Origin of the sequence: Nocardia bovistercoris, from assembly GCF_015674855.1 — a bacterium.
Lineage (GTDB): Bacteria > Actinomycetota > Actinomycetes > Mycobacteriales > Mycobacteriaceae > Nocardia > Nocardia bovistercoris.
In genome coordinates this window covers 57,672-106,044 of record NZ_JADMLG010000022.1, presented here as the reverse complement: position 1 = coordinate 106,044, position 48,373 = coordinate 57,672, and the positions used below count along the sequence as shown (strand labels likewise).

At 66.2% G+C, this 48,373-nt stretch carries 35 protein-coding genes, 2 tRNA genes and 1 pseudogene (1 of these 38 running past the window's edge); 21 read left to right on the top strand and 17 right to left on the bottom strand.

The features are described from left to right. Window positions 1-214 precede the first annotated feature (214 nt). The 4 genes from IT779_RS33865 to IT779_RS33850 all read left to right on the top strand — a co-directional run bounded on the left by IT779_RS33865 (window position 215) and on the right by IT779_RS33850 (window position 3,737). Window positions 215-421: a hypothetical protein gene (locus tag IT779_RS33865; RefSeq protein WP_232542355.1), complete on the top strand. Its 207-nt coding sequence runs from the start codon at window positions 215-217 to the stop codon at window positions 419-421. A 303-nt stretch (window positions 422-724) separates the two neighbouring features. Beyond that, a complete protein-coding gene (locus IT779_RS38975; RefSeq protein WP_332839081.1) occupies window positions 725-997 on the top strand; it encodes a helix-turn-helix transcriptional regulator in 273 nt (90 codons plus the stop codon). Window positions 998-1,099: 102 nt separating this feature from the next. After that, complete coding sequence (locus tag IT779_RS33855) at window positions 1,100-2,398, top strand: AAA family ATPase (RefSeq protein WP_408637818.1); 1,299 nt, start codon at window positions 1,100-1,102, stop codon at window positions 2,396-2,398. A gap of 229 nt (window positions 2,399-2,627) precedes the next feature. Beyond that, entirely contained in the window at window positions 2,628-3,737 is a 1,110-nt protein-coding gene (locus IT779_RS33850; protein ID WP_196153550.1) for a tyrosine-type recombinase/integrase, read from the top strand. Between the two features lie 69 nt (window positions 3,738-3,806). On the opposite strand, the gene IT779_RS33845 is transcribed toward IT779_RS33850, so the two are convergent. Then, window positions 3,807-3,879: transfer RNA gene (locus tag IT779_RS33845), tRNA-Ala, on the bottom strand. Between the two features lie 420 nt (window positions 3,880-4,299). On the opposite strand from IT779_RS33845, the gene IT779_RS33840 reads away from it, so the two are divergent. Together IT779_RS33840 and IT779_RS33835 are read left to right on the top strand one after the other, a co-directional pair. Next, window positions 4,300-5,523 carry an oxygenase MpaB family protein gene (locus tag IT779_RS33840; protein ID WP_196153549.1) on the top strand — a complete coding sequence of 408 codons (1,224 nt, stop codon included), beginning with the start codon at window positions 4,300-4,302 and terminating at the stop codon, window positions 5,521-5,523. Window positions 5,524-5,982: 459 nt separating this feature from the next. Next, on the top strand, window positions 5,983-6,846 hold the full coding sequence (locus IT779_RS33835) for a helix-turn-helix domain-containing protein (protein WP_196153548.1): 864 nt from the start codon (window positions 5,983-5,985) through the stop codon (window positions 6,844-6,846). 94 nt (window positions 6,847-6,940) lie between these two features. Here IT779_RS33835 and IT779_RS38970 read toward each other — a convergent pair whose 3' ends face one another. Continuing rightward, window positions 6,941-7,207: a DUF397 domain-containing protein gene (locus IT779_RS38970; RefSeq protein ID WP_332839080.1), complete on the bottom strand. Its 267-nt coding sequence runs from the start codon at window positions 7,205-7,207 to the stop codon at window positions 6,941-6,943. A gap of 362 nt (window positions 7,208-7,569) precedes the next feature. Between IT779_RS38970 and IT779_RS33825 the strand changes: the two genes are divergently transcribed. From IT779_RS33825 to IT779_RS33810, 4 genes are read left to right on the top strand one after another with little or no spacing between them, the layout of a single operon-like run. Further along, a complete protein-coding gene (locus IT779_RS33825; RefSeq protein ID WP_196153547.1) occupies window positions 7,570-8,361 on the top strand; it encodes an AfsR/SARP family transcriptional regulator in 792 nt (263 codons plus the stop codon). Beyond that, entirely contained in the window at window positions 8,361-10,430 is a 2,070-nt protein-coding gene (locus tag IT779_RS33820; protein ID WP_196153546.1) for a hypothetical protein, read from the top strand. Before IT779_RS33825 ends, IT779_RS33820 begins: the two co-directional genes overlap by 1 nt. Beyond that, window positions 10,430-12,106 carry a hypothetical protein gene (locus tag IT779_RS33815; RefSeq protein WP_196153545.1) on the top strand — a complete coding sequence of 559 codons (1,677 nt, stop codon included), beginning with the start codon at window positions 10,430-10,432 and terminating at the stop codon, window positions 12,104-12,106. The genes IT779_RS33820 and IT779_RS33815 overlap by 1 nt, the downstream gene beginning before the upstream one ends. Next, window positions 12,096-13,472, top strand: coding sequence for a DUF4407 domain-containing protein (locus IT779_RS33810; RefSeq protein ID WP_196153544.1), 1,377 nt, complete (start codon window positions 12,096-12,098; stop codon window positions 13,470-13,472). Before IT779_RS33815 ends, IT779_RS33810 begins: the two co-directional genes overlap by 11 nt. 209 nt (window positions 13,473-13,681) lie before the next feature. On the opposite strand, the gene IT779_RS33805 is transcribed toward IT779_RS33810, so the two are convergent. The 8 genes from IT779_RS33805 to dnaA form a co-directional block, all read right to left on the bottom strand. After that, a tRNA-Ile gene (locus IT779_RS33805) sits at window positions 13,682-13,755 on the bottom strand. 177 nt (window positions 13,756-13,932) lie between these two features. Beyond that, on the bottom strand, window positions 13,933-14,994 hold the full coding sequence (locus IT779_RS33800; protein ID WP_196153543.1) for a DUF3566 domain-containing protein: 1,062 nt from the start codon (window positions 14,992-14,994) through the stop codon (window positions 13,933-13,935). Window positions 14,995-15,033: 39 nt separating this feature from the next. After that, window positions 15,034-17,544, bottom strand: a complete 2,511-nt coding sequence (gene gyrA, locus IT779_RS33795; RefSeq protein WP_196153542.1) for a DNA gyrase subunit A — start codon at window positions 17,542-17,544, stop codon at window positions 15,034-15,036. A gap of 51 nt (window positions 17,545-17,595) precedes the next feature. Further along, window positions 17,596-19,644 carry a DNA topoisomerase (ATP-hydrolyzing) subunit B gene (gene gyrB / locus IT779_RS33790; protein WP_196153541.1) on the bottom strand — a complete coding sequence of 683 codons (2,049 nt, stop codon included), beginning with the start codon at window positions 19,642-19,644 and terminating at the stop codon, window positions 17,596-17,598. 362 nt (window positions 19,645-20,006) lie between these two features. Then, on the bottom strand, window positions 20,007-20,582 hold the full coding sequence (locus IT779_RS33785; RefSeq protein ID WP_196153540.1) for a DUF721 family protein: 576 nt from the start codon (window positions 20,580-20,582) through the stop codon (window positions 20,007-20,009). A gap of 448 nt (window positions 20,583-21,030) precedes the next feature. Then, entirely contained in the window at window positions 21,031-22,218 is a 1,188-nt protein-coding gene (gene recF, locus IT779_RS33780) for a DNA replication/repair protein RecF (protein ID WP_196153539.1), read from the bottom strand. A gap of 56 nt (window positions 22,219-22,274) precedes the next feature. Continuing rightward, a complete protein-coding gene (gene dnaN, locus IT779_RS33775; protein ID WP_196153538.1) occupies window positions 22,275-23,450 on the bottom strand; it encodes a DNA polymerase III subunit beta in 1,176 nt (391 codons plus the stop codon). 788 nt (window positions 23,451-24,238) lie between these two features. Then, the gene (dnaA, locus tag IT779_RS33770; protein ID WP_196153537.1) at window positions 24,239-26,140 is read right to left on the bottom strand and encodes a chromosomal replication initiator protein DnaA; all 1,902 of its coding nucleotides are present in this window, start codon (window positions 26,138-26,140) and stop codon (window positions 24,239-24,241) included. A 563-nt stretch (window positions 26,141-26,703) separates the two neighbouring features. Between dnaA and rpmH the strand changes: the two genes are divergently transcribed. The 11 genes and pseudogenes from rpmH (at window position 26,704) to IT779_RS33715 (ending at window position 36,785) form a co-directional block, all read left to right on the top strand. Further along, window positions 26,704-26,847 carry a 50S ribosomal protein L34 gene (rpmH, locus tag IT779_RS33765; RefSeq protein ID WP_005516618.1) on the top strand — a complete coding sequence of 48 codons (144 nt, stop codon included), beginning with the start codon at window positions 26,704-26,706 and terminating at the stop codon, window positions 26,845-26,847. Between the two features lie 21 nt (window positions 26,848-26,868). Beyond that, window positions 26,869-27,285: a ribonuclease P protein component gene (gene rnpA / locus IT779_RS33760; protein WP_196153536.1), complete on the top strand. Its 417-nt coding sequence runs from the start codon at window positions 26,869-26,871 to the stop codon at window positions 27,283-27,285. Beyond that, the gene (yidD, locus tag IT779_RS33755) at window positions 27,282-27,644 is read left to right on the top strand and encodes a membrane protein insertion efficiency factor YidD (protein WP_196153535.1); all 363 of its coding nucleotides are present in this window, start codon (window positions 27,282-27,284) and stop codon (window positions 27,642-27,644) included. The genes rnpA and yidD overlap by 4 nt, the downstream gene beginning before the upstream one ends. A 4-nt stretch (window positions 27,645-27,648) precedes the next feature. Next, window positions 27,649-28,746, top strand: a complete 1,098-nt coding sequence (yidC, locus tag IT779_RS33750; RefSeq protein ID WP_196153534.1) for a membrane protein insertase YidC — start codon at window positions 27,649-27,651, stop codon at window positions 28,744-28,746. Window positions 28,747-28,856: 110 nt separating this feature from the next. Then, window positions 28,857-29,408, top strand: coding sequence for a Jag family protein (locus IT779_RS33745; protein ID WP_198429231.1), 552 nt, complete (start codon window positions 28,857-28,859; stop codon window positions 29,406-29,408). 166 nt (window positions 29,409-29,574) lie between these two features. Next, complete coding sequence (gene rsmG, locus IT779_RS33740) at window positions 29,575-30,348, top strand: 16S rRNA (guanine(527)-N(7))-methyltransferase RsmG (RefSeq protein WP_196153533.1); 774 nt, start codon at window positions 29,575-29,577, stop codon at window positions 30,346-30,348. A 714-nt stretch (window positions 30,349-31,062) separates the two neighbouring features. Next, a pseudogene (locus IT779_RS33735) lies at window positions 31,063-31,553 on the top strand (IS110 family transposase); the annotation flags it as partial. A gap of 174 nt (window positions 31,554-31,727) precedes the next feature. Beyond that, window positions 31,728-32,210 carry a P-loop NTPase family protein gene (locus tag IT779_RS33730; protein WP_196153532.1) on the top strand — a complete coding sequence of 161 codons (483 nt, stop codon included), beginning with the start codon at window positions 31,728-31,730 and terminating at the stop codon, window positions 32,208-32,210. A gap of 1,606 nt (window positions 32,211-33,816) precedes the next feature. Then, on the top strand, window positions 33,817-34,779 hold the full coding sequence (locus tag IT779_RS33725) for a ParA family protein (protein WP_408637820.1): 963 nt from the start codon (window positions 33,817-33,819) through the stop codon (window positions 34,777-34,779). A gap of 54 nt (window positions 34,780-34,833) precedes the next feature. Continuing rightward, window positions 34,834-35,850: a ParB/RepB/Spo0J family partition protein gene (locus tag IT779_RS33720; protein ID WP_196153531.1), complete on the top strand. Its 1,017-nt coding sequence runs from the start codon at window positions 34,834-34,836 to the stop codon at window positions 35,848-35,850. 218 nt (window positions 35,851-36,068) lie between these two features. Next, window positions 36,069-36,785, top strand: coding sequence for a GNAT family N-acetyltransferase (locus IT779_RS33715; protein WP_196153561.1), 717 nt, complete (start codon window positions 36,069-36,071; stop codon window positions 36,783-36,785). A gap of 87 nt (window positions 36,786-36,872) precedes the next feature. Here the strand turns inward: IT779_RS33715 and IT779_RS33710 are convergent, their stop codons facing one another. The 7 genes from IT779_RS33710 to IT779_RS33680 form a co-directional block, all read right to left on the bottom strand. Further along, entirely contained in the window at window positions 36,873-38,069 is a 1,197-nt protein-coding gene (locus IT779_RS33710) for an N-acetylmuramoyl-L-alanine amidase (RefSeq protein WP_196153530.1), read from the bottom strand. A 274-nt stretch (window positions 38,070-38,343) separates the two neighbouring features. Continuing rightward, a complete protein-coding gene (gene trxA, locus IT779_RS33705; RefSeq protein WP_196153529.1) occupies window positions 38,344-38,676 on the bottom strand; it encodes a thioredoxin in 333 nt (110 codons plus the stop codon). 47 nt (window positions 38,677-38,723) lie between these two features. After that, window positions 38,724-39,704 carry a thioredoxin-disulfide reductase gene (gene trxB / locus IT779_RS33700; protein ID WP_196153528.1) on the bottom strand — a complete coding sequence of 327 codons (981 nt, stop codon included), beginning with the start codon at window positions 39,702-39,704 and terminating at the stop codon, window positions 38,724-38,726. Between the two features lie 140 nt (window positions 39,705-39,844). Then, on the bottom strand, window positions 39,845-40,624 hold the full coding sequence (locus tag IT779_RS33695) for a hypothetical protein (RefSeq protein WP_196153527.1): 780 nt from the start codon (window positions 40,622-40,624) through the stop codon (window positions 39,845-39,847). A 133-nt stretch (window positions 40,625-40,757) separates the two neighbouring features. After that, a complete protein-coding gene (sigM, locus tag IT779_RS33690; protein WP_332839083.1) occupies window positions 40,758-41,318 on the bottom strand; it encodes an RNA polymerase sigma factor SigM in 561 nt (186 codons plus the stop codon). 305 nt (window positions 41,319-41,623) lie between these two features. Continuing rightward, window positions 41,624-45,421 carry a murein biosynthesis integral membrane protein MurJ gene (locus tag IT779_RS33685; protein ID WP_196153559.1) on the bottom strand — a complete coding sequence of 1,266 codons (3,798 nt, stop codon included), beginning with the start codon at window positions 45,419-45,421 and terminating at the stop codon, window positions 41,624-41,626. 1,119 nt (window positions 45,422-46,540) lie between these two features. After that, window positions 46,541-48,373: the 3' portion of a DUF6049 family protein gene (locus tag IT779_RS33680; protein ID WP_196153526.1), read on the bottom strand. 705 nt of this gene lie beyond the right edge of the window; the window shows 1,833 of its 2,538 coding nt (coding positions 706-2,538); its start codon lies off the right edge, out of view — the gene reads right to left on this strand; it ends in the stop codon at window positions 46,541-46,543.

Below are 48,373 nucleotides of genomic sequence, written 5' to 3'. Positions count from 1 at the left end.
CGTCCTGACCCGCTCACGCGCCGCCCTCGACCCCACCGAACAGGAGGACACCACCCCAGCACTGACCGCCTGACCGAACAGGGTCACGCGGCGATCACCCCGCTACACCACACATTTGGACTTGACCCTGGTTCGGCGGGGCGTGCCGTTGCGCAGAACCGACCTCCGAGCACTAGCCAACCGGCACGGGTACCGGCTTGTATCCACCGTGACCATGAGTGCTCGGCCGCTTGTGGCGTCGATGGTGATCGCGCAGCACCTCGCCGAATACGGCGCGACCGCGGTCGTGGTACCCGCCTACGAGCACGCCGAGCCTTGGCGCGTGTTCATCACAGACGCCTGCTCGCTGATAACACCCGTGCACCGCTACCCGCGCGGCCACAGATGGCCGGTGGCCGATCTCGACGTCGGACGCTTGTAAGAATGGCCGAAATCGTGCTTGTCGTTCTGGTTCTGACCCTTCTCGGGCTCACTGTGGCACTTTTTCGAGAATGATGACGAAGTACACGTTTACGTAGTCCAAGAACGCCAATTGAGGGCGACCCGCGCGGCGACCCGGTGACAAAGTACCTGGTCAGGGCCATCGCGCCAACCGCCGTTACCACACACCACCGACATATGAGCCTCCGAACGACACCGAAGCAGTGTTAAATAGGTCACACTTTTTCTAGTTGACGCTTCACCCCCGGCTGACCTGGGGTTTTGCAGATTGACATTTTGCGCCATGTGTCATGATTGCCCTACTCAGCGCAAAAGCGTTCAAAACGAACGCGATGGGAGACACAAAGACGTGGAAGCGCAACCACACACCGATACCTGGCTGACTCGAAACGAACTCGCCGAGCGCCTCAAATTGCCGCCCCGCACTCTTGCCGCGTGGGCGACGCGCGGAAAAGGTCCGCGCGGTGTCCAGATAGGACGCCACACGCGCTACTGGCTCCCGGACGTTATCGAGTGGGAGAACGCACAGCGCCAGAACAGCCGACACGCAGCCTGACATCAAATTTTCCGGCGAGCGCTCGACCTGCCCACCGGACAATCCTGAATTATTCACGTATCGCAACCGAAGAGGTTGCAGGGGTGAAAGATCATCACCACAGTGGGCGAGTCCGAACAAATTCCAGTCATCAATTGCGACCGTCACCGGTCCCACCTTCCCAGTTGCGCGAATTGTCGTGCACAGCTTGAGAGGCAAGCCGCGTTTGAGCGACAGCACGGGAGCGGGGCATATTCCGCCCTGCTGACGGCGCAGTCCATCAGCAGGGCAGAGCACGCGAACACAGGCGAGTTGCAACCGTTCCCTATAGACGGGTTGCAACCCGCTGAGGAAATCCGCAGCTCAGCAATCATTTCCGAACCGCGCACGACTGACACGCAACCGTCCGATGCGGTCCACGAAAGTCCGATCCCTGACGAGTCGATGAAGCCCCTGTATGTCGACATGGCCGCAGTGCTGAGCGGCGAAGTTCCGGCATTGATACTGCCGGAGGTATGTCGGCGCGGCGATGGAATCGGATTGTTCTACCGGGGGCAGTACAACGTCGTGTTCGGTGACCCGGAAACCGGCAAGACGCTGCTCACCGACTACGCGACGGTTCAGAAACTCGCAGCCGGGGGGCGTGTGCTGCGTCTCGACCTCGACCACAATGGGCCGCTACCGGCGGGAAGTCGGTTGATCACGATGGGAGCCCCGCGCGAGGTGGTCACTGATCAGAACCGCCTCCGATACGTCGAGCCGGAGGACGTCGCAAACCTGCTCGCGATCATCGCTGACGTAGCGGACTGGCGACCTACCCTGGTCATCATCGACAGCGTGGGCGAATTGGTTCCGATGTTCGGCGGCAACAGTAACTCCGCAGACGAGTTCACGAACTGCCATCGACGGGTAATCAAGCCGTTGGTCAGGACAGGCGCATGTGTCGTCGCGATCGACCATCTCGCCAAGGGCGAAGCATCACGTTCGTACGGTGCGGGCGGCACTATCGCCAAGAAACGAGCTGTCGGCGGTGTCGCACTTCGTGTCACAATCGACGCCGCTTTCACACCCGGCAAAGGTGGTAGCGCCCGTCTGACGATAAACAAGGACCGTCACGGGGGACTCCGAGCGAACTGTTCGGTTGGTAATCGCGAGCCCTACGCGGGAAAGTTCATCCTGTCCCCGGACGGGGATTCGCTCCGGGGAGAGATTCGCGCGCCAGATCCCTCCGTGCGCATTGAACAGGAAAATTCTGCCTCCGCAGCGGACATAGCCGCAATGGACGCGCTAAATCCCCCGCCGACTTCCGCACGAGACGCACGACCTCGCCTCGGGTGGAATGACAAGCGCACACGGACCGTATTCAAGGTGTGGGTGCGACAGAAAAACGAAAAGCGCTGGCCCACGGAATCCGCGGCCTAATAGAAGACGGTCGATAGTCACTGCGTCTTACCGTTCGACCGGCATTTGTCGGACATGTAAGGGAACCTATGTAGCGGGTTCATATCCGAATCCATCACGCACACAGGAGAACAGAGAACAGCACATGGCAAGACAGCCGCTCGCGCTCGGCACCTACGGCAGGATCAGCGCCAAGCAGCAGGCGAACGGGTCGTGGCGAGCCGCAACCCGCTTCCGCGACGACGACGGCGTGACGCGCCCCGTCCAGGCATTCGGACCGACCAGGGCACGCGCCGAGTCGCACCTGAAAGACAAGCTCGCCAACCGAAGCCACTACCGGGACAACGCGATCACCAGAGACACCACGTTGGCCGAGTTGGCGGACCTGTGGCTTGCCGAACTCGGATTCGAGGATGGAGTGTCTCAACAGACCATCGACCTGTACCGCGACGAGATCGACGTGTCCACGGACAGGCGAGCACGCAAAGGCACGATCAAAATCAAGTCCGCGATCGGCGGCGTCCGCGTGCAGGAAGCCACGACTTCACGGTTGGACCAGCACATCAAGGCCGTTGCGCTGGTCGGCAAGGAGAAGGCGAGCCGTCACCGGGTGATTCTGTCCGGGATGATGGGGCTTGCCGTCCGGCATGACGCGCTCGACCAGAACCCCGTCCGTGATGTCGCGAAGATTCGCAAGCGGCGGGACAAGCCACGCGCAGCGAACCTCGAAACCTTGAACGCGCTTCGTGCGCAACTGGAGACGTGGTTGTCCGGCAAGGCGATAGACGGCACACCCGCCTACACAAGCGGCCCCAGGCGCAGCCGAGCGATTCTCGATATCGCCGATGTGGCTCTTGCCACGGGTGCACGTCCCGGCGAAGTGCTCGCGATTCGGTGGCGCGACATCAACCTTGCCGCCACGGTTCCCGAACTCACCATCAGCGGCACGATCGTTCGTAACAGCGCGAAGGGACTGCATCGGCAGGAATGGACGAAGACCGACGCCGGGTATCGAACGGTGCGGCTCCCCCGCTTTGTGGTCGATACCCTGCTACGGCTGCAAGTCGACGCCACAGCGAACGAACTCGATCTGGTGTTCCCCGACCGCAAGGGCGGCGTCCGTGACCCGCACAACTTCCGGCGCACCTGGCGGCAAGCCCGCGGAACCGAGTTCACTTGGATCACCGGCAAGACCTTCCGCAAGACCGTCGCAACGCTGCTGTCGGACGAGTACGGCGACCAACAAGCAGCGCGCCAACTCGGCCACTCTGACGGCGGGGAGATCGTGCGCAAGCACTACGCGGACAAGCCGACCGAAGTGGCGGATTTCACGCGCGCCTTGGACCGGTTCGCGAGCTGAATCCGTGTCATTTCCGTGTCACCGGACCGAAGTCCGGCGACCGAAGACCAGCGTTCCGCTGGTCACAAGTGGAGCCTAGGGGAATCGAACCCCTAACCCCTGCCTTGCAAAGGCAGTGCTCTGCCAATTGAGCTAAGGCCCCGTGTCGCGAGAGTCAGCGGGTGGTTACCTCGTGCCAGAGGTCCGCGTCTTCACGCTTGCGCAGCTTGGTGATTCCGATGAGGACCAGGACTGCGACTCCGACCGTGAGAAGAATCTTCATACGTCCCACCCTACTGGGATCTTCGGGTGTCGAGGCGCGAGGCCCGCGTGGCCGTGTTCATCCCATTCGTCGACTTTTGTTGCCGACATAAAGTAGCCGTTCGTCTGCGACATCGTCAACACCGCTGGTCAGCGCCATTTTCAGGAGGACCCGAAAGTCTGGCAAGAAGTATTGCCAAAGATATTGACTGGATGAGACACCGATTACATACTTGTTGCACAGATGCGGCCAGGAGCCGCGTCACGGTCCGCATCGTCGTGCCGCCGCCCCAGCGCACGACCGCCTTCGACGAGGAACCCGATGACCACGTCAGCGACAATCCCGAGCCGCCACCCCGACCGCCCGCGCAAAGCTCCAGGACTCGGCCCCTTCGCGATGCTCCTCGGGATCGGGAAACCGTCCCGCGAACGCTGGGACCTGCTCGGCACCTCGCTGCTGGTCGGCGACGAACCGATGGACACCCTGGTCGAATGGATGTACGCCGAGGGCATGGCCACCACCCGCCCGCTGTTCGAGCGGGCGCTCGGCTCAGGAATCGACAGCATCCCGGACGCGCCGCGACCTCTGCGCGAGTTCTTCACCATGGTCGAGAACACCCCCGCGTGGGTGGATCAGGACCTACTTCGACACGGCGAGCGTCTGTTCCGGTCCGGCGGTTCCGACGGCCTGTATTTCGCTCGCGACGTGTCCTTCCTCGGCGGCTACCTCGCGTCCGGCTTCAACAAGACCCTGATCCGCACCGGCGCGCTGGAGAAGGGACCGGCCCGGCGCTTCGCGGAAACCTTGCAGTGGGCGATGGACGTGTCCTCCGAGAACGGCATGCGACGTTTCGGCCTCGGCTACCGCTCCACTCTGCACGTGCGACTCATCCATTCCCTGGTTCGCCGCCACGTCGCGAACATGCCGGATTGGCGCACCGACGAATGGGGTCTACCGATCAACCAAACCGATATGGCCGCAACACTTGTCGGCGCCCTGCTGGCACCCCTCGTAGGCGGCCTCGCACTCGGCATCGTCCCCTCCCGCGCCGACACCGTCGCCGCCGCCCACCTCACCCGCTACGTCGGCTGGCTGATCGGCGTCGAAGACCAGTGGCTGCCGACGAGTTTCCGCGACGGCGTCGCCATCCTGCACCACTGCCTCACCGCGATCACCAACCCCGACGACACCAGCCGCCAACTCGCCCTCCCCATGGCCGACGACCCCCTCACCTGGTCGTACCCGAATTTCCCCGCCTTCCGCGGCCGAATCGCCCGCTCCCAGCATCTCTCGGTGACCAGCGCCTTCCTCGGCCCCAAAGCCATGCGGACCCTCGGCCTGCCCGCCTACGTCCCGCCGTGGTACCCCGCCTTGCGTATCCCCCTCAACCTCACCCGCAGCGCGTACCTCCACCTCGCCCCCGGCGGCCGCGACCGCGCCGAAATCCAGGGCCGCCGCGAACAGGAAGCATTCCTGCACCGCCTCATCGGCGAAACGAGCGCCACCATCGGAGCGTCCGCCCCGAAACTCGACCGGACGAGCTGAAATTCGGCCGGATGGCGGGCGCCTCCCTCCCCTCTGTCAGGACCCATCAGGTTTCCAGCAGTTAGCCATCGTGCCGGCCCCTGGTGTGCCGTCGACAGCGAAACCCGCTGGCGCTCAAATCGATCGATGAGTGGGTACTCGTGATTCGCGACCGCATCACCTCATCCACACACGTGTAGCCGGCCAATGATCCGAATAGCCCACACCGCGACGATTTCGTGGTCCCGGCCCCGGACACACGGCGTTCCGGCCCCCGCCTTCCACCGGTGTGCCATGATTCCCGTTGCAGCACAACAAATTTACCTGCCTTCGGCCGCTCGCATCCGATCGCTTCGGCGTGGCCCGCGCGCATCGGTGTCATTCGTTCGATCGACTACCGAAGCCGAACGAGCCGATGTATGTTGAATCAAAACGAATCAAAGCGGTAGACTTCGAATCACAGACGCGAAGGAGCCCGCGATGAAACCGGTTGACCCTACCGTGGCGTATCCGCGTCGCTGTGAGCTAGCCGCGGAGTTGCGCGGGTTACGCGATCTCGCCGGCGTATCGGGACGTGTTCTCGCGCAGCGGATCGGCGTCAGCCAGTCGAAGGTTTCGCGTATCGAGAACGGAAGCACAGTGCCGTCTTTGCCGGAGGTGGAGGCCTGGAGTCGTGAACTGGGGCTACCCGACGACATCCAGCGGCGCCTCACGAGCATGACGAAGGCCGCGCACACCGAGGCGCATCCGTGGCGTACGGAACTCGCGGGAAAGGGCCACCTCCAGAACGATGTCCTGCATCAGGAATGCCAGGCGCACAAGGTGCGCGTCTTCCAGACCTCGGTGGTGCCTGGCCTGCTCCAGACACCGGACTACGCCAGGCATGTCTTCCGACTACTCCGCGTGCCGATGAGCGAGGCCGACCATGCCGCGGCGGTCGCGGCGCGCATGGACCGCCAGATCGAAATGTACGAGGACAACAGGACTTACGAATTCCTGATAACCGAAGCCGCACTGCGGTGGCGGCCCGATACCGGGAAGATGCTCGCGGTCCAACTCGACCGGATCGCGCATCTGTCCACCCTCGGCAATGTCACGGTCGGCGTGATCCCCTTGCGCGCGCGTGCGACGACGGTGCTCACCCACGGATTCGCCCTCTACACCCGCGACGATCTGCACGAGGCGACCGTGGAAACCGTGCACGCCCGCGTCGAGGTGCGCGGCCGCGAGGAAGTCGAAGCCTATGACAACCGCTGGGCCCTATTGACACAGATGGCCCTGTTCGACTCCGAAGCCGGGGACTTCCTCGGTGAACTCGCCGCAGAATACCGCGCGATGGACTGAGATATCGAGGAGACATCTGATAATGGAATGCTGACCGGCGAAAGCCGCGGCGGTGGTGCTCGCCGAGAGGGGAGGTGAGCACCACCGTGGGCGGTCAGAGAATGACGCCGAGCATCACTCGGACCAGGGCGCTGATCCACCGGATCGCACGGTTCCCGAATCCGAACTCACCGGCGACGACTCCGTATTGGAATGCATCCCATTCCGTCTGCGTGAACCACAGCACCGGGCCGCCGGGATCCTTCGAATCACGTACTCCGATCATGCCGTTCCAGCGCGTGATCTCCACGCAATCTCCGAACTCGCTGTAGCTGCTCTTCCGGAATTCGGCCGACTCATTTCCCTTGCTGATACCGGACACCTTTTTCTCCTCTGGTCGGGCAGTTGTGCACTGCTGCGGACGAGAGCAAGAAGACCCCTCTGATCAGGGCGGATCGGCGGGGTGAGAACCGGACGTCCACCGGGCGTCACCGGGTGCACCACCGGGTGCGCGACCGGGTTCACACAGACGGACGCGGTCGATAGGTCATGGAATGGAGGAATTGCCGAATGCCCGAAATACCGGCCATTGCCGAACCAGTGAGTTTTCAACTACTCGGACCGTTTCGAGCCTGGCGCGGGTCGGTCGAAATAGATCTCGGAACTCCGCGCACCCAGCGCCTACTCGTGGGACTGCTGCGCTCGGCGGGCCATCCGGTCCCCAAATCGACGGTGACCGAATGGGTGTGGGACGACCCGCCCGCCGACCCGAACGCCCGACTCGACGAGGTGGCGAAAGAGCTTCGCGCGGTCCTGACCGCGCTCGGGCTGACGCAGGCGTACGACAGCAGGAACGGAATGCGCAAGCTCAGGGTGCCGCCCGATGCCATCGACGTGCACCGGCTGGCACGGATAGCCGCCCGCTCGGAGGAAGTTCGCGGCACCGAACAACGGGATCTGTTGCTGGCCGCACTCGAACTGCGACACGGTGAACCGCTGGAAGGTCTCGCCGGGAATCTCGTCGAAGAGTATCGATCGAGTTTGGTCAAGCAGTACCGGCGACTCGAGATCCAGTTCAATCAACTGGAGGTCCGAAGTGGTCGTGGCAGCCGCCGTCTGCGTGATCTGGAACGGATATACGAACAGGATCCGACGGATACGCGCACGACCGGCCTCTATATGAGCGCACTGTACTACGACGGAAATCCGATCCAGGCGCTCGACGTATACCGAGACCATTTTCGGCATCTGAAAGAGATGAACATAGATGTCACGCAGAATATGCGAAACCTGCAGAGTCGAATACTTTCCGAAGCGGCCGACCTCGGCCCCGTCGTCGAACCCTTTATCGGCGGACCCTACCGCCCCGAGGCGGAACAGCAGGAGGAGTTCGTGCAAGAATCTCCCGCGCCCCAGCGCGAAAAATCCGAGGAGAAAGCGCTGAGGCCGCAGCAGATCGTCAGGACCAGAATGGATTCCGTCAACGTCAGCGGTGGTTACGTCAATTTCGGATTCGATCAGCGTGGGGCGGGCTAGTGACAGAAAAATCCACCGATACCGACAACGATACGGAAGACAAGGAGGCCGGAGCAGAGGAGCGCGGAAAATCCGCAGGCGGACCGGCCGGCGAGCACAGCAAGAAGCTGTGGGAAGAACAGCCGACAAGAGCCGATAAGGCGGTATACAACTACATATCTTCGGCGAATTTCGGATCCGCCAATTTCGGCTACGACAACGGCGGCGCGGGCGGCGGCAACGCTCGGGCCACCGGCCGGATCTCGGAGTCCGATCTCGCCGACCTCGATGTGGGTTTCGTCCCGCCTCCCCGGTTCGCGGAGGCAGCGAAAACACTCGACGCCGAACGGCTGATCTTTCTCACCGGAACGACCGGCCAGGGAAAGCGCACCGCCGCACTGCACCTGTTGCGCGAAGCGGTCGGCGACAACCGGATCGTGCTGCTCTCACCCCGACTGAGCGGTACGGAACTGGCGAAACGAACCTACGACGAGGGGCGGGGCTACGCGCTGATCGATCACGCGGGCGACAGCGGAACCGATGGCGGATTCAGCTGGCGGGTGGTGCGGGACAGACTCGCCGAGGTCGACGCGTGCCTGGTCGTCACCACCGCCACCGTGCCATCGGGAGTGCCCCCGGAATTCCGCGTCGGCGACTGGCTTGCCCCGGATATGAACGAGGTGCTGCGGGAACGCTTGTCGGTGGAACTGTCGGACAGCGAATTCGAGCTCCTGGACGAACCGTTGGCCGACGTCGTCCGCGTCGAGGATGTCGCAGCGCTCGCGCGACGTATCGATGACGGCGCACCGGTGTCCGAGGCTGTCCAGCATTTGGACGCGAAGGCCGCCGAGGCGGTACGCGCCTGGTTCGACAACCTCCCGAATCGTCGTCGTATCGCACAGATCACGACCATGGCGTTCACCCTCGGTGCGCCCGCGCGCACCTACGAGAGCATGCTCGGCGCCCTCGAGTTCAGGTTGGAGGAGAAGGCGCCGAACGAGGAGCCGACCGCGGAGAGCAGCGACACGATGGAGCAGGTCCGCTCGGAAATCGTCGAACCGGGAGGCCTGATCGTGCGGCGTGACATCGCCACCGACATCGGGATGCGGGACGCTTTCGATTTCGCGGTGCCCGGCTACCAGCGGCACGTGGTGCGCGCGCTGTGGGAACGCTACGACAGCCACGGCCTGTGGAATCCGGTGCGGCGCTGGCTCGATGACGCGGTCGACGCCGGGGAGCTGTCCATCGCTCTCGGTCTCGCGGCCTTGAGCGAGGTCGATATGGGCGAGGTTCTCGAGATCATCCACCCGTGGTCGATGGGTCGGCGCGGCATCAACGGCCAGAACGCCGCGATCTGGGTACTCACCGCCATGGTGTACGAGGATCGACTCGCCCCCATGGTCCTTCGTATCGCGACCGATTGGATCACCAGAGGTGATCAATATCAGCGGTCGACCGCGGCCAGGGCGTTCAGCGGACATATCGGCGTCCGGTTCCCGCACGACGCGGCGAACAGGCTGTGGCAGTTGAGCACACAGTCGCATACCGTGACCGGCGATGCCGCCAACGCGTTGCCGGAACTGTTCGCGACCCTGGTACGTGAGAACGCGAATCCGGCTTTCGCCGTGAATATGATCGTGACGCGAATAGAGAAATTCGACCGACCCGGCGCGAACAGCAGGTCACGCATGCATTCCAAATACATCGCGATGCGCATGCTGACCGCCTATGACAAGTACACGTCGCGCAGGCCGCTGGCTCAGTACATAGTCCACCACCACGACAATATGGACGGCATTGCCGACATGTGGGTGGCATCGCTCGAGAACCGGCCGTCACGCCGGGTCGCACTGTTGCTGTTCAGAATAATATTCAAAGACATAACGCAGCATGAGGACGACTACGATCGAGTCCTGCGCATATTGGCCGAGAAGTTCGGGCAACGACTTCCGGGGACCAAGTCGAAATCTTTCGCCACGGATTTCAACCGAGTGGTGTTGGACAATCCGAAGAACGCGGACAGCAAAGTCAACGTACTCATGCGCGCATTTGTTGCCGATGTTCGCAGATTTGCAGAAGGGGATATCTGATGAGTGCCGCATATCCGGTGGTGGCGCAACGGACGCTCGAACCGGTGCCGTCGAAGAAGTTCTTGGGACCCAAACGGACACGCTCGCTGGACGATATTCCACAGGGCGGTTCCAACCACCGCCTGGTCTATCGGATAGGAAATGACTACCAACTCGACAACGGCGCCTTGACCATGGACTCGGACACCGTGCTCGAGGCCACACATGTCAGCCTCGTCGATATATCCCGCGATGTGCAGGTGCCGGTGCGGATCGAGATCCCGTCGAAGGACGCGGACGCGTTCCAACTCCAGGTCACCTTCACGTGCACGGTCAACGACGCCGTGCAGGTCGTTCGCGGCGGTACCCACGATCTCGGCAGTGTGCTGAAGGCATACGTACGGAAACACCGGCGGATCTTCGAACTCGGACTCGACTACGACCTCACCGAGATCAATCTGGCCCGGAGGAAGATCAGTGCCCAGGTCACCGCGTACGCGATGGCGTCACCGCCGGTCTATCTCGGCGTGAAGACGGAGTTGGAAAGTGTCGAGGTACTGACTCCCCCGAGTGTGGGGAATTATCAGCGCACCCTCCGTGACCAAGCGGGCAGACACTACATCGACTTCGACCGGCAACATCGCAGCCAGCTCATGCGCAGCGCGGCGACGGACTACGAACAACAAGAAGAAATCCGCTCACAGCGGCATTCCTTCACACTCGACGCGAATACCAGGGACTATCAGCGCTACCAGTTCGAACAGCAGCGCGAGATCGGGAACAATCCCGTGGATGCGCTCAAGTACGCCTATGCGGCGGGCGAGGTGAGCGCGAAGGAATTCGCCGACGAAATGCTGCGACAGGAGCAGGTGGAACGCGAGTACGCCCAGCAGGAGTTGCGCCGAGCACAGGAATGGGAACAGGCGTCGCTCGAACGCGGACACGAACGCGAAGCACTCGCGGAAACTCGCCGCTGGGAAGCCGAACGGCTGGACCGCGACGAGCAGTGGAAGATCGAACACAAGCAAATCGACCTGGCCGCCGCTGAACGCGACCGAGAACATGCCGCCAAGAACGCCGAACGCGAATTCGCACGGGAAGAGCTGCGCCGCGCACGCGAACGAGACCACGCCTCGCTCGAAAGCGGACAAGAACGCGAGGCTCTCGGGGAAAAGCGCCGCTGGGAAGCCGAACGGCTGGACCGCGACGAGCAGTGGAAGATCGAACACAAACAGATCGACCTGGCTGCCGCGGAACGTCAAGAGGAAAACGCCGCCAAGAACGCCGAACGCGAATTCGCGCGCGAAGAGGTGCGCCGCGCACGCGAACGAGACCACGCCTCGCTCGAGCACGGACGCGAACGCGAAGCACTCGCGGAGACCCGGCGTTGGGAAGCCGAGCGGCTGGACCGCGCCGAACGGTGGAAGATCGAACACAAGCAGATCGACCTGGCCGCCACCGAGCGCAACCAGAAACTCGCGGTACAGATCGAGATAATCAGAAAACTCGCCGATCGCGGCGCGATAGACACGATGGCCATCGAACATCTGGTGCAGACCGCGTTGTCGAACCACCCGGAGATGTCGGACCTCGAGGAATTCACGAATATCGAAGTGGTGGATACCACCACCGAAACCGTCCGATCGGAGTCGCGAGATATGGACGACCCAGAGCTGAGGGAAGAGGATGAGCACTGAGACGGCCGCGTTACCCCTCGATTTCGACCTGGAACTCGATCTGGTACGTCCGGTCACCGCTGACCGGCCGGGCCGTGGGCGCAAGTTGCGTTCCCTCATCGGTGTCCGGGAATCACTGCTCGACTGGGTACCGGAAGAGCGGAAGCGCTACACCCTGCTCGGCGCGATCGTGCTCAATACCGCGATCATGGCGGGCTTTTCACTGATGGTCGGCCTGGCAGGCCTCGCGGGCGGCTGGTGGATTCTGCTCGCTCCCGCAGGCTTGTTCTGGGGTTACCTGATCCTGACCTTCGACAGCTGGTTGATCTCGAGCACCCACGGCGCGACCAACAGATCCAAGTGGGGAATGTTCTTTCCGCGGTTCGTCGTCTCGCTGCTGCTCGGCTTCATCATCGCGGAACCACTCGTGCTGTGGGTGTTCAAACCTTCGATCGACGTGGAGATACGCGAGGATCGCAAAGCACAGCTGGATCAGTACGAGAGCCGCCTGCGGGCATGCAGTTCGACCGACGGTTCGGTCACGGCGCCGGACAACTGCGCGGGGTTCAACCTGAATGTCGCCGACAATCCACAGGCGCTCGTCATCGAACTCACCAATGCCAAAAGCACCGAGTCGCAATCCAAGACCTCCCTCGACGCGTTGAACGCCGAACTGTCCAACTTGGAGCGGCTGGCGCGCGACGAGTGCTCCGGCACCCCGGGGCCTGGGGTCAGCGGCGACAAGGGCGAGGGCGAACTGTGCCTGAACAATCGCGCTGCCGCCGCCCGGTTCCGCACCGAGAACCATATCGATCAGCTGCGCACCGACCTGATCTCTTTGCAGCGCAAGATCGTCACCCTCACCGGGGAGGTGTCCGCCGCCCAGGAACGGTACACGGGGAATGTCACCGCGGAGATCGGCAGGAAGCTCGCCGAGAAGAAGGACAATCTCAGCAGCCGCGGCATCCTCGATGACCTGCACGCCCTGAGCAGGCTGTCCGACGAGAATTTCGAGATCAAGGTCGCCCACTGGCTGCTCGCGGCTCTGCTGATCGCAGTGGACTGTCTACCGGTTCTCGCAAAGGCTTTCGGCGGCACCACCGCTTACGACGCCATCGTCTCGCAGCGACTGGAAGCCTCCAAACAGTCCTTCAGCCGCCGCTTGAGTGTTCGCGAGTCGAGGGAAGGAGCGGACGCCGATATCGGCCGCGAGGCGATCGAGCAGGAATTGCGTGAGAACAGACGCTCGATCGCCGAGGCCGAACGCTCGGCCAACGCCCGCAGGGAAGCCGAACTCGCCGACGAAATCGACCGCTTGGCAATGCAGTTGGAAATCGACGAAGACGACGACCACCACACCGCATACCCCACAGCCACCCCCGCCTGATCCCCGCACCACAAAGACTGGGCTTCACCCTCAAAGGGCGAAGCCCAGTCACGGCGGAGAAGAACTGCCACAAACCACCCACGCAACCACAAGATCGGGGGTCCGGGGGCGAAGCCCTCCGGGTGGGGCGTGGGGGCTGCGCCCCCACAAAACACGACGAAACGAGAACGGCTCATGCCTCCATGAGCATGAGCCGCCTACGAGTGAAGTGGGCCTAGGAGGACTTGAACCTCCGACCTCTTCGTTATCAGCGAAGCGCTCTAACCGCCTGAGCTATAGGCCCGTGGTGCGCATTCGATGTCGACTATTCCGGAATTTCGACTCGAACCCGCCGAGGGAAGAGATTACCCGACACCACTGGCATCGACCAAAACGGCTGGTAGCGGGGTATTCGGGTGGGGAAAGGACGAAGGTCGGCGCCGCCGGGATGGCGGGGCCGACCTTCGTGGTCGAGCGGGGACTAGTCGGGGTCGGCCAGGGTGACCTGGATACCGCCGACGAGGTCGCAGCACTGGTTGTAGATGAAGGTGCCAACGGTGCCGAGGGCGGTGAACAGGACGACGTTGATGAGGCCGACGACGCCCGCGTAGCCGAAGACGGTGCCCGCGTCGATGAGGCCCGCGGAGCCGCTGTCCTGGGAGACCATGTCGGTGAAGGTGTTGTTCAGGCGTTCCCACACGCCCATGCCTTCGAGGACGATGTAGAGCAGGCCGACGGCGAGCATCCACACGAAGAACAGGGCGACGCTGATCACCAGGGAGATCTTCAGCGTCGACCACGGGTCGATGCGGCGGATCTGGACGGTGGCGCGCAGCGGTTCACCGGCGGCGGCCGCCGCGACCGCGACGGGGACCGCGGGCGAGATGGGTGGCGGCGCGGTGTGGCCGATGTGGTCGCCGGGCGGCAGCGGGTGCCTGATGTCGGACAGGTCGGGCATGTCCTTGATCAGTTCGGGGCGCGCGATGCTGCGGGTTGGGCCGTCGATGCCGACGGATTTCACCATCGCCGCTTCTTTGCGCGCCGCTTTGGCCGCCAGGTCGGCGGTGGTGCGCGCGTTGGTGACACCGCCGTTGAGCCCGACCGCGCCCGCGGGCCTGCCGGTGACCGGCGCCTGACCGGGTCGGTACAGGTTGGACTGCGGCTCCCGCTGCGGCAGCTGCGACCACCCGTCCTGGAATTGCGGGCCGCCCTGCGGCGGCTTGTCGCCGCTTTCGGGCGGTTTGGGCGGTTCGCCCTGGTTATTGCTCATCCGCACGGTGGCCTGGTCGAAGTTCTCCGGCGCGCCCTTGGGCTGCTCCGGCGGCTTCGACCCGAATTCGCCCTGTTTGCCCGTGGATTCGTGCGGCTGGCCAACTTGGGGCGCGGAGCCATGCGGCGCCTGGTTTCCCGTCCCCGGCTGCCCGTTGTCCGCCGAGGAGACCGGCCTTGGGATCGGCCGCGGCGGAATCGGGGACGGTGCGATCCGTTCGGTCACGCCGTTCGTGTGCTGCCGCTCGTCATTCGGCTGATTCGGAGTGGTCAATGGGAATCCTCAGATCCGTTCTTTGCCGCCGCTGGTGGGTTACTGCTCGGGGGAACCGGTGTCGTCATCGCCGCCGAGCTCGGGCTCGTCGGCGTTGCGCGCGATCGCAAGCAAGGTATCGCCATCGGCCAGGTTCATCAATCGCACGCCCTTGGTTTGACGTCCGGCCTTGCGAACTTGCCGCGCCGCCGTACGGATGACGCCGCCGCCGGATGTGATCGCGTAGAGCTCGTCGTCGTCATCGACGATCAACGCACCGACCAGGGTGCCACGCTTGGCGTCGAACTGGATAGTCAGTACGCCTTTACCGCCGCGTCCCTGCGCCGTGTACTCCTCGATCGCGGTGCGCTTGGAATAGCCGCCCGAGGTCGCCACCAGCAGGTAGGTGTCGGGACGCACCACGTTGAGCGAGAGCAGTTCGTCGTCGGCGTTGAACCGCATGCCCTGCACACCGGAGGTGGCGCGGCCCATCGGACGCAGCGCCTCGTCGGTGGCCGAGAATCGGATCGACTGACCCTGCGCGGAGACGAGCAGCAGATCGTCCTCGGCCGAGCAGAGCACCGCGCCGACCAGTTCGTCCTCGTCGCGCAGGTTCACCGCGACGATGCCGCCGCTGCGGTTGGAGTCGAAATCGGTGAGCTTCGACTTCTTCACCAGGCCGTTCTTGGTGGCGAGCACCAGGTAGGGCGCGTCGTCGTAGGACTTGATCTGGATGATCTGCGCGATCCGCTCGTCGGGCTGGAAGGCGAGCAGGTTGGCCACGTGCTGACCGCGCGCGGTGCGGTTGGCCTCGGGCAGCTCGTACGCCTTGGCGCGGTAGACGCGGCCCTTGTTGGTGAAGAACAGCAGCCAGTCGTGAGTCGAGCTGACGAAGAAGTGCTTGACGATGTCGTCCTGTTTGAGACCCGCGCCCTGCACGCCCTTGCCGCCGCGCTTCTGTGAGCGGTACAGGTCGGTCTTGGTGCGCTTGGCGTAACCGGTCTCGGTGATGGTGACCACCACGTCCTCGCGGGCGATCAGGTCCTCGTCGGCCACGTCGCCGTCGGCGGCGATGATCCTGGTGCGCCGGTCGTCGCCGTACTTCTCGACGATCTCGGCCAGTTCGTCGCGCACGATCGCGCGCTGGCGCTCCGGCTTCTCCAGGATGTCCTTGAGGTCGGCGATCTCGGCCTCGATCTTGGCGAGTTCGTCGACGATCTTCTGCCGCTCCAACGCCGAGAGGCGGCGCAGCTGCATGTCGAGGATCGCGGTGGCCTGGATCTCGTCGATGTCGAGCAGCTGCATGAGGCCGGTGCGCGCGGTGTCGGTGTTGGCCGAACGCCGGATCAGGGCGATGACCTCGTCCAGCGCGTCGAGCGCCTTGACCAGGCCGCGCAGGATGTGGGCGCGTTCCTCGGCCTTGCGCAGCAGGTACCTGGTGCGCCGGACGATCACGTCCAACTGGTGTGCGACGTAGAGCCGGATCATCTGATCCAGGCGCAGCGTGCGCGGCACACCGTCCACGATGGACAGCATGTTCGCGCCGAAACTGGTCTGCAGCTGGGTGTGCTTGTAGAGGTTGTTCAGCACCACCTTGGCGACGGCGTCGCGTTTGACCGTCACCACGATCCGCATGCCCGCGCGGTCGGAGGATTCGTCGTGGATATCGGAGATACCCGCGATCTTGCCGTCCTTGACCTGCTCGGCGATCGAGTTGATGAAGTTGTCGGTGTTGACCTGGTAGGGCAGTTCGGTGATGACGATCGTGGTACGACCGCGACTGTCCTCCTCGATCTCGACCACGCCGCGCATCCGGATCGAACCGCGCCCCGTCGTGTACGCGTCGTGGATGCCCTGCCCACCGACGATCAGCCCGTGCGTCGGGAAGTCCGGGCCCTTGACCCGCTCCATGCATGCCGCGAGCGTGGACTCCTCGTCGGCGTCGTGGTTGTCCAGCGCCCAGTAGATCGCCTCGGCGAGTTCACGCAGGTTGTGCGGCGGGATATTGGTGGCCATGCCGACCGCGATGCCGTTGGACCCGTTCATCAACAGGTTCGGCACCCGGCTGGGGAGAACCACCGGCTCCTGGGAGCGGCCGTCGTAGTTCGGCGTGAAATCGACCGTCTCGTGATCGATCTCGCGCAGCAGTTCCATCGCCAGCGGCGTCAGGCGGCATTCGGTGTAGCGCATGGCGGCGGCGCCGTCGTTGCCGCGGGAACCGAAGTTGCCCTGCCCGTCCACCAGCGGGTAGCGCAGCGACCACGGCTGCGCCATGCGCACGAGGGTGTCGTAGATCGACGCGTCGCCGTGCGGATGGTAGTTACCCATCGTCTCGGCGACCGGGCGCGCGGCCTTCACGTAACCGCGGTCGGGCCGGTAGCCGTTGTCGTACATCGCGTAGAGCACGCGCCGGTGCACCGGCTTGAGGCCGTCGCGCACATCGGGCAGCGCACGGCCGACGATCACGCTCATCGCGTAATCGATGTAGCTGCTCTGCATCTCGTTCTGGATGTCGACCGGTTCGATCCGGTCGCCCGCGCCGCCGTTCGGAGGCAGCGTTGTCTCGGTCATGGGGGTCTCCTTAAATGGCCTGGCGTGACGTGGACTGCGTGCGCACGCCGGCTACACGTCGAGGAAGCGAACGTCCTTGGCATTGCGGGTGATGAAGCTGCGACGCGCCTCGACGTCCTCGCCCATCAGCACGGAGAACAGCTCGTCGGCGGCGGCCGCGTCGTCCAGCGTCACCTGACGAAGCACCCGCACCGACGGATCCATGGTGGTCTCCCACAGTTCCTTGGCGTTCATCTCACCCAGACCCTTGTACCGCTGGACGCCGTCCTCCTTGTTGATCTTCTTGCCCGCGGCGAGACCGGCCTCGAGCAGACCGTCGCGTTCGCGATCGGAGTAGGCGAACTCGGGATCGGTGCGCATCCACTTCAGCTTGTACAACGGCGGCTGCGCGAGGTAGACGTGCCTGTCCTCGATCAACGGCCGCATGAAACGGAACAGCAGGGTCAGCAGCAGGGTCGAGATGTGCTGGCCGTCGACGTCGGCGTCGGCCATCAGCACGATCTTGTGATAGCGCAGCTTGGCGATGTCGAACTCGTCGTGGATGCCGGTGCCGAAGGCCGTGATGATCGACTGGACCTCGTTGTTCTTCAGCACGCGGTCGATGCGCGCCTTCTCGACGTTGATGATCTTGCCGCGCAGCGGGAGGATCGCCTGATACATCGAGTCGCGGCCGGATTTCGCCGAGCCACCCGCCGAGTCGCCCTCAACGATGTAGATCTCGGACTTGGCCGGATCCTTGGACCGGCAGTCGGCGAGCTTGCCGGGCAGGCCGCCGAGATCGGTCGCGGACTTGCGGCGCACCAGTTCGCGCGCCTTACGCGCGGCCACCCGCGCCTGCGCCGAGGACACCGCCTTGTTCACGATGGTCTTCGCGTCGGCCGGATTGGCCTCGAACCAGTGCGTCAGGTGCTCGTTGCAGGTCTTCTGGACGAACGACTTGACCTCGGTGTTGCCCAGCTTGGTCTTGGTCTGACCCTCGAACTGCGGCTCGCCGACCTTGACGCTCACGATGGCGGCCAGCCCCTCGCGGATGTCGTCGCCGGTGAGGTTGCCGTCCTTGTCCTTGATGAGCTTCTTGTCCTTGGCGTACTTGTTGACCACCGTGGTCAGCGCCGCGCGGAAGCCCTCCTCGTGCGTGCCGCCCTCGTGGGTGTTGATGGTGTTGGCGAAGGTGTGCACGGATTCCGAATAGCCGGAATTCCACTGCATGGCGACCTCGAGCTCGTGCCCGGTGCCCTTGCCAGTGAACCCGACCACGGAATTGTGGATCGGCTGCTTGGTCCGGTTGATGTGGCGGACGAACTCCTCCAGACCGCCCGGGTAGTGGTAGGTCCTGGTCTTGACCTTGTGCTCGGCCTGCTCGGCGGGCGCGTCGGCGTGCTTGGGCGCCTCGGCGGTCTCGCTGACCACCTCGTCGGTGACCTCGGACCGGCTGACCCGCTCGTCGGTGAGTTTGATGGTGAGTCCCTTGTTCAGGAACGCCATCTCTTGTAGGCGGCGCGAAACCGTCTCGAAGTTGTAGACGGTGGTCTCGAAGACGTCCGGGTCGGCCCAGAACCGGATGGTGGTACCGGTCCGGTCGGTGGCCTCGCCCTGGATCAGCTTGCCCGGCTTCGCGTCCTTGTACTGCTGGGTCCAGTGGTAGCCGTCGTGGTCGATCTCGGCTTCCAGGGTCGTGGACAGCGCGTTGACCACGGAGATGCCGACACCGTGCAGACCGCCGGACACCGCGTAGGAGTCGGAGTCGAACTTGCCGCCCGCGTGCAGCTGGGTCATGACGACCTCGATGGTCGGCACGCCCTGGGCGTGCATCCCCGTGGGAATGCCGCGACCGTCGTCTACGACCTCGACGCCGCCGTCGGCGAGCAGGGTGACCTCGACCTTGGTGGCGTATCCCGCCATCGCCTCGTCGACGGAGTTGTCGACCACTTCCCAGATCAGATGATGCAGGCCGCGCTCACCGGTGGAACCGATGTACATGCCGGGGCGCTTGCGAACCGCTTCGAGCCCTTCGAGGACCGTGATGGAGGAAGCACCGTAGTCCTGCTTACCGGATGTCGCTTTGGTCGAGCCCGATTCGTTGGAGTCCTTGGCAGCCACTGGTCGGTAGCTCTCCTTACTTGCTGATCCCGGCGCGGCGAAGGGACGAGCACAGGTGGAGCCCGAGATTCCGATGTGAGAAAAACAGGGATCCACGCGCGTGCTGTGCCGACGCGCCGAAGGTTCGCCGCTAGTTACTCCACCATCCTACTGGTAAGGCCGAATCACAATGCACCTACGACACCCCTGACGGCTCCGTGGCTGCGAGAAATCGACCGGCGACGAGTCCGGTCAGCCGGAACGAGGTTTGATCAACGCCTCCGAGCCCTCAGGCCGCACTAGCCGAGCCGAGGCGACCCCGGGCCGCCGTTCCACGTGAAACCGCACCGAACCTTCTGTCGGACACCGCGGAACCGCGCGGCTCAGCCGTACGTATCCCGTGGTCCGCGCCCTTTGATGTGCCGCTCCCCCTTGCGCCAACTCGGCGCGGCGGGTCCGGTGATCTTGAGCGAGGTCACCACGCCATGGCCGACCGCCGCGTTGATCTTCGCGAGGATCTGCTTCTGCAACATGCGCAACTGGGTGGCCCAGGCGGTGGACTCGGCCGCGATGCTCAGCACGCCGTTGGCGAGGGCGACCGGCGTGGCGTGCGAGGCGATGTCCTCGCCGACGACGACGGCCCAGCGCCCGAAGACCATCCCCTCGGCGACCTTGCCCGACCATCCGCGATTCTTCGCGATCGCGCCCGCCAGGCTGAACAACAACTGGGGATCGCGATCGTCGGGTCGCGCACCCGACCATCCGGTGCGCCTGCGGGCGCCGGTCCGCAGCCGTCGCGGCGACGCGCGGCCCTGCCCGACCGATTTACCGCTCGCCTTGGCGGCCGCGCGAGCCTCTTCCAGGGCGCGGCGGGCCAGATCGATGCCGCGCAGTTCCGGTTCCGCGCCGGGGCGCCCCGACTCCGCTGATCCCACAGCCCGCTCCGACTGATCGGTCATCGTTCGCTCCGTTCGCCCACACCTGGGAGTTGCCCCCAGTTCCACCCGGTTATCCACAGGCGCTCGCCGGTCACGAATCACCGAAATCCGAGGTGACGCATTCGCCGAACTTACTCTATCGAACATACGTTCGAGCCGGTCACCGGTGGAATTCGGCACACCGCCCGATGCGCCCGCCGTGCTACTCGACCTCGCGCGATCCAAGACGCGAACCGAGTTATCCACAGCGGCTGTGGATAACCGGATACGGTCGAACACCGGGCCGACTTTACGGGACCGGGCCGACAGAATCGGGCCCGCGACCCGCGCGTCGTGGTGGCCGATGTGTGTCGTCGACGTCTGCGCGGCGGCGAATTCCGCGATTCGGGCACTAGATGCTGTGGGTGGCGCGCAATCCATCCCCAGATGTGGATAACTCCGGTGATTTCTGTGCATAGATTCGCACATGTCACTCCGACAGGCCCGCCGGGCCGAATTCGGCGATGCGGGAGACGCGATGGGCCGGGTCGCCCGACATCTCCACGGGTATCGGCGTCGCATCCAACTCCGCGGGCACATCCTCGGGCACGGCGGCGGTTATCAACACCTGTTCGGCCGTCGCCGCCACCTCGGCCAGCGCGCGCCTGCGGCGCCGATCCAGTTCGGCGAACACATCGTCGAGCAGCAGCACCGGTTCGGCGCCGGTCGTGCGCAGCAGTTCGAACGCGCCGAGGCGCAGCGCGAGAGCGAAGGACCAGGACTCACCGTGACTGGCGAAACCCTTCGCGGGCGCGTCCCCGAGGATCAGCTCCAGATCGTCGCGGTGCGGGCCGACCAGACAGACCCCGCGTTCGAGTTCCCTCGGCCTCGCGGCCCCCAACTCGGCCAACACGATCGCCCCCAGGTCCGCCGCGTCGCCCTCGCCCGGTTCGCGCGCCGGGTCGAGGAACTCCGGCGGCAGATACGAACTGCGGTAACCGATCGCGGCGGGCCTCGATTCCGGCGCTATCGACCGATACGCCTGTGCCAGATGGGGATACAGGTCGTGGACCAGGCGCAGGCGCTGGGCCAACAGCACGGCCGCGTGTTCGGCGAGATGGCCGTCCCACACGTCCAGCGTGCTCAGGTCACCCGACGACCTCGCTTGTCGCCCAGCGGTTTTCAACAGGGCCGAACGCTGCTTGAGCACCCGGTCGTAGTCCGCGCGCACGGCCGCGAGTCTGGGTAATCGGGCTGTGCACAACTCGTCGAGGAACCGTCGACGTTCGCCGGGATCGCCGCGCACCAGCGCCAGGTCCTCCGGCGCGAACAGCACCGTGTGCAGAATCCCCAGGATGTCGCGCGGCCGCCGGGCAGGAGACCTGTTGATCTGCGCGCGATTGGCGCTGCCCTGGTTGAGTTCCAGATCCACGCGCAGTTCACGACCGGTGTTCACGACCGTTGCGCCGATCCGCGCGCGCTCGGCGCCCATCCTGATCAGCGGAGCGTCGGCGGATACCCGGTGGGAGCCGAGTGTGGACAGATAGCCCGCGGCCTCCAGCAGATTGGTCTTGCCGTTGCCGTTCGCCCCCAGGAAAACCGTTCGCCCTGTGGATAACTCGAATTCAGCCTGCTCCCACGAGCGGAAGTCGCGCAGCGACAGCGCACGAATGAACACGCGCGCCTACCCGATCGCGGACGAGTGCGCCGGAACCCGTTGCTGCACAGGGCCGCTCAGCCCGGCAGCCGAACCGGCATCAGCAGGTAGATATACGGGCTCGCCAGCGCCGCGAACGCACCGGACTCGAGCGCCTCCGGCTCGACCTCGCCCGAGGGCAGCAGGACGGCCGGGCGACTCGGCGTGGTGAATCCGAAGGTGACCCGGTCGGCGTGCAGCGCGGACAGGCCGTCGAGCAGATAGCCGGGATTGAAGGCGATGGTGAGCGGTTCGCCGCGGAAATCCGCCTCGAGCCATTCCTCGGCGCGGCCGGCGTCCTCACCGCCCGCCGCGAGCAGCAGGCCCTCGTCGGAGAATTCCAGACGCACCTGGGCGCCGCGCTCGGCGACCAGCGCGACGCGCTTGATGGCCTCGGTGAGCGCCGACACCGTGAGGGTCGCGATGGAGGTGTGCTCCTTGGGGAGCAACTGGCGGAACTTGGGGAATTCCGCGTCGAGCAGGCGGGTGGTGGTGCGGCGACCGGCGTTCACGATCCCGAGCAGGCCGTCGGCTCCCGCGCCGCTGCCGAGCGAGAGCTGGACCGGCGCGTCGGAGGGGCCGAGGGTCTTGGCGGCCTCGGACAGCGTGCGCGCCGGAATGAGCACCGAGGTCTCGATGTCGTTGTCGGCGGGCTTCCACTCGATGTGGCGCACCGCGAGCCGGAAACGGTCGGTGGCGGCGAGCACGACGCGCGAGCCCTCGATCTCGACCCTGATGCCGGTGAGCATGGGGAGTGTGTCGTCGCGGCCCGCGGCGACGGCGACCTGGGCGACGGCCTCGGAGAAGACGTCGACACCCAGTTCACCGGACTGCTGGGGCACCTCGGGCAGCTGTGGATAATCCTCGACCGGCATGGTGGGCAGCGAGAACTTCGCACTGCCGCAGCTGATCAGCACGCGGGTGCCGTCGACCGAGACGTCGACCGGCTTGTTGGACAGCGCCTTGGTGATATCGGCGAGCAGCCGCCCGGAGACCAGCACCTCGCCCGGTCCGGCGACCTCGGCCGCGACCCGCACCTGCGCGGAGACCTCGTAGTCGAAGCCGGAGACGGTGAGCCCTTCCTCACCGGCGACGAGCAGGACGCCGCCGAGAACCGGTACGGGCGGGCGCGAGGGGAGACTGCGCGCGACCCAGGCGACGGAGTCGGCGAAATCTTCTCGGGCGACCCGAAACTTCATGCTTGCAAGCTCCATCGCCCGAATGTCCTCTCCCAGTTCCGTGATCCGTGTCGGCTTCAGCGTGGTTCTCGTCGAGAAGTGCTGTATCGCCCGCCGGTGCAGTCTGACATGGACGACCGACATCAAACCGTACCCGCGTAGCGCGCCAGGACATAGTCCGACCCGCTGTCCGGCCGGACCGAGCGGTCCGTCGTGCGATGACCGACTCGCTTCCTCCTTGCCTGTGGACGGAGCCCGCCGCCGAGCCGACGCGTTCCGACCGACTTTCCACACACCCTGTTTTGAAAAGACATCTTCAATGAGAAGAACTGAAGTAGTAGTAGGGGCTGTGGAATCTGTGGATCGACCGCGTCCGCGCAGCTCACGGGGTATGGCGCCTTGGGGATGACCGTGGGGTGACTCGAGGATGAACGCGAGGGGGCTGTGGAGACAGCGAATCTATCCACCCTCCATCCTCGAGTCATCCTCGAGTTGTTCCACCACATTCGCCCAGTTGTCAACAGATGTGCACAGACCCGTGTACAACCGGTGGATTCCTCGAGGAATCCACATGGACTCCTCGAGGAATCCACAGGCACAACTGGGACACCTGGCTGGTCAGCCCCTGTGCACGAATCTGGTTGTGGATATTGGGGAATTCGGCCTGTGAGTCCTGTGAACAGATCCGCTCGACCGACCTGTGGACGGATCGGTGGACAACCCTGTGGATTCCTCGAGGAATCCACAAGAATTCCTCGAGGAATCCACAGGGCACAAAAAAGCACCGCCCCTGGTCAGAGGCGGTGCGAGGGTGTTAGCGAAGCTCAGCGCGAACGTTGCTTGATTCGGGCTGTGAGTTCTTGGACCTGGTCGTAGACGCGACGCCGCTCGGTCATCTCCTTGCGGACCTTCTTCTCCGCGTACATGACCGTCGTGTGGTCGCGGCCGAACGCCTGGCCGATCTTGGGCAGCGACAGGTCGGTGAGCTCGCGGCACAGGTACATAGCGATCTGCCTGGCCTGCGCCAGCGGACGGGCCTTGCCTGGACCGGTCAGCTCTTCGAGGGTGGTGTTGAAGTATTCGGCGGTCACGGCCATGATCGTGGCCGCGTTGATCTCGAGCGCCGCCGTCTCCGGCATCAGGTCGCGCAACACGACCTCGGCCAGCGACATGTCGAGCGCCTGGCCGTTGAGCGAGGCGAAGGCCGTGACCCGGATGAGGGCGCCCTCGAGTTCGCGGATATTGCGTTCGACCCGGCTCGCGATCAACTCCATGACGTCGTGCGGCACGTCGAGGCGGTCCATGCGCGCCTTCTTGCGCAGGATCGCGATGCGGGTCTCGAGCTCGGGTGGCTGCACGTCGGTGATCAGGCCCCACTCGAACCTGGTGCGTAGCCTTTCCTCAAGTGTCGCAAGCTGTTTCGGCGGACGGTCGGAGGAAACGACAATCTGCTTGTTCGCGTTGTGCAGGGTGTTGAAGGTGTGGAAGAACTCCTCCTGGATGCCTTCCTTGCCCTCGATGAACTGGATGTCGTCGACGAGGAGGATGTCGGTCTCGCGGTAGCGGCGCTTGAACGCGACCTTGCGGTCGTCGCGCAGGCTGTTGATGAAGTCGTTGGTGAATTCCTCGGTGGAGACGTACTTCACCCGCATGCCGGGGAACAGCCGCTGGGCGTAGTGGCCCGCGGCGTGTAGTAAGTGGGTTTTGCCGAGTCCCGAAGCGCCCCAGACGAACAGCGGGTTGTACGCGCGGGCGGGCGCCTCCGCGATGGCGACCGCGGCCGCGTGCGCGAACCGGTTCGACGCACCGATGACGAAGGTCTCGAAGGTGTACTTCGCGTTCAGGCTCGCCGAGGAAGGCGCGGCCGCCGGGGTCTCCTGCCCCTTGGTGAAGTAGGTCGGCCAGGAGTTGCGGACATTGACCACCGGTTCGTCGTCGCGATGTGTCGCTTCGGGTTCGCGCACCGATTCCGGCGGACCGGTCGGCGCGTCGTCGTCCTCGTCCGCGCGCAGCCTGCCGCGCATCGGACCGGTGTCGGGACCGAAAAGCGATTCCTGCCCTGGCGGTCCCGGCTCGCGTCGCGGACCGTCGCGACGCGAGGGTGGCGCTACGTCGTCGATCGGGTCCGCGTACTCGGAACGTTCGCCGAGCGGGTAGCTGTTCGGCGGGTAATCCTCGGTCGCGTACGGGGATTCGGTCGCGTAGTCGGGTGCGGGCGAGTACTCCTGTGCCGGCGAATACTCGGGTGCGGGCGTGTAGTCGCGCGGGCCGGGGTAGTCGCCGGTGGGGAAGTCACCGGGGGCGTAACGTGACGCGACGTACTCGCCGCGACCGGGGTACTCGGCCAACGGCGGGCGCGGCGCCTCCCGGGTGCGCTCGGGCCTGCTGGTCATCCGCGCGTGCCGGGGAGCTGCCGTCGCGCGTTCCTGAGTCGGGGTCGCTGGTGCGGCGATACGGACGCCGAGACCTTCGACCTGTGGACCGAGCCGCCTGCCGAGTGATCGCAGGATCGGTTCGCGCAGATCGCGTTCGATGGCCTCCTGGGCCAGCGAGGAGGGAACGGAGAGCAGAGCGAAGCCTTGGGCGACGGTGATCGGCTTGACCAGTTTGAGCCACGCCTGCTGCGCCCGTGTCACCGCGGGGATGGCGCCGTCGGCCGAACCCGTGGTGAGTTCGGCGATCACCTCCGGCCATACGGTGGCCAACACGTTCTGCTCGTCGTCCATGCAATGTCCTCCCCGGAAGTGGGTCGATTGGAGCAGACGGCCGGGGCGTGCGGTCATCTACCGTCGGTGGTCGGTACAGTGACCCCGCGTACGGTCTTCAGCGCCGGTTCATCCGCTGCTCGGATTCCCCCGTCCGGGCGGCGGCGAGGTGCCGTCGGCCCTACGAATATGCCACTCCAGGGGTATTTCCACACAATTATCCACAGATGTGGACAACTCTGGGGAAATGTGAAACGTGCGTGAATTCGCCCGGTGCACCGCCCCGACCAGGGGTTCTGTAGCAATCATCTGGCAATGCCTGCGATGCGGCGTGGCGACACGCGCACAGGGGTGTGGACGAACTCACGATCGGACGGGCATGCGGTCGGCTCGAGCGCGGACCAGGGGGGCCGAGTTTGACCCCCCGAAACGAGATCAGTACCCTCGTACAGTCACCCCTTGGTGCGGTGTCGGTCTTGTGCTGACCGCGTGTAGGTCTCCTGACCAACTGTGCGCCAGGACCGACTTTCGCTATCAAAAACTACGGGCGCCAATGGTGCCCACCAACTCGAGGAGTGTTGACCGTGGCCAAGGGCAAGCGGACGTTCCAGCCGAACAACCGTCGTCGGGCGCGGGTTCACGGCTTCCGCCTCCGTATGCGCACCCGTGCGGGTCGCGCCATCGTGTCGGCGCGCCGCCGCAAGGGCCGCGCCGAACTCACTGCCTGATCCTCGCATTCGGACGCTCGGGTGTTGCCTGAGCCGTATCGGTTGCATCATCGTGCCGACTTCTCCCGGACGGTGCGCCGCGGCCAGCGAATCGGGAGGCGAGACCTGGTCGTGCACGCGCTGCGGCACGATGACGGCCGGGTCGAAGGCACGAGTGGACGAAACAGTGAACCGGCGATCCGCATCGGCGGGCCGAGGTTCGGATTGATTGTCAGCAAGGCGGTGGGCTCCGCGGTGATACGACACCGGGTAGCCCGCCGCCTGCGTCATATGTGCGCGAGGGTGGTCCCGGACCTGCCCGCCGACACCGACATCGTGATCCGCGCGCTCCCCGGCGCCGCCGATGCCGACGCCGACGAACTGCTCCGCCAGATCCGCGGCGCGTTACGCAAACTCGAGACCCGGCCCGCGGTACGCGCGGTGGGTGATCCGGCGTGAATGCGCGCGGCGCGGTCGCGTCCGCCGGTCGACTACCGGCGCGGGCACTAGTCTTTCTGATCGAGCTGTACCGGACCTACGTCTCCCCCACGCGCATGCCGGTCTGCCGATTCACCCCGACCTGCAGTGAATACGCCGTCACCGCGCTGCGCACCCGAGGGCTGTTCGTCGGCCTCGGATTGACGGTCGTGCGATTGGCCAAATGCGCGCCCTGGCACCCTGGTGGGTGGGACCCCGTACCTGAGCGACGCAGTCGCACCGGGCACGAGGCAGTCGCCGACCCTGCCGAGTCGGCGCCACACGCTTGTAAAGGATCACCGCCCGCGGTGATCGGCGATACGAACGACGGGAGTGCATAGAGCCGTGCTCGACTTCATCTATTACCCGGTGTCCTGGATCCTGTGGTTCTGGCACCGAGTCTTCGCGGCCATCCCCGGCCTCGGACCCGACCACGGCCTGGCATGGGCGCTGGCCGTGGTGTTCCTGGTCTTCTCGCTGCGTGTGCTGCTCTACAAGCCGTTCGTGCGGCAGGTGCGCACCACCAAACAGATGCAGGAATTGCAGCCCCAGATCAAGGAGCTGCAGAAGAAGTACAAGAACGACCGCCAGAAGTTGGCGCTGGAGATGCAGAAACTCCAGAAGGAGCACGGCTTCAACCCGCTCATGGGCTGCCTGCCGATGCTGGCCCAGGTGCCGGTCTTCCTCGGTCTGTTCCATGTGCTGCGCTCGTTCAACCGCACCGGTCACGGCTTCGGCCAGCTCGGCATGTCGCCCGAGCAGAACGCCATGACCCCGAACTACGTCTTCAACGCGGCCGACGTCCAGTCCTTCCTCAGCGCCCGCATCTTCGGCGCGCCGATCTCGGCCTTCATCACCACCCCCACCGCCGAATTGCAGGCGTTCGCGGACTACGGCGGCATCCCGTCCAAACTCAGCATCGCCCTCGTCGCGATTCCGCTGATGGTGATCGCCGGTCTGGCCACCCACTTCAACGCGCGCGCCTCCGTGCAGCGGCAGACCCCGGAAGCCGCGGCCAATCCGCAGGCCGCCCTGATGAACAAGCTCGCGCTCTGGGTGTTCCCGCTCGGCGTGCTCGTCGGTGGTCCGTTCCTACCGATCGCCATCCTGCTCTACTGGGTGTCCAACAACATCTGGACCTACGGTCAGCAGCACCTCGTCTTCGGCCGGATGGCCAAGGAAGAGGAGGAGAAGAAGCAGGCCAAGCTCGAGCAGCGCGCGCAGAACGCTCCGAAACCGGGGGCCAAACCGGTGAGCACGAAGAAGAAGCCCGCCACGCCCGAGCCCGCGAGCGATGCCGAGACCGTGTCGGATGCGGTGGAGAACCCGTCGTCCACCAACGGCGTCGCGAAGAACGGTAGCCGCGGTTCCGGACAGCGCAGGCCCGGAAACCAGAAGCGTTCCGGCAACCGTGGACGTGCCAACCAGAAGCGGCGGCGCTGAACGCATGATCGTGCGGCCCCGCGTCGGGCCGATATCCTGAGCAACCCCCTGATCGCGTTCACCCGGCGGCGATCGTCAGGCGTGCGTGATGAGCAGATGAAGGAAATCAAATGACTGTTGAGACCGACGGAGGGGACGCCGCTGTGGCGACGACGAGCGTGAACGCCGGGGCCGAACCCGACGAAGTCGCGAACGACGCCGAGGAAGCGCTGATCGAAGAGGGAGAGCTCGCGGGCGACTACCTCGAGCAGTTACTCGATGTTCTGGATTTCGACGGTGATATCGATCTGGATGTCGAGGGTGATCGCGCCGTCGTCAGTATCGACGGCGGACGGGATCTGTCGAAGCTGGTCGGCCGCAACGGTGAGGTGCTCGACGCTCTGCAGGAGCTGACCCGGCTCGCGGTGCAGCAGGCCACCGGGGTGCGCAGTCGGCTCATGCTCGATGTCGCGGGCTGGCGTGCCAAGCGGCGCGAGGAGTTGAGCGCCCTCGGCACCGCCGCGGCGCAGCGGGTACTCGACTCCGGTGCGGCCGAACCGCTCGCCCCCATGACGCCGTTCGAACGCAAGATCGTCCACGATGCGGTGGCTTCCGTGGATGGTGTCAGCAGTGAGAGTGAAGGCGTGGAGCCGAACCGCCACGTGGTGGTCGTTCCCGCTTGATTCCGGATGACTTCCCGGGGGTGCGGCGTGTTTCGTCACACTGACGGGAATGATTGGATGGGCCTCTGGTCTTCGGACCGGGGGCCTTCTCCGTATCCGGTTCGCACTCCCCTCCCCCGCCGGGTGCAGGGGTGCTCCTACCAATGAAGCTCGAGTTCGGAAAGGGATGTTTCACGTGGAACGAGACCTCGGCGGAAGTGCCGCATTACCTGCCGAGCTGGAGCCGCCCGCCGCGGCCGCCGCGATCTTCGGCGACCGCTTGGAGATCGCGCGGCGATATTGCGCCGAACTAGCGGGCGCCGGAGTCGAGCGCGGACTCATCGGGCCGCGCGAGGTGCCGCGCCTGTGGGATCGCCACATTCTCAATTGTGCCGTCGTCGGGGAACTCATCCCGGAAGGAGCGAGCGTCGTCGATGTCGGCAGCGGCGCCGGACTGCCCGGCATCCCCCTCGCCATCGCCCGCCCCGACCTCCGCATCACCCTCGTCGAACCGCTCCTGCGCCGCACCCTCTTCCTGAGCGATTTCATCGACGCGGCTGGACTGGAGATCATCGTGGTGCGCGGTCGCGCTGAACAATCCGGAGTCCTGAAGGAAGCCGGCGGCGCGGACGTGGTCACCTCCCGAGCCGTCGCCCCCCTCGCCAAGCTCGCCCAGTGGTCGATTCCCCTACTCCATGACCACGGACGAATGCTCGCCCTGAAGGGGATCAGTGCCGTCGAGGAACTGGAACGCGACGCCGACGCGCTAACGAAGATCGGCGCAGGCAACGCCGAGATCCTCCGCTGCGGCGTCACCCTCGTCTCCACCCCCACCGTCGTAATCAGCGCCGAACGCCTTCCCCGCGCCGAACGCCCCTCCCGCCGCTCCGAAGGTGGGGCCATCCGCCGAGTGAAGTCCGGCAAGGGCAGCGCTGCCCGATCTCGCGGAGCCCGCGGCTGACTGTCTCCCATCGGGTTCATGTTTCCCGTGAAACATGAACCCGATACGGAGCAGCGAGAGACATAATCCGCTGCCCCACTCCCCTACCCAGATCGCACCGAGCCGAGTCGGCCCCCTCGAAGTCGCGCACACCGCATCGATCTGATCCACCACCCGGGACACCGTCCGGCTTGACAGCAAAATGCGACCCTGCCCAGTGCAAGCTCAACTCGCCTCAGCTCACATCCACTGGACTCGACGAACTCGGTGCGTGCCCTGAGGCTCGGTGCAGCTCGGCGCTGCACAACACGCGTCGCACCTACCCGCGTCGAGCCAGCCGAACTGAGCTAAGCCGACCGTCACGGCCGCGCAGACAGGCCGCGCAGACACGAGCCGAGCTGCGTCGCATCTGTCCACATCGCTCCGCTCCGCACGGCGTCGCGCACCGCTCCCACCCTGCACCCGCGCCGCACTAGTTCTCGCTCCGTTCCGCTCGGCACCGCACCGCTCCCCCGTTACCTTCTTCGTAGCCCTGAACCAGGGCTACGGTCGCCAGGCCCGGTATGACTTCTTGCCCCTGTCTCTCGCATGATCCGGGGGTGGTGTCGCCGGGTCCTGGTGGCGTCGATGTACCGCTGATAAGGACCGGGCCGATCACAAGTCTCTTCGTAACGTGGGTGCGTGGCCTCGACGCCGGATCGGCGGCCGTACGATCTCAGCGCGAGGAAATGCGAAGTGACACAGCCATACGCCGTGTTCTGCGGCGTGGACGTCGGCAAGGGCGAGCACCACGCGGTCGGCCTGACCGCCGCCGGGAAGCGCGTGCACGATAAGGCCCTGCCCAACGACGAATCCAAACTGCGGGCGGTATTCGACCGTCTCGCCGCTCACGGACCGCTGCTGATCGTGGTCGATCAGCCCAACACGATCGGCGCGCTGCCGGTCGCGGTCGCGCGGGCCTGCGGGCACGACGTCGCCTACCTGCCTGGATCGGGGATGCGCCGCATCGCCGATCTCTACCCCGGACAAGCGAAGACCGATGCCCGCGACGCGTTCATCATCGCCGACGCCGCGCGCACCATGTCGCACGCGCTGCGCCGCGTGGATACCGGTGACGACACCCTCACCGAGCTCGGGTCCTCGTCGGCTACGACGACGACCTCGCCGGCGAAGCGACCCGCACCATCAACCGCATCCGTGGCCTGCTGACCAGCATCCACCCAGCGGCTCTGCACGACCCGGCCAGCCGCGCCTACTCACGACCGCAAACGAGCCGATGGCAAGAAACGCAACGCCGCCCTCATCTGTCTGGCTCGCCGCCGCTGCGACGTCATCTACGCCATGCTCGAGAAGGGCGAGCCCTACCGGGCATCGATCCCCGACACACGCACGGAGGCAGCATGAACAAGGTCGTCATCCTCGGGCGCGGCGGCGCAGGCAAATCGAACCTCGCCGCCCGGCTCGGCGCGGCCATAGCACTACCGGTCGTCGAACTCGACAAACACTTCTGGCCGCCGGACCTCACTCCACTTCCCGAAGACCAGTGGACCCAGATCCAGCGCCGGCTCGTCACCGAGCCCGCATGGATACTCGACGGCGACCTCGGCCCCTACGACGCGCTCGACGTCCGGCTACAGGCAGCCGACACGATCATCGTGCTCGACTTCCCACTCTGGCGATGCGCTTGGCGCGCCCTACGCCGCTCACGCGAGAACATGGCGTTCTGGCGCTGGGTGATCGGCTACCGGCGCCACAGCCTTCCATTGATCATGGTCGCAATCGCCAACCGCGCACGCCACGCAGACACCTACATCCTCAAAACACCCCACGAGGTCGAGAACCTGCTGGCCAGAGTCGAGTACGGCCACGACCGGACATCTTGAAAGGAACCATAGGGACACCCACACACACCACCTGCGCCGCACTCGCACCTGCGCCGCGCCCGCACTCGCACTCGCACTCGCGCCCGCGCCCGCACTCGCACTCGCGCCCGCGCCCGCACTCGCGCCCGCACTCGCACTCGCACTCGCGCCCGCACCCGCGCCCGCACTCGCACCTGCGCCGCGCCCGCACTCGCACCCGCGCCCGCGCCGCGCCCGCACTCGCACCCGCACCCGCGCCCGCGCCCGCACCCGCGCCCGCACCCGCGCCCGCACTCGCTCCGCACTAGTTCTCGCTCCGCACTAGTTCTCGCTCCGCACTAGTTCTCGCTCCGCTCCATACCGCATCGCATGTCGTCGCGCCGATCCCGCGCGCCGCACTAGTTCTCGCTCCGCTCCGAACCCGCGCCGCGTCGAATCGATCGCATAGCAGGGCGTCGCGTCACATCGCGTCGGCCCGCGCTGGGTCTCGCGTCGCGTAGAACCGAGCCGCGTCTCACCTAGACACGCTGAGCCGGGCCAAGGACTAGCTGCCCCGACACCAGCCGAGCTGCGTCGCATCTGTCCATATCGCACTACATCGCACCGCGCTGCTCTGGCACTGGCACTGCACCCCGCACTCGCTCCCCATCGCATCGCACCCGGTTCCCGCTTCGCACCCGGCTCCCGGATCGCTCCGTACCGCTGCGTACCTGCGCCGCGTCGAATCGATCGCATCGGGTCGCATCGGGTCGTGTGGAACCGACGGCACGTGCCGGTGGTCCATCAGAACGTCATTGGCGTGGCTGCGGGAATTGCCGGTGAGGGATTCGACATTCGACTTCGCGGGGGTTGGCTAGGCGCTCGGGTTCCGCAGTGCACTAGCGAGTATTTCGTGCGGTAGGTGCGGCGGTGCACGTGGCGTGGCGCGGGCTGGTCTCGTGGCGAACCGTTTTGTGTGGCACTGCGGGAACTGTGCTGTATCGACCCCTTCGGTGGCGGCGATGTTTCACGGGAAACAACGTGAGGGTGGCGGGTCTACGTGTATGCGCAAGGCTGGCCTGTCGTTTCGTTGCATGCGGGGTGTCTGTGCGAACTTGGCTGCTGGCGTTTGAGTTCTGGTGGCACCCAACCTCGGGGCAATTGCGTCACAGTGATGAATCATTCTGATGCCGAGATGCCTGGATGTCGTGTCAGTGTCGTGGTGGGCGAGTGGCGTTGCGGGTCGGTGGGTCTGCGGGTGGGCGTGTCGATGGGGCGCCGCTTCTCATGTTTCATGTGAAACATGGGGGCTCTGGCGTGTATTCGGCGCAACATTGGCGTGTCCTTTGCGCGTCACCGCGATTCAGCTTTCTAATCGCGCTCGGTGCTGGCAAGCTATGGAGGGTCGGGCGTGAGCGTAGGTGCCACGGAGGATGTGGGTGACATAGTGCGTCACACAGCGGCGCGGGCTCTGCTCGGTCGGTCGGCTCCGCGGTCCCCGATCGAGCATCGTGTTGATCCGACACAGCTGTTGAAGACACGGCGTCGCGCTGTCGATCGCCCGTGATCTGAGTTCTCGCGTTAGGAGCGGTCAATGTCTAGCGGTCCGGCGAATGTTTCACGGGAAACCATGTCGCGCGTACCGGGGATGCTGGATGCCAGCAACCTCGATACCGACGCTTTCGGAACCACACCGTTCGGTCACATCTCTCCCAGTGAGACCCCGATCGCGGCCGAAGCGCATCGCGCCAGCCAGATTTTGCATCCAGGAAAGGTGACAGTGCCCAAACCCCACGAGCAGCGCATCATCACGATCGCGAATCAGAAGGGTGGCGTCGGGAAGACGACGACCGCTGTGAATCTAGCGGCTGCCCTCGCGCACCAAGGGATGACGGTTCTTGTTATCGATCTCGATCCGCAGGGAAACGCGAGCACGGCGCTCGGTATCGACCATCACTCGGGTATCCCCTCCAGCTATGAGTTGCTGATCGGCGAGGTGTCGGTCAAGGACGCTATCCAGACGAGTCCGCACAATGAGCGGCTGCTGTGCATCCCGGCCACCATCGACCTGGCCGGTGCGGAGATCGAATTGGTGTCGATGGTGGCTCGGGAGGGGCGTCTCAAGGCGGCCATCCAGGAGGCGAATATCGCCGGCTACGACATCGACTACGTGATGATCGACTGCCCCCCTTCGCTCGGTCTGCTGACGGTCAATGCGATGGTCGCGGCCAAGGAGGTGCTGATCCCGATCCAGTGCGAGTACTACGCGCTGGAGGGTGTCGGCCAGCTGCTCCGCAATATCGGCTTGGTGCAGGCGCATCTGAATCCCGAATTGCACGTGTCGACCGTGATTCTCACGATGTACGACGGCCGGACCAAACTCGCCGATCAGGTCGCGGAGGAGGTCCGCGGCCACTTCGGTGATGTGGTGCTGCGCTCGGTGATCCCGCGCAGTGTGAAGGTCAGCGAGGCGCCCGGTTACGGAATGACGGTCCTCGATTATGATCCAGGCTCTCGGGGCGCGATGAGCTACCTGGATGCCGGTCGGGAAATGGCGCAGCGGGCGGTAAGTCGGCAAGCGGCGGTTCAACAGGTCGCCGACGGCGCATAGCGCCAACCGGGTTGTGGGTATCTGGTGGCTGAGAGAGAAGGGATCGGTAGGCCGATGAGTCAGGCGAAGAAGGGCGGACTTGGGCGCGGGCTGGCGGCGTTGATCCCGACGGGCCCGCCGCCCACCGCCGGGCTCGGCGGCGCTGCGGCGAGTGTCGCGGTCGGGTTGGATCCGGTCGGTCCGCAACCGGCTTCGGCTCGTCTGCATCCGGTCCCGGATCCGGAGGTGGAGTCCGCGGATCTCGCGGAGGGTGGCGCGATCTATCGCGAGATCGCGCCGGATCTGATCCAGCCGAATCCGAAGCAGCCGCGGCAGGTCTTCGAGGAGGAGGCGCTGGCCGAGCTCGTGCACTCCATCCGCGAGTTCGGCTTGATGCAGCCGATTGTCGTGCGGCGGCTGGAGCCGGGTGGCGACCGCTACCAGTTGGTGATGGGTGAGCGGCGCTGGCGGGCCTGCCAGGAGGCGGGACTCGATGCGATTCCGGCCATCATTCGCGAGACCGCGGACGGATCGATGCTGCGGGACGCGCTGTTGGAGAATATCCATCGCGTGCAACTCAACCCGTTGGAGGAGGCGGCGGCCTACCAGCAGTTGCTGGAGGAGTTCGACGTCACCCACGAGGAGTTGGCTTCCCGGATCGGACGTTCGCGTCCGGTGGTCACGAATATGATCCGCCTGCTGAAGCTGCCGATTCCGGTGCAGCGGCGGGTGGCCGCCGGGGTGTTGTCGGCGGGACACGCGCGGGCGCTGCTCGGCCTGGAGGCGGGCGCCGACGCACAGGAAGTATTGGCGGCGCGGATCGTCGCGGAGGGCCTGTCGGTGCGCGCGACGGAGGAAGCGGTCACGCTGTCGAACCGTGATCCCGATGCCGCCACTCCCCCGGCGCCGCGGCGCAAGCCGATTCATATGCCGGGACTTCAGGATGTGGCCGAGCGTTTGTCGGAGTCCTTCGATACGAAGGTCACGGTGAGTTTGGGTAAGCGCAAGGGCAAGATCGTCGTCGAGTTCGGCTCGGTGGAGGATCTGGAGCGCATCGTGGGTTTGATGGAGCAGCAGAAGCTCGGCATGTAGTGAATATTGCCCCGTGCGCCCGGTGACCGGCGGCACCACGCTGAAACGTCACTGTGACGGCGTGCTGATTCGCGGTCCGCGACGCGCGCGGGGGGCTCCTAACCAACAGCACAGCGACGTGGAATGAGGCAGGGTTCGTTGATCGCTTATTCTTGCTGGCGAGAACACAGTGATGCGACGTGATCGAAGAATCGGAAAGCTGGAGGCTGAGCAGAGCGGTGTCGACCAGCGTCACAGCACTTACCCTCGGCGGACTCGACCAACTGCCGGCGCACACCCGCCGCTGCGTGTTCTGGGAGATCGATCCGGCGGTCGCCGCGGATTCGCGGGAGTTCAGCGATCCGGTCTTCGAGAAAGAGGCGTGGCTGTCCACGGTCATGCTGGAATGGGGTTCCTGCGGCCAGGTGGCGAACGTGGACGGCAAGGTGGCGGGCTGCGCGCTGTACTCGCCGCCCAGCGTGGTGCCACGTGCGGCACTGTTCCCCACCTCCCCCGTCAGTCCGGACGCGGTGCTGCTGACCACGCTGAGTTCCGAATTCCCGCATCGGGACGGTGATGTCGCGCATCGCCTCGTGCAGGCCGTCGTGGCCGATCTGGTGCGCCGCGGTGTGCGCGCCTTGGAGGCCTTCGGCATTCGCAACGATCCGCCGACCAAGGCCATGTCGGATCGCACGGTCGGCTCGATGCGGCTGATGGAACGTATCGGCGCGCCCGCGCGCGGTGTCCGTTCCTCGGAATGCGCGCCCGAAACCTGCATGATCGACGCGGATTTCCTCGAGGACGTCGGATTCGAGGTCGTCGCCGCGCACCACCGCTTCCCGCGCCTGCGGTTGGAATTGAACTCCGATCACGGGTGGAAGGAAGACGTCGAACGCGCCCTCGATCAGTTGCTGGCCGCCGCCGCGCTCACCGCGCCGACCCGCATCGGCGTCTGATCGGCGTTCGACAGCAGGCACGAATGCCGATGCGCCCCCGTCGACTCGAAGTCGGCGGGGGCGCACCGTATCCGGTGAAGTACTCGTTCAGATCCGATCGGCGGCGGCGAGTTCCTCGGCCAGCAGTTCGGCGAAGGTGTACGTGCCGGTGGGCTGGTCGTCCTGCCCGAGCAGGTAGAGCCGCTTGACCGAAATGAGGATGGCCTCGGCGATCACATCGCGCATCCGCGGATTCGTGAGGATGGAAGCGTCGTAGGTGTTGGTGAGGTAGCCGATATCCACCTGCACCGTCGGCATCTTGGTGAGCCGCAGCAGATCCCAGGTGCGTGAATGGGTCCGGCAGTCCTGCAGCGAAGTCCTGGCCACCACTTCGCGCTGGATGAAGCCCGCGAGCACCTGGCCGATCATCGAGACCGACCCGTGCGAGTTGCCGAAGTGGAATCCGGCGACGCCGTTGGCGAGCGGACTCGGATTGGTGGCGCAACGCAGCGAGATCATCAGATCGGCGTCGAACGCGTTGGAGGTTTCCGCGCGTTCGGCGTCGGTGGGATTGGCGCCCCACGGCCGCGACAGGAACGTCTCCATGCCGGTGGCGGCCATCCGGCCCTCCAGGCGGCTCGCGAGATCCCACAGGATCTCGGATTCGTAGACGTCACCGAATTCGCTGGGCACCGAATAGCCCTTGTCGGGACCGCCGAGGCCGGGATCGATGACGATCCGCTTACCGGTGAGCTGCGGACCCGCGCGGTGCACGACCTCTTCCTCCGCGATCCGGTGCGGATTGCCGCCGGTGACCCGCGCGCCCAACAGTTCCAGCGAGCGCAGCGTGTCGGGACCGCAGATGCCGTCGGCGGCGAGCCCGATTTCGCGTTGGAAGGCGGTGAGGCCCTCGTGGGTGTGTGGGCCGAAGTAGCCGTCCACCCGGTGGACGTAGAAGCCTAGATCTTGCAGTCTGCGTTGCAGCGTCGCCACGTCGTCGCCGTAGAGCGGCGCCGAGAGCTGATAGATCAGCGTCCGCGCGCCGAGGCGGTACGACGCCTCCTTGAGTGCCCGGTAGGTGGCCGGGCCGACGACACCGTCGACGAGTAGTCCGCGATGCTGCTGGAACGCGCGGACAGCCGAATCCAGCGGATGATCGAAGGAGGCTTCGGTATCTTTCCAGTACTCGCGCGCATCGGACTGGTCGTTGCCGACCGCGTGCGCGTGGAGGAACCCGAGACTTGCCAGGGTGCTCCGAACCTCTGCGACGGCTGGACCGGAATCGCCGTGACGAAGTCGGTGCATGCGTGAGAGCCCTTTCCTTCCGTCCATCCGGGTACCCACTCATGCGTTGGGATACACCTTCGCGCGACCGGAGCTGTGTTCGAACCGCGCCGTTCGCGGGGCCTGCGTTGGTACGCAGGCCACCACCTCCGGCCCGTCGTTCACGGCGCGTGGTCGATTGTCTCAGACCTGACCCGGAATCAGACAATTACCGGGGTGCAGGAATCGTACGGCGCGTCGTCGGACCGACGGCGTTCTTTGGAGACTCGATTTCACAACGGCATCGGCCGCCGTGTCAGAGGACATCCTCTAGTTCGCTCAGCAGGGCGGCTTTGCCCTTGGCACCGACGATTTGCTTCACCGGCTTTCCACCGGAGAACAGCAGCATAGTGGGAAGCGACAGGATCTTGTAATCGCGGGCGGTATCCGGGTTCGCGTCCACGTCCAGTTTGGCGACGGTCAGCTTGTCGGCGTGCGCGCCCGCGATCTCCTCGAGCACCGGGGCGACCATCTTGCATGGACCGCACCAGGTGGCCCAGAAGTCGACGAGCACCGGCTTCTCGCTCATCAGCACGTCGTCGGTGAAGGTGGCGTCGGTCACGGTGACCGTGTTGGCGCTCTCGGACATGGTTGTACTCCTTGCGGTGATGGAACTTCGACGACGGATTCGGCTCGTCAGGCCTGCGCGACGGGTTCGCCCGCGTGGTCGATCGTGTTGGCGGAGATGTCGCCGCGATCGGCCAGCCAGCGCTCGGCGTCGATTGCGGCGCGGCAGCCGGTTCCGGCGGCGGTGATGGCCTGGCGGTAGGTGTGATCGACCAGGTCGCCCGCGGCGAAGACGCCCGCGACGGCGGTGGCGGTGGAGGGGTGCAGCACCTGGACGTAGCCTTCGCCGTCGAGTTCGACCTGGCCCTTGACCAATTCGCTGCGCGGATCGTGTCCGATGGCGACGAACAGCCCGGTGGCGGCCAGTTCGGACTCCTCGCCGGTGCGGGTGTCGCGCAGCGTGAGACCGGTGACGCTCGAATCGCCGTTCACCTTCGCGACCTCGGCGTTGAGCCGGAATTCGATCTTCTCGTTGGCCTTGGCGCGCTCGAGCATGATGCGGGAGGCGCGGAACTCCTCGCGGCGGTGCACGATGGTGACCTTCGAGGCGAACTTGGTGAGGAAGGTGGCCTCCTCCATCGCCGAGTCGCCGCCGCCGACGACCACGATGTCCTGGCCCTTGAAGAAGAAGCCGTCACAGGTGGCACAGGCGCTGACGCCGCGCCCGAGCAACTCCTGCTCACCGGGTACGCCGAGATAGCGTGCGGCCGAGCCCATGGCGAGGATGACGGCGTGGGCGCTGTAGGTCTCGCCGCCGACGGTGACCGTCTTCACGGTGCCGGACAGGTCGATCGCGTCGACGTCCTCGGTGCGGATGTCGGCGCCGAAACGCTTGGCCTGCTCGCGCATCTCCTCCATGAGGTCGGGGCCCATGATGCCCGCGCGGAATCCGGGGAAGTTCTCGACCTCCGTTGTGGTCATCAGCGCGCCGCCGAATTGGGTGCCCTCGAACAGCAGAGGCTGAAGCTCCGCGCGCGCGGCGTAGACGGCGGCGGTATAGCCTGCGGGTCCGGAGCCGACGATGATGAGGTCGCGAACTGGCGTGCTCATGAGGCCCTTCCAAGGTGAAAGCTGGGGAACATGGGGGTCAACAACAGCGTAAACGGCCTTGTTCCCATGATGACCCCCACCGGTCGGTCCCGGTGCGCACCGAGATCTGTATCACCACGCGGACGGTGGCGCCCCGAAGGTCAGCCGATATCGGTGATCTTGCGGACCTGCGGGTCGCCCGCGCCGCATCCTGGGCCGACGACCAACGCGGTGATCTTCGGCGTCCTCGGGCCCGCCAGCAGGATCAACACCGCGCGCGAGCCCTGGTAGGTCATGTCGGTCGAGCCGAGGACGGGCCGATCCAGGCCCGCCGCGTGCACACAGTTCGTGAGGGCGGTCCGGTTGGCGAGCGGGCCGCTGACATCGTTGCGGCCGAGTGCCGCCAGCGCCGCCGTGACCGTCAGGTCGTCACCGATCCTGTCGTCGCCGGTGGTCGGCGGCTGCGCGGTGGGCGGGGTGTCGTCGGTGCTCAGCAGCCGGGCAGTGACACCCGCGCCCGCGACCACGGCGAGGACCGCCGCGGCCGCCGCCAACCACCGCAGCCGGGTTCCGCGCCGCGCGCGCAGCTCGACCACCGGCGCCGACCCGTTGGCGGCCGGACCCGCGGCGGCGTCGACGGGCCGCGGATGCGCGGAACCCGTTGAGGCGTCCGCATCGGAGGCTGGTTCGAGGTCTTCGAGGAAGCGTTCCAGGCGATCGGCCACGTCGACCGGCATGGGATGCAGGATCGCGTCGTCGTCGGCGAGGGCGCGCAGGCGGCAGCTCACCTCGTCGAGACCTTGCAGGTACTCGCTCGCCTCGGAATCCGCGTGGACGACGGTCCATAGGCGGGCACTCACCTCGGGAGCCACGTTCCCGGCGTGCAGATCGGCCAAGAGCTCCGCCGAGAACGGAGGCTGCGGTATGGAACGGATCGCCATCGCACCTCCATCGCTCTCATTCGACATCGCTACCCCGAGACGGGCGCCACGGGCGTACCCCTGGAGTTCGGGACATCCGGGGCACTACTTCTCCATCGTTCAGTCGGTCGTCACTATTAATGACGCACCTCGATTACTTCCGGTTCCCCGGATCGCGCAGAAACTCCAAACGTTCTTGCAGCCGCTGTCTGGCGCGCGCGCATCGGCTCTTGATGGTCCCCTCCGGCACCCCCAGCATCGCCGCGGCATCCGCCACGCTATACCCCTCCAGATCTATCGCCACCAGCGCGGTCCGTTGATCCGGCGGCAAGGAGAACAGCGCGCGATCGACCACCAGCGACATCTCGAGTTCCGCGAATTCGTCGCGGTCGTCGACGGGCTCGGGCATGGTCTCCGGGGACAGCGAGATCGCGCGCCGAGTCTTGTTGCGCCGGATGCGATCCAGGCACGCGTTGACCACGATCGCGTGCAGCCAGCTGCGCACCTCGGCCTCCGCCCGGAACGAGCCCGCGGTGCGGTGCGCGGACAGCAGCGCGTCCTGCAGGGAATCGGCGGCGTCCTCCCTGGTGTAGGAGGTGCGCAGCGCGGTCTGCCAGAGATGATCGTTGTGCCTGCGCAGGATTTCGGCGAACGCGTGCCGCTGGCCGCCGACATGGGCGCGCAGCAGTTCGATATCGCTGAGTTCGTCGGGTATGAACGGGCGCGCGCGGCACGCGACCGGCCGCGATTTCCCCCCACGGGAATCCTCGTTCACCTCGGACGACAAGCCAAACCCCTTGCGCAGCGCTCACGAAGTGACGGACCGGCGGGTCCGCACCCAATATTTCGCAGCATCCGAAATCGCGACACCAGATCCCGGGAAGCTCCCCTGCTGTGGAGCGCCAAGGCATCATATCGAGGGCACGAATTCGCAGCAACCTGCCCGAATGCGGGCGGCATCCGACCGCGAGAGCGGAGGAGGGAGTCGCGCGAGCGTGAAAGGGAATGGGGCGCGTACGGTTACGGCGCCGCGTCGAAACGGATGTCGGCGATGGCCGACTGGAACTGGCTGCCCGAATTGCCGAGTCCGGTGATCCAGACCAGCACGTAGCGAGCCGAGACGTCGGCGCGCACCGGGATCTCGGTGGTGCCGTTGTCGAGCTTCGCCGACCCGATCAGCTGGGTCTGATCGAGGGTCGGCGCTTCGGTGGGCGAGGTGCGGATCTCCACGGCGGTGCCCGCGCTCGGCGAGGTGATCGCGACATTGGTGAGCCTGGCCGGACTCGGCAGCGTCGCCATCAGCCCGACCCCCTTCTTGAGGGCCGGGAACTGCTGGAAGTACTGATCGGTGCGCCAGGCGGTGCTCGCGTTGTTGTCGATCACCGCCTGCACGTTGCTCGCGCCGTCGGGAGTGCCCTCCGGGGAGAACACCGAGACGCCGGTCACCGGCACCGGGATGCCGCCGGTCGGCGTGGCGGTGGAGACGACGCCAGGTGCTGGCGCGGGTGTGCTGTTGGTGGTCAGGCCGATGATGCGCTGCTCGTCCAGCGGCGCGTCCGAGGCGCCGGGCGCGAAAACGCTGACCATCCACCAGATCACGATGCCGACCACGAGCGCGGCCAGGATGCCGAGGCCGACCATGATCCACATCATGCGCTGGGACCGTTCCCGTTCCTGGGCGAGCAGTTCGGGGTCGGCGAGGGATTCATCGATGGTGTTCACGGCTTGCTGGCGCTGCCCGAGCCGCAGCACCGGGATGAAATCGGTCTTCTGATCGACCACCGACGCCTGTTCGAGCACATGCTGCACGGTGGCCGCCGTGCGCACGCCCTTGTTCGACTCCAGCGAGCGCACGGCCACCGCCGAGATCTCGAACGGCACCTCGGGACGGATCTGCCTCGGCTCGACCGGCGTGCCGTCGGAACCGAAATCGGCCAGACGCAGACCGCCGACGGTGGCCGCGGTCCCGGTGACGCCGCCGCTGCGGATCGGCCAGCGCGCGGTGATCAACGCGTAGAGCATCGCGCCGAGACCGCGCACGTCGGCCTGGGCGTCGGCATCGGAGAGCGTGCCGGGGAAGGCGAGCACGGCGTCGCCGGAGGCGCTGATCCTGATGCGGTCGGGATGGTCGATCGACAGCGAGCCGCCGCCGCGGTGGGCCAGTTCCGCCGCCGAGGCGAGCGCGCGGATGGCGCGGGCGGCGCCGATCGGCGATGGCACCGTCTCGGCCATCTCGCGCAGCGAGCGGCCCGGCGTCCACTCCGCGACCACGATGCCGCCGGAACTGCCGCGCACCACGTCGAGCACGCGGGCCAGACCTGGCGAGTTGATGCGGCCGAGGCGCAGCGTGCGCGACAGGATCGCCTGCGGACCGTCGTGACCGGAGTTCTCGGTCGCCTTCTGGTCGGCGTCGACGAAGGTGAGCGCGACCTCGCGGTCGAGTTTGATGTCGAGCGCCTGCCAGAACCGGAGTCCGCGCGCGCCGCCGTGATCGGCGAGCAGACGGTAGCGCCCGCCCGCCACCGACGCGCCCGGCATCAGCTTCGGCCCGCGCGGCACCCGACGACTCGCCGGATCCGCGGACGGCGGCGCAGGCTGCGGCGGCGGCATCTGCGGAATCGGGATCATGCCGGTGTCGTACATGGGATCGCGGGGCGCTGGCCCCTGACCCTCGGGTCTGCTCTCGGGCGGTCTCTGATCCGGCGTGGGCGAGCCGGGGTCGACGGACCGGTCCGCGGCGTCGGAGGCCGACGGATGCGCTGTGGCGCGCGGTCCGACCGCGGCGTTGGGACCGGCGGCGTGCGGGACATCGGTCGAGAGGCCGCCTGACGCGGCCGCAGAAGAATCGGCGGCTGGGACGCCGCCCACCGCCGCGTCGTCGCTCACCTTTGGTCCTCCTTCGCCCTGATGTGTCGAAGTTCCGGCGAATTCGCCACTTGTGCTCTTCTGCCGAACAGGGTACGGGAACTCGCCCTTACCGGTGCTGTCAACGGCATCGGGTCTGATCACGGGCAACACCATGGTCTGGGTGTCCATATACGGGTCGAACGAGGGATACCCGTACAGGTCCGGTCGACGCAACACCTGCGTCGCATAGACGTCCTCGACCGGCGCTTCGAGGTCGAGATCCGGTGCGGGCGGGGTGAATCCGAGCCTGCGCGACACCGCGACGGTGAGCCCGACGATCTCGGGCACACCGGCGAGTCGCATCAGTCCGAACGCGACGCTGAACATGACGATCGCCGAGATCACCACGGTGAACAGCGACGCGATGCCGCCGGAGAGCCGGTTCAGGCCGAGTACCGCGTTCACGATCAGCATCACCGCGCCGCCCGCCGCCGAGGCGAGCACGACCCGCGTCACGGTGCGTCCCACATTGGCCATCCGCAGGTCGCCGAGGCTGCGGTGCAGCAGGAATCCGCCGATCACGGCGCCAACGGTGAAGCCGAGTCCGGTCGCGACGCCGAGGATGATCACGACTTGGTCACTATTGTTGGCCAGTACCGGGGCCAGCGCCGAGAACAGCACCTTGATCGCGGTGATGCCGAGGATGATCCAGGTCGGCGTCCATGCCTGTTCCCTGGCGTAGAAGACGCGCAGATGGATCAGCACCAGCGCGTACGGGATCAGCGCGAACACCGACCAGCTCACCGCCTGGCCGAGCCGTTCGGCGTCGCCCGCGAACCGCGCGTAGCCGAACAGCGCCTGGCCGAGTTGCGGACCGGCCAGGGTCATGAAGGTGACCACCGGCACCAGCGCGATCATGGTCAGCCTGGTCGCCACGGAGAGGTCGTCGACGACGGCGGGGGTGTCGTCGGCGGCGGCGTTGCGACTCAGCCGGGGCATGATCGCGGTCAGCAGCGTGACGCCGAGGACGCCGTAGGGCAGTTGCAGCAGCAGCCAGGCGTTCTGGTAGATCGCCGGACCGGCCTCGTCGGCGGTGGAGGAGATGTGGTTGGCGAAGATCGCGCCTGCCTGGCTGATGAAGACGTACAGCATGATCGCCGCGCCCATCCGGCCGAACTGCTTGAGGCGCGCGTCCACACCCCACAGCGGGCGCAGATCGATGCCGTACCTGCGGATCGCGGGCAGCAGGCTGACGGCCTGGGTGATGACGCCGAGCGTGATGCCACCGCCGAGGACGAGCAGCTTCGGATCGCTCATCTTCACCGGGTCGAGGGTGATCTCCCCCGGCGTGAACGCGTACAGGCCGAGCACGACCAGGACGACCATATTGTTCAGCACCGGCGCCCATGCGCCCGGTTTGAACGCCTGCCTGGTGTTCAGGATGGCTGTGAGCAGCGCCGACATGCCGTAGAAGATGATCGCGGGCAGGAGTAGGTAGGTCAGGGCGGTGGTGAGATCGGTGTTCACCTTGCCGTCGGAGGACACGAAGATGTGCGTCGCCAGCACCGGCGCCGCCGCCATCGCGAGCAGCGTCGACACCAGGAGCACGGTGAACGCGGCGGTCACGAGTCTGCGGACGAAGGCGACGCCGCCGTCGGCGTCCTCCTGTTCGGCGCGCACCAGCGTCGGCACCACGATCGCGGTCAGCACGGCGCCGAGCACGAGTTCGGCGATCATGTTCGGGATCAGGCTCGCCGATGTGTAGGCGCTGGCGATGGCGGGACCGAGCGCGGTGAGCAGCAGCAGTTGCTTGCCGAAGCCGGTGATGCGGCTGATCAGGGTCGCGATGGCGATGGATCCCGAATCCCGCAGCAGTCGGGCGTTGGCGCTCTCCTCCGGTGCGGCCACCGCGGGCTGCTCGGCGGTGCTGGTGTGGTCGGCGGGCGACACCGCGACCGGTCGCCCGGCCATCGGCCCCGCTCGGCGCACGGGTTGCGGCTGCTCGCGGTCGCGCGGGTGCGGTGCGGGTTCGGCGTGCTCGACCGGGACCGGCCTGCGGCGCTGCGGCGCGGGATTCGGTTGCGGTTGGGGGTAGTTCGGGGGCGACGCGAAGCGTTGGGCGGGCGGTCGGTTCGGCGGCGCCTGCATGTGCTGGGGCGCGGCGGACTGCGCCGGTCCCGGCTGTGCTTGCCCCCGCTGCCTGCGACCGGCCTGCGGCTGACCCTGTCGTCCCTGTCCCGGTTGCGGCTGTCCCGGTTGCGGCTGCCCCGCTTGGGGATGGCCCGGCTGAGGTCGGCCCGGTTTCAGTTGACCGGGATTAGGTTGGGCCGGATTCGGTTGTGGCTGTTCGCGGCCAATGGGCGGTTGCCCCGGCCCTGGCGGTTGCCCCTGTCCTCGCTGCGGTGGTCGCACTCGGCCCTGACCGGGCGGCGGACCCGGCGGGTACGCCCGCTGACCGGGACGCGGCCCGGCTTGCGGTTGCGCGCCGGGACGCGGGGCAGCCGGATGCGGCGCGTCAGGATGCGGTCCATTGGGATGCGGCGCGTTGGGATACGGCGCGGCGCCTTGGCGCGGACCGGGCCGCTGTGGCTGGCCCGGCTGCCGCGGCTGGACGGGTATCGGCCCGGACTGGGCGGGCATGGGACCCGACGCGGGCATCGGTCCGGAAGCGGGCGGTCGTCCGCGCGGCGGCGGTGGCACCCGGCGACCCTGCGGCGGCGGCCCGGGACGGCTGACGCGGGGGGTGTTCGGCGGCTGCCCGCCGTACGGATCGTGCGGCGTCACGCCGGGATCCTCGGACGCCTCATCCTGCGGCACGCCGCGTTCCCACGGCGCCGCGGGCGACCGGCGGACCGGTGGCCCGTCGGGTCGTTCGTCAGGTCTGAACCGATGAGCGGACAAGTCATCGTCGCTCATCATGCCTCCTGTATCGCGCTGGACCCCGGCATCCGGCTCGCTCGCGGTGCGGCGTTTCGCCCGGCGTGCTCGGTCGACCACTCACCATTGTGCGGCCACGGGGGCCGCGCCACATAGACGACGTTGCCGAACATGTGTCCCGAATCGGATCGCTGTCCGGTTAAAGACGCATGTTCATCCCTCGTGCGACTCACGCATGACCTTCCTACGCAAGCGTCCATAGCGGACGACCCGCCGCCTGATGCCGGAATCGACACCCTCGTCCGCCGGATCGGGCTTGCCGCGGAAGCGTCGCCACAGCCGCCTGCCCGCCAAGACCACCAGCAGCAGCGCCGCGCACGCCGTGATGATCGCCAGCGCCTGACCGTAGGCGTTGGACCGGACCGACACCACCGTCGAATCGCCGAGCGCGACACCGTCCGGGGTCGTCAATGAGATGGGGATCACCAGGTTCCGGCTGTCACTGACCTCGGAGGGGATCTGGAACGACCGAATGCCGTTGGGCGGCAGTAGCTGCTCGCCGATGTCGGTGATCTTCGTCTCCGCGGGCGCGCCGATCAGGAACCGCACCCGGATCGCGACCGGCAGATCGTTGCGCGCCACCAGCAGCAGCGGACTCTGCTCCGAGGCGAGCGTGTACACGCCGCCGGGCGGCAGCACGGTCACCGACCGGTACAGCCGGTCCAGCGCCGTCGTGGTCTGGTCGAGCCTGCGCTGGGCGAAGGTGTCGGGTTGGGCGCTGTTGCCCGACCTGCGATCGGAGAGCGTGAGCACGCGGATCAGGTCGTCGCCGAGCGGGGAGAGGAACTGCTGCGGCGTCGGCTCGGACTCGGGCACATCGACCAGCGCGCGGCCCAGTTCGGTGGTCCTGGTCGCCTGTTCCCTGACCGGGAGCACGAAGCGTTCCGGCGCCGCGTCCTCGGCGGCGCGCGACAGGTAGTTCAGTTCATAGGACTGCCCGTCGGCCGGTTCGGTCAGCAGATCGGTGAACGGGCGCGCGGTCGCCAGATTCGCGCGCAGCAGCGAGTCCACCTGCCGCAGCAGCGCGCCCGCCTCGTCGCGGTTGGCGCCCCACTGCTGCGGCGGCATGAGCAGCAGCGAACGCGGGCGGCCCGACGCCGTGTCCAGCGCGCTCCACGAGATGGCGCCGAGCGCGTCCTGCAATCGGGCGGCGCGCGAGTCGTTGGTGACCTCGTAGCGGACCCGCGCGGGTGTGAACGACGGGGTGGGCGGATTGGAGCCGACGGCGGCGAGCGCGGTCGCCGACCAGATGTCGAAGGTGGCGACGCGCAGCGCGGGATCGACGGCGGGTGCGCCGCCCGAGCCGCCGGGCGGCGCGGACTCCTGCAACGCACCGACCACCGGTTGCACCGCGACCTCGGGGATCCGGACCAGCGGCGGCGCGGCGGTCTCGGTCGGCGTCTGGCCGATCGACCCGCCGAAGCCGGTGCCCGAACTCACCTGGGTGGAGTCGGCGTCGTGCGGCGCGCCGACCGGCACCGCGGCCGAATCGGCGAGTACGGCGGTGGTGACACCGTGGCTGCGCAGCAGGCTGCCCGCGCTCGTGTCGATGCTCCCGGAATCGGGCAGGCCGATCCCGCGCACCGAGCGGGTGGACAGGATCGTGTCGACGATGTCGGCGGGCGCGTGCAACGCCCGCGCGGTCAGTCCCGCGTCGTTGACCGCGGCCAGCGCGGAGATGTCGACCTGGGCGAAGGGCAGCGCCACCGTGCACACCGACCCCGCGACCGCGCGCAGCCGTTCCAGCCACGCCAGCGCGGCCTCCGCGCCCGACCCGTCCCTGGTCGCGCCGCCGGGGTCGGACGGGCTGGCGAGCACCCGGTAACCGTTGGTCATGGCCTGCGCGGTGAGTAGCAGGTCGGGGTCGATCGCGACGCACAACGCCGAGGCCAACCCACCTTTCGCGGCGCCGTTCGCGGCGAGTGCGGTCTCCAGCGCGCCGAGCAGCTGGTCGAGCCGTCCGCCCTTGGCGAGCGAGGCGGCCAG

Bases quoted from the DNA above. Each gene is read 5' to 3' on its own strand.
- IT779_RS38975 (WP_332839081.1), top strand. From the start codon at position 725: ATGTGTCATGATTGCCCTACTCAGCGCAAAAGCGTTCAAAACGAACGC.
- IT779_RS33685 (WP_196153559.1), bottom strand. From the start codon at position 45,421: ATGGCCGGGCGACCGGTCGCGGTGTCGCCCGCCGACCACACCAGCACC.
- dnaA (WP_196153537.1), bottom strand. From the start codon at position 26,140: ATGGACGACGAGCAGAACGTGTTGGCCACCGTATGGCCGGAGGTGATC.
- IT779_RS33745 (WP_198429231.1), top strand. From the start codon at position 28,857: ATGACTGTTGAGACCGACGGAGGGGACGCCGCTGTGGCGACGACGAGC.
- trxB (WP_196153528.1), bottom strand. From the start codon at position 39,704: ATGAGCACGCCAGTTCGCGACCTCATCATCGTCGGCTCCGGACCCGCA.
- IT779_RS33865 (WP_232542355.1), top strand. From the start codon at position 215: ATGAGTGCTCGGCCGCTTGTGGCGTCGATGGTGATCGCGCAGCACCTC.
- trxA (WP_196153529.1), bottom strand. From the start codon at position 38,676: ATGTCCGAGAGCGCCAACACGGTCACCGTGACCGACGCCACCTTCACC.
- gyrA (WP_196153542.1), bottom strand. From the start codon at position 17,544: ATGACCGAGACAACGCTGCCTCCGAACGGCGGCGCGGGCGACCGGATC.
- IT779_RS33840 (WP_196153549.1), top strand. From the start codon at position 4,300: ATGACCACGTCAGCGACAATCCCGAGCCGCCACCCCGACCGCCCGCGC.
- IT779_RS33835 (WP_196153548.1), top strand. From the start codon at position 5,983: ATGAAACCGGTTGACCCTACCGTGGCGTATCCGCGTCGCTGTGAGCTA.
- IT779_RS33695 (WP_196153527.1), bottom strand. From the start codon at position 40,624: ATGGCGATCCGTTCCATACCGCAGCCTCCGTTCTCGGCGGAGCTCTTG.
- IT779_RS33710 (WP_196153530.1), bottom strand. From the start codon at position 38,069: ATGCACCGACTTCGTCACGGCGATTCCGGTCCAGCCGTCGCAGAGGTT.
- IT779_RS33720 (WP_196153531.1), top strand. From the start codon at position 34,834: ATGAGTCAGGCGAAGAAGGGCGGACTTGGGCGCGGGCTGGCGGCGTTG.
- IT779_RS33815 (WP_196153545.1), top strand. From the start codon at position 10,430: ATGAGTGCCGCATATCCGGTGGTGGCGCAACGGACGCTCGAACCGGTG.
- IT779_RS33810 (WP_196153544.1), top strand. From the start codon at position 12,096: ATGAGCACTGAGACGGCCGCGTTACCCCTCGATTTCGACCTGGAACTC.
- IT779_RS33785 (WP_196153540.1), bottom strand. From the start codon at position 20,582: ATGACCGATCAGTCGGAGCGGGCTGTGGGATCAGCGGAGTCGGGGCGC.
- rsmG (WP_196153533.1), top strand. From the start codon at position 29,575: ATGTTTCACGTGGAACGAGACCTCGGCGGAAGTGCCGCATTACCTGCC.
- dnaN (WP_196153538.1), bottom strand. From the start codon at position 23,450: ATGGAGCTTGCAAGCATGAAGTTTCGGGTCGCCCGAGAAGATTTCGCC.
- IT779_RS33730 (WP_196153532.1), top strand. From the start codon at position 31,728: ATGAACAAGGTCGTCATCCTCGGGCGCGGCGGCGCAGGCAAATCGAAC.
- IT779_RS33725 (WP_408637820.1), top strand. From the start codon at position 33,817: ATGCTGGATGCCAGCAACCTCGATACCGACGCTTTCGGAACCACACCG.